At 72.7% G+C, this 53,798-nt stretch carries 56 protein-coding genes, 1 tRNA gene and 1 pseudogene (1 of these 58 running past the window's edge); 25 read left to right on the top strand and 33 right to left on the bottom strand.

Translation table 11 applies throughout. The features are described 5' to 3' along the window. The 4 genes from mshC to ACWGH0_RS25005 all read right to left on the bottom strand — a co-directional run. Positions 1–371, bottom strand: the beginning of a protein-coding gene (gene mshC, locus ACWGH0_RS25020; protein ID WP_453406464.1) for a cysteine--1-D-myo-inosityl 2-amino-2-deoxy-alpha-D-glucopyranoside ligase. 859 nt of this gene lie to the left of the window's left edge; 371 of the gene's 1,230 nt are visible here — the first part of the coding sequence; the start codon lies at positions 369–371; its stop codon lies off the left edge, out of view. 93 nt (positions 372–464) lie between these two features. Continuing rightward, a complete protein-coding gene (locus ACWGH0_RS25015) occupies positions 465–1,304 on the bottom strand; it encodes an SCO1664 family protein (RefSeq protein WP_453406463.1) in 840 nt (279 codons plus the stop codon). Next, positions 1,268–1,858 (bottom strand): DUF3090 domain-containing protein, encoded by a 591-nt coding sequence (locus tag ACWGH0_RS25010; RefSeq protein WP_138894543.1) that lies wholly within the window; start codon positions 1,856–1,858, stop codon positions 1,268–1,270. The genes ACWGH0_RS25015 and ACWGH0_RS25010 overlap by 37 nt, the downstream gene beginning before the upstream one ends. 125 nt (positions 1,859–1,983) lie before the next feature. Then, complete coding sequence (locus ACWGH0_RS25005; protein ID WP_453406462.1) at positions 1,984–2,670, bottom strand: histidine phosphatase family protein; 687 nt, start codon at positions 2,668–2,670, stop codon at positions 1,984–1,986. A gap of 59 nt (positions 2,671–2,729) precedes the next feature. On the opposite strand from ACWGH0_RS25005, the gene corA reads away from it, so the two are divergent. Further along, positions 2,730–3,722, top strand: coding sequence for a magnesium/cobalt transporter CorA (gene corA, locus ACWGH0_RS25000; RefSeq protein ID WP_453406461.1), 993 nt, complete (start codon positions 2,730–2,732; stop codon positions 3,720–3,722). Positions 3,723–3,743: 21 nt separating this feature from the next. Here the strand turns inward: corA and ACWGH0_RS24995 are convergent, their stop codons facing one another. Together ACWGH0_RS24995 and ACWGH0_RS24990 are read right to left on the bottom strand one after the other, a co-directional pair. Further along, entirely contained in the window at positions 3,744–4,532 is a 789-nt protein-coding gene (locus ACWGH0_RS24995; RefSeq protein ID WP_453406460.1) for a ferritin-like domain-containing protein, read from the bottom strand. A 237-nt stretch (positions 4,533–4,769) separates the two neighbouring features. Beyond that, positions 4,770–5,819, bottom strand: a complete 1,050-nt coding sequence (locus ACWGH0_RS24990; RefSeq protein WP_453406459.1) for an LLM class F420-dependent oxidoreductase — start codon at positions 5,817–5,819, stop codon at positions 4,770–4,772. A 143-nt stretch (positions 5,820–5,962) separates the two neighbouring features. Between ACWGH0_RS24990 and ACWGH0_RS24985 the strand changes: the two genes are divergently transcribed. Both ACWGH0_RS24985 and ACWGH0_RS24980 read left to right on the top strand, forming a co-directional pair. Continuing rightward, positions 5,963–6,946, top strand: a complete 984-nt coding sequence (locus tag ACWGH0_RS24985; RefSeq protein ID WP_453406458.1) for an aldo/keto reductase — start codon at positions 5,963–5,965, stop codon at positions 6,944–6,946. A 530-nt stretch (positions 6,947–7,476) separates the two neighbouring features. Then, on the top strand, positions 7,477–9,666 hold the full coding sequence (locus ACWGH0_RS24980; RefSeq protein ID WP_453406467.1) for a helix-hairpin-helix domain-containing protein: 2,190 nt from the start codon (positions 7,477–7,479) through the stop codon (positions 9,664–9,666). 327 nt (positions 9,667–9,993) lie between these two features. On the opposite strand, the gene ACWGH0_RS24975 is transcribed toward ACWGH0_RS24980, so the two are convergent. Next, entirely contained in the window at positions 9,994–10,689 is a 696-nt protein-coding gene (locus ACWGH0_RS24975; RefSeq protein ID WP_453406457.1) for a hypothetical protein, read from the bottom strand. Positions 10,690–10,736: 47 nt separating this feature from the next. Here ACWGH0_RS24975 and ACWGH0_RS24970 point away from each other — a divergent pair, with 47 nt between their 5' ends. Further along, positions 10,737–10,925, top strand: coding sequence for a DUF5703 family protein (locus ACWGH0_RS24970; RefSeq protein ID WP_018535088.1), 189 nt, complete (start codon positions 10,737–10,739; stop codon positions 10,923–10,925). Between the two features lie 72 nt (positions 10,926–10,997). Here ACWGH0_RS24970 and ACWGH0_RS24965 read toward each other — a convergent pair whose 3' ends face one another. The 3 genes from ACWGH0_RS24965 to ACWGH0_RS24955 all read right to left on the bottom strand — a co-directional run bounded on the left by ACWGH0_RS24965 (position 10,998) and on the right by ACWGH0_RS24955 (position 13,778). Further along, positions 10,998–11,879, bottom strand: a complete 882-nt coding sequence (locus ACWGH0_RS24965) for a chaplin family protein (RefSeq protein WP_453406456.1) — start codon at positions 11,877–11,879, stop codon at positions 10,998–11,000. Positions 11,880–12,025: 146 nt separating this feature from the next. Beyond that, positions 12,026–12,259 (bottom strand): chaplin ChpH, encoded by a 234-nt coding sequence (gene chpH / locus ACWGH0_RS24960; RefSeq protein WP_138896169.1) that lies wholly within the window; start codon positions 12,257–12,259, stop codon positions 12,026–12,028. A 175-nt stretch (positions 12,260–12,434) separates the two neighbouring features. Further along, positions 12,435–13,778, bottom strand: coding sequence for a M20/M25/M40 family metallo-hydrolase (locus ACWGH0_RS24955; protein WP_453406455.1), 1,344 nt, complete (start codon positions 13,776–13,778; stop codon positions 12,435–12,437). 136 nt (positions 13,779–13,914) lie between these two features. Between ACWGH0_RS24955 and ACWGH0_RS24950 the strand changes: the two genes are divergently transcribed. Then, positions 13,915–14,002 (top strand) — tRNA-Leu (locus ACWGH0_RS24950). A gap of 39 nt (positions 14,003–14,041) precedes the next feature. Here the strand turns inward: ACWGH0_RS24950 and ACWGH0_RS24945 are convergent. From ACWGH0_RS24945 to ACWGH0_RS24930, 4 genes are read right to left on the bottom strand one after another with little or no spacing between them, the layout of a single operon-like run. Further along, on the bottom strand, positions 14,042–14,674 hold the full coding sequence (locus ACWGH0_RS24945; protein ID WP_453406454.1) for an MBL fold metallo-hydrolase: 633 nt from the start codon (positions 14,672–14,674) through the stop codon (positions 14,042–14,044). Beyond that, positions 14,671–15,759 (bottom strand): S-(hydroxymethyl)mycothiol dehydrogenase, encoded by a 1,089-nt coding sequence (locus ACWGH0_RS24940; protein WP_453406453.1) that lies wholly within the window; start codon positions 15,757–15,759, stop codon positions 14,671–14,673. Before ACWGH0_RS24940 ends, ACWGH0_RS24945 begins: the two co-directional genes overlap by 4 nt. A 58-nt stretch (positions 15,760–15,817) precedes the next feature. Continuing rightward, positions 15,818–17,464: an amidohydrolase gene (locus ACWGH0_RS24935; protein ID WP_453406452.1), complete on the bottom strand. Its 1,647-nt coding sequence runs from the start codon at positions 17,462–17,464 to the stop codon at positions 15,818–15,820. A gap of 40 nt (positions 17,465–17,504) precedes the next feature. Then, a complete protein-coding gene (locus ACWGH0_RS24930) occupies positions 17,505–18,980 on the bottom strand; it encodes an APC family permease (protein ID WP_453406451.1) in 1,476 nt (491 codons plus the stop codon). A gap of 100 nt (positions 18,981–19,080) precedes the next feature. On the opposite strand from ACWGH0_RS24930, the gene ACWGH0_RS24925 reads away from it, so the two are divergent. Continuing rightward, positions 19,081–19,827 carry a TetR/AcrR family transcriptional regulator gene (locus ACWGH0_RS24925; protein WP_453406450.1) on the top strand — a complete coding sequence of 249 codons (747 nt, stop codon included), beginning with the start codon at positions 19,081–19,083 and terminating at the stop codon, positions 19,825–19,827. 138 nt (positions 19,828–19,965) lie between these two features. Here the strand turns inward: ACWGH0_RS24925 and ACWGH0_RS24920 are convergent, their stop codons facing one another. The 3 genes from ACWGH0_RS24920 to ACWGH0_RS24910 all read right to left on the bottom strand — a co-directional run bounded on the left by ACWGH0_RS24920 (position 19,966) and on the right by ACWGH0_RS24910 (position 22,958). Beyond that, positions 19,966–21,426 carry an amino acid permease gene (locus ACWGH0_RS24920; protein WP_453406449.1) on the bottom strand — a complete coding sequence of 487 codons (1,461 nt, stop codon included), beginning with the start codon at positions 21,424–21,426 and terminating at the stop codon, positions 19,966–19,968. Continuing rightward, positions 21,423–22,157, bottom strand: a complete 735-nt coding sequence (locus ACWGH0_RS24915) for a FadR/GntR family transcriptional regulator (RefSeq protein ID WP_453406448.1) — start codon at positions 22,155–22,157, stop codon at positions 21,423–21,425. Before ACWGH0_RS24915 ends, ACWGH0_RS24920 begins: the two co-directional genes overlap by 4 nt. Before the next feature lie 99 nt (positions 22,158–22,256). After that, complete coding sequence (locus ACWGH0_RS24910; protein ID WP_453406447.1) at positions 22,257–22,958, bottom strand: FadR/GntR family transcriptional regulator; 702 nt, start codon at positions 22,956–22,958, stop codon at positions 22,257–22,259. Between the two features lie 136 nt (positions 22,959–23,094). Between ACWGH0_RS24910 and ACWGH0_RS24905 the strand changes: the two genes are divergently transcribed. Then, complete coding sequence (locus tag ACWGH0_RS24905) at positions 23,095–23,619, top strand: gluconokinase (RefSeq protein WP_453406446.1); 525 nt, start codon at positions 23,095–23,097, stop codon at positions 23,617–23,619. Between the two features lie 7 nt (positions 23,620–23,626). After that, positions 23,627–25,024 carry a GntP family permease gene (locus tag ACWGH0_RS24900; RefSeq protein ID WP_453406445.1) on the top strand — a complete coding sequence of 466 codons (1,398 nt, stop codon included), beginning with the start codon at positions 23,627–23,629 and terminating at the stop codon, positions 25,022–25,024. On the opposite strand, the gene ACWGH0_RS24895 is transcribed toward ACWGH0_RS24900, so the two are convergent. From ACWGH0_RS24895 to ACWGH0_RS24880, 4 genes are all read right to left on the bottom strand, one after another. After that, the gene (locus ACWGH0_RS24895; protein ID WP_453406444.1) at positions 25,010–25,651 is read right to left on the bottom strand and encodes a cytochrome b/b6 domain-containing protein; all 642 of its coding nucleotides are present in this window, start codon (positions 25,649–25,651) and stop codon (positions 25,010–25,012) included. The two genes, ACWGH0_RS24900 and ACWGH0_RS24895, sit on opposite strands and share 15 nt — an antisense overlap. Beyond that, positions 25,635–26,369, bottom strand: coding sequence for a molybdopterin-dependent oxidoreductase (locus ACWGH0_RS24890; RefSeq protein ID WP_453406443.1), 735 nt, complete (start codon positions 26,367–26,369; stop codon positions 25,635–25,637). Before ACWGH0_RS24890 ends, ACWGH0_RS24895 begins: the two co-directional genes overlap by 17 nt. 63 nt (positions 26,370–26,432) lie before the next feature. Then, complete coding sequence (locus ACWGH0_RS24885; RefSeq protein ID WP_453406466.1) at positions 26,433–27,992, bottom strand: APC family permease; 1,560 nt, start codon at positions 27,990–27,992, stop codon at positions 26,433–26,435. 59 nt (positions 27,993–28,051) lie between these two features. Next, on the bottom strand, positions 28,052–29,002 hold the full coding sequence (locus ACWGH0_RS24880) for a hypothetical protein (RefSeq protein WP_453406442.1): 951 nt from the start codon (positions 29,000–29,002) through the stop codon (positions 28,052–28,054). Positions 29,003–29,178: 176 nt separating this feature from the next. On the opposite strand from ACWGH0_RS24880, the gene ACWGH0_RS24875 reads away from it, so the two are divergent. Continuing rightward, positions 29,179–29,607 carry an ASCH domain-containing protein gene (locus ACWGH0_RS24875; RefSeq protein WP_453406441.1) on the top strand — a complete coding sequence of 143 codons (429 nt, stop codon included), beginning with the start codon at positions 29,179–29,181 and terminating at the stop codon, positions 29,605–29,607. A gap of 33 nt (positions 29,608–29,640) precedes the next feature. On the opposite strand, the gene ACWGH0_RS24870 is transcribed toward ACWGH0_RS24875, so the two are convergent. Continuing rightward, positions 29,641–31,296, bottom strand: a complete 1,656-nt coding sequence (locus ACWGH0_RS24870) for an FAD-binding dehydrogenase (protein WP_453406440.1) — start codon at positions 31,294–31,296, stop codon at positions 29,641–29,643. A gap of 111 nt (positions 31,297–31,407) precedes the next feature. Between ACWGH0_RS24870 and ACWGH0_RS24865 the strand changes: the two genes are divergently transcribed. The 7 genes from ACWGH0_RS24865 to ACWGH0_RS24835 all read left to right on the top strand — a co-directional run bounded on the left by ACWGH0_RS24865 (position 31,408) and on the right by ACWGH0_RS24835 (position 36,653). Beyond that, entirely contained in the window at positions 31,408–31,983 is a 576-nt protein-coding gene (locus ACWGH0_RS24865; protein ID WP_453406439.1) for an NUDIX domain-containing protein, read from the top strand. A 58-nt stretch (positions 31,984–32,041) separates the two neighbouring features. Continuing rightward, the gene (locus ACWGH0_RS24860) at positions 32,042–32,440 is read left to right on the top strand and encodes a YidH family protein (protein ID WP_453406438.1); all 399 of its coding nucleotides are present in this window, start codon (positions 32,042–32,044) and stop codon (positions 32,438–32,440) included. Positions 32,441–32,498: 58 nt separating this feature from the next. Then, entirely contained in the window at positions 32,499–32,846 is a 348-nt protein-coding gene (locus ACWGH0_RS24855) for a DUF202 domain-containing protein (RefSeq protein WP_453406437.1), read from the top strand. Between the two features lie 145 nt (positions 32,847–32,991). Continuing rightward, positions 32,992–33,288 (top strand): hypothetical protein, encoded by a 297-nt coding sequence (locus ACWGH0_RS24850; RefSeq protein ID WP_453406436.1) that lies wholly within the window; start codon positions 32,992–32,994, stop codon positions 33,286–33,288. Between the two features lie 111 nt (positions 33,289–33,399). Next, positions 33,400–34,311, top strand: coding sequence for an MBL fold metallo-hydrolase (locus ACWGH0_RS24845; protein ID WP_453406435.1), 912 nt, complete (start codon positions 33,400–33,402; stop codon positions 34,309–34,311). 93 nt (positions 34,312–34,404) lie between these two features. Beyond that, positions 34,405–35,430 carry a phosphotransferase family protein gene (locus ACWGH0_RS24840; protein ID WP_453406434.1) on the top strand — a complete coding sequence of 342 codons (1,026 nt, stop codon included), beginning with the start codon at positions 34,405–34,407 and terminating at the stop codon, positions 35,428–35,430. An 8-nt stretch (positions 35,431–35,438) separates the two neighbouring features. Next, positions 35,439–36,653, top strand: a complete 1,215-nt coding sequence (locus tag ACWGH0_RS24835; protein WP_453406433.1) for an acyl-CoA dehydrogenase family protein — start codon at positions 35,439–35,441, stop codon at positions 36,651–36,653. Between the two features lie 142 nt (positions 36,654–36,795). Here the strand turns inward: ACWGH0_RS24835 and ACWGH0_RS24830 are convergent, their stop codons facing one another. From ACWGH0_RS24830 to ACWGH0_RS24820, 3 genes are read right to left on the bottom strand one after another with little or no spacing between them, the layout of a single operon-like run. Further along, positions 36,796–37,572, bottom strand: a complete 777-nt coding sequence (locus ACWGH0_RS24830; RefSeq protein WP_453406432.1) for an ABC transporter permease — start codon at positions 37,570–37,572, stop codon at positions 36,796–36,798. Further along, positions 37,569–38,564 (bottom strand): ATP-binding cassette domain-containing protein, encoded by a 996-nt coding sequence (locus ACWGH0_RS24825; RefSeq protein WP_453406431.1) that lies wholly within the window; start codon positions 38,562–38,564, stop codon positions 37,569–37,571. The genes ACWGH0_RS24830 and ACWGH0_RS24825 overlap by 4 nt, the downstream gene beginning before the upstream one ends. Positions 38,565–38,612: 48 nt before the next feature. Continuing rightward, positions 38,613–39,281, bottom strand: coding sequence for a DUF4097 family beta strand repeat-containing protein (locus ACWGH0_RS24820; RefSeq protein WP_453406430.1), 669 nt, complete (start codon positions 39,279–39,281; stop codon positions 38,613–38,615). 252 nt (positions 39,282–39,533) lie between these two features. Between ACWGH0_RS24820 and ACWGH0_RS24815 the strand changes: the two genes are divergently transcribed. Then, positions 39,534–40,286, top strand: a complete 753-nt coding sequence (locus ACWGH0_RS24815) for a helix-turn-helix domain-containing protein (RefSeq protein ID WP_453406429.1) — start codon at positions 39,534–39,536, stop codon at positions 40,284–40,286. A gap of 96 nt (positions 40,287–40,382) precedes the next feature. On the opposite strand, the gene ACWGH0_RS24810 is transcribed toward ACWGH0_RS24815, so the two are convergent. From ACWGH0_RS24810 to ACWGH0_RS24800, 3 genes are read right to left on the bottom strand one after another with little or no spacing between them, the layout of a single operon-like run. After that, positions 40,383–40,976 (bottom strand): TetR/AcrR family transcriptional regulator, encoded by a 594-nt coding sequence (locus tag ACWGH0_RS24810; RefSeq protein ID WP_453406428.1) that lies wholly within the window; start codon positions 40,974–40,976, stop codon positions 40,383–40,385. Positions 40,977–41,016: 40 nt separating this feature from the next. Beyond that, on the bottom strand, positions 41,017–42,696 hold the full coding sequence (locus ACWGH0_RS24805) for an AMP-binding protein (RefSeq protein WP_453406427.1): 1,680 nt from the start codon (positions 42,694–42,696) through the stop codon (positions 41,017–41,019). After that, complete coding sequence (locus ACWGH0_RS24800) at positions 42,693–43,457, bottom strand: SDR family oxidoreductase (RefSeq protein WP_453406426.1); 765 nt, start codon at positions 43,455–43,457, stop codon at positions 42,693–42,695. Before ACWGH0_RS24800 ends, ACWGH0_RS24805 begins: the two co-directional genes overlap by 4 nt. Positions 43,458–43,637: 180 nt before the next feature. Here ACWGH0_RS24800 and ACWGH0_RS24795 point away from each other — a divergent pair, with 180 nt between their 5' ends. After that, positions 43,638–44,888 carry an exo-beta-N-acetylmuramidase NamZ family protein gene (locus ACWGH0_RS24795; protein WP_453406425.1) on the top strand — a complete coding sequence of 417 codons (1,251 nt, stop codon included), beginning with the start codon at positions 43,638–43,640 and terminating at the stop codon, positions 44,886–44,888. Positions 44,889–44,940: 52 nt separating this feature from the next. Here ACWGH0_RS24795 and ACWGH0_RS24790 read toward each other — a convergent pair. Further along, a pseudogene (locus tag ACWGH0_RS24790) lies at positions 44,941–45,273 on the bottom strand (penicillin acylase family protein); the annotation flags it as partial. Between the two features lie 249 nt (positions 45,274–45,522). Between ACWGH0_RS24790 and ACWGH0_RS24785 the strand changes: the two are divergent. After that, a complete protein-coding gene (locus ACWGH0_RS24785; protein WP_453406424.1) occupies positions 45,523–46,134 on the top strand; it encodes a hypothetical protein in 612 nt (203 codons plus the stop codon). A gap of 112 nt (positions 46,135–46,246) precedes the next feature. Continuing rightward, positions 46,247–46,966, top strand: a complete 720-nt coding sequence (locus tag ACWGH0_RS24780; RefSeq protein WP_453406423.1) for a 3-keto-5-aminohexanoate cleavage protein — start codon at positions 46,247–46,249, stop codon at positions 46,964–46,966. A gap of 51 nt (positions 46,967–47,017) precedes the next feature. Here ACWGH0_RS24780 and soxR read toward each other — a convergent pair whose 3' ends face one another. After that, positions 47,018–47,527 carry a redox-sensitive transcriptional activator SoxR gene (gene soxR / locus ACWGH0_RS24775; protein WP_453406422.1) on the bottom strand — a complete coding sequence of 170 codons (510 nt, stop codon included), beginning with the start codon at positions 47,525–47,527 and terminating at the stop codon, positions 47,018–47,020. Positions 47,528–47,646: 119 nt separating this feature from the next. On the opposite strand from soxR, the gene ACWGH0_RS24770 reads away from it, so the two are divergent. Beyond that, the gene (locus ACWGH0_RS24770; protein WP_453406421.1) at positions 47,647–48,108 is read left to right on the top strand and encodes a MaoC family dehydratase; all 462 of its coding nucleotides are present in this window, start codon (positions 47,647–47,649) and stop codon (positions 48,106–48,108) included. A gap of 99 nt (positions 48,109–48,207) precedes the next feature. On the opposite strand, the gene ACWGH0_RS24765 is transcribed toward ACWGH0_RS24770, so the two are convergent. The 3 genes from ACWGH0_RS24765 to ACWGH0_RS24755 form a co-directional block, all read right to left on the bottom strand. Then, positions 48,208–48,843: a TetR/AcrR family transcriptional regulator gene (locus ACWGH0_RS24765; RefSeq protein ID WP_453406420.1), complete on the bottom strand. Its 636-nt coding sequence runs from the start codon at positions 48,841–48,843 to the stop codon at positions 48,208–48,210. Positions 48,844–48,912: 69 nt separating this feature from the next. After that, entirely contained in the window at positions 48,913–49,200 is a 288-nt protein-coding gene (locus ACWGH0_RS24760) for a YiaA/YiaB family inner membrane protein (RefSeq protein ID WP_453406419.1), read from the bottom strand. Positions 49,201–49,322: 122 nt separating this feature from the next. Further along, on the bottom strand, positions 49,323–50,474 hold the full coding sequence (locus tag ACWGH0_RS24755; protein ID WP_453406418.1) for an acyl-CoA dehydrogenase family protein: 1,152 nt from the start codon (positions 50,472–50,474) through the stop codon (positions 49,323–49,325). 62 nt (positions 50,475–50,536) lie between these two features. Between ACWGH0_RS24755 and ACWGH0_RS24750 the strand changes: the two genes are divergently transcribed. The 4 genes from ACWGH0_RS24750 (at position 50,537) to ACWGH0_RS24735 (ending at position 53,770) form a co-directional block, all read left to right on the top strand. After that, on the top strand, positions 50,537–51,184 hold the full coding sequence (locus ACWGH0_RS24750; protein ID WP_453406417.1) for a TetR/AcrR family transcriptional regulator C-terminal domain-containing protein: 648 nt from the start codon (positions 50,537–50,539) through the stop codon (positions 51,182–51,184). A 134-nt stretch (positions 51,185–51,318) separates the two neighbouring features. Beyond that, positions 51,319–52,092 (top strand): ArsR/SmtB family transcription factor, encoded by a 774-nt coding sequence (locus ACWGH0_RS24745; protein ID WP_453406416.1) that lies wholly within the window; start codon positions 51,319–51,321, stop codon positions 52,090–52,092. A 119-nt stretch (positions 52,093–52,211) separates the two neighbouring features. Continuing rightward, a complete protein-coding gene (locus ACWGH0_RS24740; protein ID WP_453406415.1) occupies positions 52,212–52,979 on the top strand; it encodes a hypothetical protein in 768 nt (255 codons plus the stop codon). Continuing rightward, entirely contained in the window at positions 52,976–53,770 is a 795-nt protein-coding gene (locus ACWGH0_RS24735) for an isocitrate lyase/PEP mutase family protein (RefSeq protein WP_453406414.1), read from the top strand. Before ACWGH0_RS24740 ends, ACWGH0_RS24735 begins: the two co-directional genes overlap by 4 nt. The last annotated feature ends 28 nt before the right edge of the window (positions 53,771–53,798 follow it).

Raw genomic sequence — 53,798 nt, 5'->3', positions numbered from 1 at the left:
CGCGGCGGAAGCATCCGCAGGGCGGTCATGTCCTCGCGGAACAGCGCGGTTTCGCGCTCCGCGAGTTCGGTCCAGTCCTGTCCGTCGCGGATCGCCCGCTCCAGCAGCGGATCGTCCACGTCCGTGACGTTCTGCACGTAGTGAACCTGCCGCTTGGTGTCGAGCCACACGCGCTGCACGAGGTCGAACGCGTTGTAGGTCGCCGCGTGACCGATGTGGGTCGCGTCGTACGGCGTGATGCCGCAGACATAGATTCGGGCGACGGGACCGGGGTCGAGGGTGATCAACCGACCGGTCGCGGTGTCGTGGATCTGGAGGTCGCGGCCCTTGCCAGGCAGGGCGGGGACCTCAGAAGCGGGCCAGGCATGCATGCCTTGAGCGTAACCGGACGCACGTTCCGGATACGAACCGGATACGAAATCGTGTCCGGTGAGCCACTCTTGCGCGAGCCCGCCCTCCGTGCTCTACACGGGCGGCCACGGGATGGCGGGCCAGTCACCGCTCGGCTCCGGGTGGCGTGCCGCCGCCCGCAGCGCCGCCACCCGCCCGCGCAGCGCCTCGACCTCCGCCGGAGTGATCAGTTCGGCCATCCGGGCGGTGAGGGCACGCCCCGGGGCCAGTTCCTCCGCGAGCCGGTCCAGCACCCCGGCGGCCTCGGCCGTCAGGGGCTCGCCCGCCCAGCCCCACAGCAGTGTGCGGAGCTTGTCGTCCGTGTTGAAGGTGACGCCGTGGTCGATGCCGTACAGCCGCCCGTCGGGGGCCGGCAGGAGATGCCCGCCCTTGCGGTCGGCGTTGTTGATGACCGCGTCCAGGACCGCGAGGCGGCGCAGGCGCGGATCGTCGGCGTGCACGAGGAGTGCCGTGCGCCCCTCCCCCACCTCGGCGTAGGCGATGGCCTTCCAGCCCTCGGCGGGCTCCTCGTCCTCGATCAGGGCCAGCAGCCCCCCGTCGGGCCCCTCGGGGGCCGTCTCGATCCACAGCTGGCACATGCCCTCGCCGTACGGCCCGTCGCGCAGCACGGTCGGCGGGACGAGGCCCCACCCCGTCGCCTCGGAGATCTCGTACGCCGCCACCTCGCGCTGCGCGAGCGTGCCGTCGGGGAAGTCCCACAGCGGCCGCTCCCCGGCGACGGGTTTGTAGACGCAGGACACCGACACACCGTCGTGCTCGACGTCGCAGTACAGCACGGCGTTGGACGCCTCGCGCACGCGTCCGCGCACCGTGAGCCGGCCCTTCGCCAGCACGGTGAGGAGATCGTCCGACGGGGTCACGCTCCCCGGCGGTATCCGTTCTGGCGCGGGCATACGTGTCCCTCCGGGTCGAGCGGCAGGCTGCACAGCGGGCACGGCGGCCGGCCCGCGTTGACGACGTCGAGGGCGCGCTTGGCGAAGGCCCGGGCCTGCGCGCCGCTGAGCCGGACCCGCAGCATCGGCGGCCCGTTCTCCTCGTCCTGGAGCAGCCGTTCCTCGGCCTCCGCGAGATCCTCTTCGGTCTCCACGTCCAGCTCGACGAGGGCCTGCGCCTCGACGATCATGCGCTGTTCCTCACCGTCCCAGGCCAGGGCCATCGTGCCGACGCGGAACTCCTCCTCGACGGGGGCGTCGAGCGGGGCGCTGTCGGTGACGTCGGCCGGGGCCACGGCCGGTACGGGGGCGTTGCCCCCGGTGCGGCGTACCACTTCGTCGAGCAGTTCGTCGATCCGCTCCGCGAGCGCCGCGACCTGGGTCTTCTCCAGGGCGACGCTGGTGACGCGGCCGGCCGCGGATGCCTGGAGGAAGAACGTACGGCGTCCAGGCAGCCCGACCGTACCGGCGACGAAGCGGTCCGGCGGGTCGTAGAGGAATACCTGACGGGACACGTCCTGTCTCCCTTGAGATCGTCGACTCGGAGGTCGATGCCGAAAAGCCGGTGTCGAAGGTGTCGAAGGTGTCGTAATCGTCTGTATGCGCGGTGGGGGCGCGTCCACCCTACTGCGCGGATCGATCACGGTGCGCCCGCGCCGCCCCCTACGGCCGCGTCCCCGTCGCCGCCGCTGCCGCGCGGCGCCAGGGCGGAGAGTTCCCCGGTGTCGCCGAGCCGCACAAGAAAGGGCCGCAGCCCGGTGTACCGGATGGCCGTCAGGGAACACGGGTCGACGTGAATCCGCTGGAAGAGGTCGAGATGAAGCCCGAGCGCGTCCGCGACGACGGACTTGATGATGTCCCCGTGCGAGCACATGAGCCAGACGGCGTCCTCACCGTGCTCGGCCTCGACGCGCGCGTTCCACTCCCGTACGGCGTCGACCGCGCGGGCCTGCATGGCCCGCATCGACTCGCCGCCCGGGAACGTCACGGACGAGGGGTGCTGCTGCACGGCCGCCATCAGGGGCTCGTCGGCGAGCTCGGCGAGCTTGCGGCCCGACCAGTCGCCGTAGTGGCACTCCCCGATCCGCTCGTCGGTGTGCAGCGGCAGTCCCGGCCGCGCGTCGAGCAGCGGCTGGAGCGTCTCGCGGCAGCGTTCGAGGGGGCTGGTCACCGCCACGGCGAGCGGCACGCCGGCCAGCCTGCCGGGCAGCGCGGCCGCCTGCGCGGCGCCGCGCTCGTCGAGCGTGACGCCGGGCGTCCAGCCGGCGAGCAGTCCCGCGGTGTTGGCGGTGGAACGTCCGTGGCGTACGAGGATCAGCGTGGCCATGGCCGCCAGCCTAGGCGGAAGACGGCTCCGGGGTGTGCCGGGGCCCCGGCGGGGGGAGGATGCGCCGCGTGATCGTCGACTGTGCCATCTACCGGGAAGGCTGCCGCACCGAGGGCCCTTCCGACTTCTCCGACGCGCTCGCCGAGGCGCGGGCGGACGGTGACGCCTTTCTGTGGATCGGTCTGCACGAGCCGACCGAGAAGGAATTCGATCTCGTGTCGACCGAGTTCGGCCTGCACCCGCTGGCCGTCGAGGACGCCCTGCGCGCCCACCAGCGGCCCAAGCTGGAGGTGTACGACGACTCCCTCTTCGCGGTGCTCAAGCCGGTGATGTACGAACCGCGGAGCGACACCGTGACGACGGGCGAGCTGATGGTGTTCGTGGGCGACTCGTTCGTGGTGACGGTGCGGCACGGCGAGGGCGCCCCCCTGGCGGCCGTGCGCGACCGCCTGGAGGCCGAGCCGCAGGTGCTGCGGCACGGGCCGACCTCGGTCCTGTACGCCGTCAGCGACGCCGTCGTCGACCACTACATAGAGGTGGGCGCGGAGCTCCAGACCGACCTGGAGGAGCTGGAGGCCGAGGTCTTCGCCCCGGTGGGGCGCGACGCGACGAACACCGCCGCGCGGATCTACACCTTCAAGCGCCAGGTGCTGGAGTTCCGCCGCGCGACGGGGCCGCTCGCCCAGCCGATGCTGCGGCTTTCGAGTCCGGGCCTGCCGTTCGTCGACGAGCACGCGCAGCCCTTCTTCCGGGACGTCAGCGACCACCTGACGCGCGCGAACGAGCAGGTGGACGGTCTCGACCGGCTGCTGTCGGACATCCTGTCGGCGCATCTGGCGCAGATGAGCGTGCGGCAGAACGACGACATGCGGAAGATCTCGGCGTGGGCGGCGATGGCCGCGGTCCCGACGATGGTCGCGGGCGTCTACGGCATGAACTTCGAGCACATGCCCGAGCTCCGGTGGGAGTGGGCCTATCCCGCCGTGATCCTGCTGATGGTGTTCTGCGAGATCGGGCTCTACCGGCTGTTCAAGAGCCGCGGCTGGCTCTGACCGGCGCCGCCGGGGCGCGGGTCACACGACCCCCACGGCCGACGTCGCCGGGCCGCCCAGCGCGTCGCGGCGCTCCGGCATCGACAGGCTCACCATGCGCCGCCAGCCACCGAGGCGTTCGTACGCGTACATGGCGTGGATGCCCGCGGCGAGCACGGCGGACTTGGCCTTCGGCCACTTGAGGAGGCGCCCCATGTGGGCCATGACGGCGAGGCTCACGTCCCGGTAGACGCGGCACTCCGCCATGGCGCACTCGCGCAGGACGCGCTGGATCGTACGGCCGTGTCCCGCGCGGGCGAGCCGCAGCAGTTCCTCGTGGCAGTACGCGAGGTGGTTCTCCTCGTCGTCGCAGATCATCCTGATCGGCCGGCCCGCCTCGGGGTGGTCGCCGAAGTACTTGACCAGCATGTCCATCTGGTCGGCGGCCCGCTGCTCGGTCACCCGGCTGTGCGAGAGGTAGACGAGGACGTCCTCCTCGGTCAGCGGCTCGTCGCGGCGGAGCTTGTCGTGGGCGAGGCCGATGCCGCGCTGTTCGAGCAGCATCGTGTAGTCGGTGTCCGGCGGGACCGGGACCGGGTCGAGCCCGCGCTTCTTGAGCAGGGCGCTGAAGAGGCGGCCGTGCTTGTCCTCGTCGGCGCCGTGCCGGGTGATCTTCGGAGCGAGGTGCCTCATGCTCTCGGGCACGAGGGCCGCGATCCGGCCGTTCTCCCAGCCGCCCTGGGTCTCGCCGCTGGCGGCTATGGAGCAGAAGAGCTGGAAGGAATCGTCGTTGTCCAGGATTTCCTGGAAGAGACTTCGGGCCGACAGCATCACTGAACCTCCGTGTACCTCCGTGCGGGCGTCCGCAAAGAACAAGTCAAAAGCGGTACGGCAGGGCAGGCAACAGGGGCGGCGGTCAACTGCGCCGGACGAATGAACTCCGGGGTGGTACGGGCGCGTAACCCCTCGGGGTCGTGAGGCGTTGTTGTGCATGACGGCCGTGGCGGGGAAGACCCCCGAGCCCCCACCACGGCCGCAGACTTCCTCTCCGCCTCCGGGTCCGCGGGATCAGGCGAGACCGGCGCGCTCCAGGGCGTCGGTGCCGGCCCGCAGGGCGTTGATCCGCTCGTCGAGCGTGAAGCCCGCGGGGGACAGCGTCAGCGTCGTCACCCCGGCCGCGGCGTAGCCCTGCATCCGCTCGGCGATCCGCTCGACCGAGCCCAGCAGGGTGGTCTGGTCGATCAGCCGGTGCGGGATCGCGGCGGCGGCGCCCGCCTTGTCGCCGGACAGGTACTTGTCCTGGATCTCGGCGGCTTCCTTCTCGTAGCCCATGCGCTGGGCGAGCTGGTTGTAGAAGTTCTGCTTGCGGCTGCCCATGCCGCCGACGTACAGGGCGGTGTACGGGCGGAACATGTCGGCCAGCGCTTCGACGTCGTCCCCGACCGCGAGCGGCAGCGTCGGGCAGACGTCGAAGCCGTCCATCGTCTTCCCGGCCTTCTCCCGGCCGGCGCGGATGTGCCGGATCGCCGTGTCCTCGATGTGCTCGGCGGACGGGAAGATCAGCAGCGCGCCGTCGGCGATCTCGCCGGTCTGCTCCAGGTTCTTCGGGCCGATCGCGGCGATGTAGAGCGGGATGTGTTCGCGCTCGGGGTGAACGGTGAGCTTCAGCGGCTTGCCCGGGCCGTCAGGCAGCGGCAGCGTCCAGTGCTGCCCCTCGTACGACAGGCGCTCACGGGTCATGGCCTTGCGGATGATCTCGACGTACTCGCGGGTGCGGGCCAGCGGCTTGTCGAACTTCACGCCGTACCAGCCCTCGGAGACCTGCGGGCCCGAGACGCCGAGGCCCAGGCGGAACCGGCCGCCGGAGAGGGAGTCGAGGGTGGCGGCGGTCATCGCGGTCATCGCGGGCGTACGGGCCGGGATCTGGAAGATCGCGGAACCCACGTCGATGTTCTCGGTCTGGGCGGCGACCCAGGAGAGCACCGTGGCGGCGTCCGAGCCGTACGCCTCGGCGGCCCAGCAGACGTCGTAGCCGAGCCGGTCCGCTTCCTGGGCGACGGCCAGATTGTCGCCGTCCATTCCCGCGCCCCAGTAACCGAGATTGATGCCGAGCCGCATGCCGCTCCCCTTACTGATCAGTAACGTCCCTGTTGCCGGGGACTCTAGCGCGCGGCGCCGACATACGTCAGGGGGCGCACTCGTCCACAGGGCTTGTCCACAGGTCTCCTGCCCGCAGGCTCCTGGCCAGTAATCTCGCGCCCATGGAGCAGAGGCATCTCGGCCGGACGGGCCTGCGCGTATCGAGAATCGGGCTCGGCACCCTCACCTGGGGCCGGGACACCGACGAGCACGACGCCGCCGACGTGTTGAAGGCCTTCTGGGACGCGGGCGGCACGCTCGTCGACACGGCGGACGTGTACGGCGACGGGGAGGCGGAGTACCTGCTCGGACAACTCGTGGAGCGGCTCGTTCCGCGCCGGGACCTGGTCATCGCGACGAAGGCGGGCAGCGTGCCCGACCCGGACCGCCGCTTCGACGGCTCGCGCGGTCACCTGCTGGCGGCGCTCGACGCGTCGCTGGAGCGGCTCGGCACGGACTACGTCGACGTGTGGCAGGTGCACGCCTTCGACGCGGCGACTCCGCTCGACGAGACGCTCCAGGCGCTGGACCTCGCGGTCAGCAGCGGGCGTGCCCGGTACGCGGGGGTGTCCAACTTCTGCGGCTGGCAACTGGCGAAGGCGGCCACCTGGCAGCTCGCGGCGCCCGGGTCGCGCACGCGGCTGGCCAGTACGCAGATGGAGTACTCGCTCCTCCAGCGCGGCGTGGAGCGGGAGGTGCTGCCGGCCGCGCTCGACCTGGGGGTCGGACTGCTGCCGTCGTCGCCGCTCGGCCGGGGCGTGCTGACGGGCAAGTACCGGCGCGCCGTACCGCCGGACTCGCGCGGCGGGTCCGCTCACCTGGCCGGGTTCGTCGCGCCGTATCTCGACGAGGCGTCGAGCCGCATCGTGGACGCCGTGGCGACGGCCGCGGACGGGCTCGCCACCACGCCGCTCCAGGTGGCCCTCGCCTGGGTCCGCGACCGGCCGGGCGTGGTCGCCCCGATCGTGGGGGCGCGCAACGCGCACCAGCTCGCGGCGGCGTTGTCAGTGGAGGCGCTTAGTCTTCCAGACGAGATCTGCCGGGCGCTCGACGACGTGTCGGCGCCCGTGCACCGCTATCCCGACCAGGACTGGAGCACGCTGTGACCGCGCTGCCCCGGGGGGCGACCCCCGGATCCCCGGCTGACCACCGCGACACCGCGGGGCCCGCCGCCGAGCCCGCCACCGAGCCGGTGGTCCCGGCGCCGGGACCCGCCGGGGACGACGCGAAGGCCCACATCGAGCCCGTGGCCGACGGGGCGACGAATCAGACGGACGCGATCGAGGACGCAGGTACCGACGTGCAGCACGAGGACACCCCGGAAAGCGCCACCGAGGCCGCGCGGGGCGGCGGGGACCCGGCGTCCCCAGAGCCGGGCCCTGCTCCGGGGACCGGACAGGTACCGGCCGACGAGCACCGCGCGAGCCGCCCGGCCGGCGCGGCGGCGTCGGACGGTGCGGGGGCCTCGGACAGTACGGGTGCCTCGGACCGTGCGGCTTCCCCCCCTGGTGCGGCTGCTTCCGAGGGTGCGGGTGGCTCGGACGGCGACGCGGTACGGGCGAACGGGCACGGGGACGCGACGGACACCGACGGGGGCGCGGCCGGGCCGCAGGCGTCCTCGGACGGTGGCGCCGACATGGCCGGCCCGGACGACGACGCGGAACGGGCTGACGGGCACGCGGACGCGGATACGGGCGTGGACGACGTTGAGGCCGGCCCAGAGGGGGACGACAGTGCGGCCGCCGACGGGGGCACTGCCGGGAGTGCGGATTCGCCGGAGGGGGCCGGTGAGGGGGCGGACGCGGGGCCGCAGTTGTCCGAGGCCGAAGCGGAGCTCGCCGCCCAGCGGGAGCTGCGGGAGCGGATCGAGCGGCGCAAGGCCGAGAAGACCGCGCCGGTCGAGGCCGGTGCCAAGCTGAGCGGGCAGGCTGCCGATCTGCTGGCCGCCGTACGGGCGGTGGAGAGCGGCGCCACGTCCGGGGACGCGTTCTTCGCGTCCCCCGCGCCGCGCCGCGTGGCCCCCGCGCCCGCTCCGGCTCGCGGCGCGGGTCCGGCGGCGGCCCCACGGGCGGCACCGGTGACCCCGCCGGCCGCCGCACCCGAGGCCGTGGCCGCGGTGCGGGCCGTGCTGGCCGAAGGCGGAGCCCCGGAGGCGCTGGCCGCGTCGGTCGCCGGCGTACTCGGGGAGCAGGCCGGGCAGGTGCTGCGCGACGACCCGTGGCAGTTGCTGTCCGTGCCGGGCGTCCGGCCGGAACAGGCCGACGGCTTCGCCCGCGCCCTGCTCGGCGCGGAGTGCGGGCCGGGCGACGAGCGCCGGATCGCGGCGCTCGTCGGCTGGCTGCTGGAGCGGGCGGCGGTGCAGGGCCACACCGCCCTGGAGTCCGGCGCTGTCCGCAAGGCGCTGGCCGAGCACAAGGTGCCCGACCCGGACGAGGCCGTCGAGCACGCCGTTACGGAGGGCGTGGTGCTCGTCTTCCAGGACGGCCCGGTGGACGAGGCCGCCGATGGCGAGGAGCCGGTGGAGGTGCTGCTGGGGCTCGAACGGTACGCACTCGCGGAGGAGAGCCTCGCCGACGGCCTCGCCCGGCTGGCCAGTACGTTCACCGACGCGGCCGGGGAGAACGGCGGCTGGAACGCGGACGGCGTCTCGTCGTCGGCCGCCGAACTGCTGCGCGCCGTCGCGTCGAACGGTCTCGTCGCCCACACCGGCGGCGAGGCCGCCCGCGCCGAACCGGCCGCGCTGGTCGCCGCGGCGCGCGGGCTGGGCCTGCGGGCGTACGCGGCTTCGCACAGCCCCGACGGCCGCCGACGGCTCGCGTCGGCGTGCGGCGAGGCGTCGGCCTCGGTCACCCTGGCGGGTCTGCTCGCCGGTTCGGAGGGGCCCGGCCGGGACGAGGAGGGCACGCTGGCCCTCGACCTGCTGGTGGTGCTGGACGCTCCCCAGCTCGATGTCGAGACCGCCGCAGTCCTCGTGGAGTCGCTGGCGGACGGCACCCGGCTCGTCCTCAGCGGCGACCCGGGCGTGCTGCCCTCCGCCGGCGCGGGCCGGGTCTTCGCGGACCTGCTGGCCGCCCGCGCGTGCCCGCAGGTCGTGTCACGTACGCCGGACCCCGGTCCGATCGGCGAGCTGGTCTCCGGTATCGGGATCGGGGAGCTGAACCAGGTCGAGGCGCCCGGCAAGGAGGTGGTGATCGTCCCCGTCCGCGACGCGGGCGAGGCGGTGCACCGCACCGTCCAGCTGGTCGCGGACTCCGTGCCGCGTGCCTTCGGGGTGTCCCCGGCGCAGACCCAGGTGATCACCCCCGGGCACGGCGGCTCGGCGGGCACCCGCGCGCTGAACGCCGCGCTCAAGCAGCGGCTCAACCCGGGCCCCGGCCGGTTCGGCGGCTTCGACCCCGGCGACCGGGTCGCCTACGTCCCGGCGCCCGGCCGGACGCTGCCCGGCACGGTCGGCTCGGCGGACGCCGACGGTCTGCACCTGGACTGCGAGGGCACACCCGTCGTTGTGCCGAAGGAGCAGGTGGAGACGGCGGTGCGTCACGCGTGGGCGCTCACCGCGCACCAGGCGGCGGGAATGCGCTGGCCTGCCGTCGTGGTGGTCCTGCCCGGTGACGCCGCCCCGGCGCTGAGCCGCCCCTGGATCTACACGGCGTTCAGCAGGGGCGAGCGGCACCTGTCCGTGGTGCACGGCGTCGACCAGGCGCTGCCGCGCGCGGTGGCCGAGATCCCGGACCGCCCCCGCACCACGCGCCTGCGCACGCTGCTCCAGCCCCCCGCAGCCCCGGCCCCGGCCCCGGAGACGCCCACGGACCCGAACACCCCTTAGCGGCGGGCCGGAAAGGTCCGGCCCGGACCGCTGGGGAGGCCCCTCGGTCCGGGCCGCCGGGGAGGCCCGGACCGAGGCCGGTCCGAGAGCACGGTCTGGGCCGGGCCGAGAACACGGTCCGGGCCGGGCCGGGAACACGGTCCGGGCCGGGCCGGGAGCACTGCCGCCCGGCGACCGGGCGAAGCCGCCGGTCAGGGGCCCAGACGAGGCCGACGCCCCGGAGCTGGGCAGGCCGGCGGTCCGGGCCCTGTCTAAACCCGTCGCTCAGGTCGGCGGGCGAGCCCGCCGGCCCGTGCCGCTCGGGCCCGACCGGGGGCCCGAGCCGGCTCAGTCGCGGGCGGGGGTGTCCGGTTCGTCGAAGTCCTCGTCGAAGACCGAGCTGACGTCGAAGCGGCACACGACGCGCTGGGCGTCGGCGTCCTCGAACGGGGCGTTCAGCCACTCCCCCGGCTCGGGCAGCTCGTCCGCGGCGGCCACCCACAGCGTGGAGTCGCCCTCCTCCAGACCGAACTCCTGGTGCCGGGAGGCGATCTCATCGGGTTCGAACTCGCCGAAGAGCACGCCGAGCGCGGCATGGACGCTGCCGCCGACGATCGCCACGGCGTTGCCGCGCTCCTCGGCGTCGACGTCGGTGTCCAGCTCGACCTCGATCTCCGGAGCGTCGACGTCGGGGTCCAGATCGGCGATGCGCTGGGCCTGGGCGAGCAGCCGCTTGGTCTCGACCACGGCGTAGTCGCGGCGGATCAGGACGCTCACCGCGTTGGGCTCCTCCGGCCCCGCGTAGGGCGGCAGGGAGTCGTCGGATCCGGGAATCTCGAAGGGGGTGACCTCGTCGTAGCGGTCGTAGAGCCGCTCGTCGTACGCCTCGGCGGCAGCGGCAAGCTCGTTGAACGCGTCGTAGACGGCCGGGTCGTCGTCCCCGGTGCGGCGTTCGACCGCCTCGAGGTGACGGTCGAGCGCGACTTTGACCGCCTCGGCGGCGGCGCGTACCTCGGCGGCGGTGGGCTGCGCAGCATCAGACATAGTGCAGACGCTATCCGTACCGGGGCTCTGCCCGCACAATAGATGCGATGCCGGAATACGAATTTGTCGACGTGTACGTCCCTCGCGGGGTTTCCCGCAAGGAGGCGACCCGTCTGCTGACCGACCATGCCGAGTACGGACACTGGGAGTTGGACCGACTGAGTCTGCGCCGGGACGGCAGCCGCCGCGTGCGGTTGCGCAGGCGCATCATCCGACAGGTGCGCGCCACCTGGTGAAGACGGAGCGGGCCCCGCGATGGCGGGGCCCGCTCCGTTTCGGCTGCGGAGCGCACCGTCGTTTACCTCGTGTTACGCCGCGGAACGCGAGCGGCGGTACAGCACCGCGCCGGCCAGCAGCAGGCCGGCGCCGGCGGGGACCACCACGCCGAGCGGAGCGCCGGCGCCGGTCTGCGCGAGCGCGTCGAGGCCGCGGGGCTGGGTGCCGGTCTGGGCGTCCGGACCGTTCGGGCCGCCGGGCTCGCCCGGTGCGGCCGGCTCGTCGGAGTCGTCCGGGTCGGCGGGCACACCCGGCTTCGAGGGCTCCGTCGGCTCACCGGGCTTCCCGGGCTGACCGGGCTTGCCGGGCTGACCGGGCTTGCCGGGCTGACCGGGCTCCGTCGGCTCCGTCGGGTTCCCCGGCTTGCCAGGCTCTCCCGGCTTCCCCGGCTCACCGGGCTTGCCCGGCTCTCCCGGCTTGCCCGGCTCGCCCGGCTTTCCGGGCTCAACCGGCTTGCCCGGAGGGTTGTGGGTACCGCTGGAGTCGTTGGCGCAGTCGTTGCCCGTGGCCGTGTTGCCGCCGCCGACCACGGTGACGGTGTTGCCGCAGGCGTTCACCGGTACGTGCACCGGCGCCTGGACGTGGTTGCCCGAGGCGACGCCGGGGGAATCACTCGCGCGTCCCTCGGCCGTCGAGCCGCCGCCGTGGTGCTTTCCGGGCTTCGAGCCGTTCGAGTAATTCACGCAGCTGTTGCCCATGGCCGGATTGAGCACTCCGACCACGTTCACGGTATTCCCGCACACGTTGACGGGGACATGCACGGGAGCCTGCACGGAATTCCCGGACAGCACACCGGGCGAACCCGACGCGGACCCTCCGGCCCCGGAGCCGGCGTGCGCGTTGCCGCCGCCGATGGCCAGCAGGCCACTCGCGGCCGCCACGGTGATCAGGCTCTTTTTCGCTACCTGCCGCATTGGTACGTTCCTCTGCTCATTTGCCTTCGCCGAATGCCCGCGGGACGTCGTCGCCACCGCGGACCGAATGCCCAGCGGCCCCGGAGTGCATGGAGCGCACTCCGGGGCCGCCCGGGACTCAGACCCTTACGGGTGCGTGCACAACGTCACTTGTTGACGCAGGTGTTGCCGAAGGCGGGGTTGAGCAGCCCGATCACGGAGACCGTGTTGCCGCACGCGTTCACCGGCACGTGGATCGGGACCTGAACGACGTTGCCCGAAATCACGCCGGGGGACTTGACAGCAGCACCCTGGGCACCCGAGTCGGCGACGGCCATGCCCGCGCCGGCGAGAACCAGACCACCAGTGGCAGCCGCAGCGGCTACGACCTTCTTGATCATTACTTTTCCTCCTTGTTGGCAACCAATGCGGTCCCAGCCGCGGACCGCACACCTTGTAACGAAGGGAAAGCAATGGGGCTACTAGCCTATGGTTCCTTTCACTCTTTTCAGTCAAATAGCACGTCCGGCCGATTAGTTGGACGGTCGTTTCACCACTTGTCGGTTCAGCAGTTGGTCAGCAGCTGTCCAGGAAACGGTCCAGGACGCGTACGCCGAACTTCAGCCCGTCGACCGGGACCCGCTCGTCCACGCCGTGGAACATCCCCGCGAAGTCCAGCTCGGGCGGCAGCTTCAGCGGCGCGAAGCCGAAGCAGCGGATGCCCAGGTCGTCGAAGGACTTGGCGTCGGTGCCGCCGGAGAGCATGTACGGGACGGCCCGCGCGATGGGGTCCTCGGCCCTGAGCGCCACCTGCATGGCGTCGACGAGGTCCCCGTCGAAGCTGGTCTCCAGCGCCTTGTCGCCGTGCACGTCCTCGCGCCGCACGCGCGGGCCGAGGATCCGGTCGAGATCGGCGAGGAACTCCTCCTCGTACCCGGGCAGGAAGCGCCCGTCGACGTGCGCAGTCGCCTGACCGGGGATGACGTTCACCTTGTAGCCCGCGCCGAGCATGGTGGGGGCGGCCGAGTTGCGCAGCGTGGCGCCGATCATCTTGGCGATGCCGCCGAGCTTGGCGAGCGTCGCGTCCATGTCCTCGGGGTCGAGCGGGGTGCCGAGCGCGTCGGAGAGCTCGTCCAGGAAGGACCGTACGGTCTTGGTGACCCGCACCGGCCACTTGTGCCGCCCGAGCCGCCCGACCGCCTCGCACAGCTCGGTGATCGCGTTGTCGTTGTTGGTCATCGAGCCGTGACCGGCCGTGCCGTCGACGGTGAGCCGCATCCAGTGCATGCCCTTCTGCGCCGTCTCGACGAGGTACAGCCGCAGGTTCTCGTTGACGGTGAAGGAGAAGCCGCCGACCTCGCCGATCGCCTCGGTGACGCCCTCGAAGAGGCCCGGGTGCTTGTCCACGAGGTACCTGGCCCCGTACGTGCCGCCCGCCTCCTCGTCGGCGAGGAAGGCCAGCACCACGTCCCGCGGCGGCTTGCGGCCGCTGCGCATCCGCTCACGCACGACCGCGAGGGTCATCGCGTCCATGTCCTTCATGTCGACCGCGCCCCGGCCCCACACGCAGCCGTCCGCGATCTCGCCCGCGAAGGGGTCGTGCGTCCAGTCCTGGGCGTTCGCGGGCACGACGTCGGTGTGCCCGTGGATGAGCAGCGCCGGCTTCGACGGGTCCTCGCCCTCGATCCGGGCCACGGTGGACGCCCGCCCCGGGTGGGACTCGAAGATCTGCGGTTCGAGCCCGACCTCGGCGAGCTTCTCCGCGATGTACTCCGCCGCCGCCCGCTCCCCCGGTCCCGAGTGGTCTCCGTAGTTGCTGGTGTCGATCCTGATCAGATCCCGGCAGAGATCGGTGACCTCGTCCTCGCCCGAGACCTGCCTGGCGCTGTCGGCCCGGCCGGCCGCCTTCGACTCGCTCACGCTGCTTCCTCCCACTGGCTCCGCTGGTGGTCCCCCTCATCCTCCGCTGCCCCGCCCGGGGGTGTGATCAGGGGGTCTGAATGTTTGCTATGGTTTTCCACGTCGGAACGGCCCGGGGCCGCGAGACAGACACCTTGTCCGGGTGGCGGAATGGCAGACGCGCTAGCTTGAGGTGCTAGTGCCCTTTATCGGGCGTGGGGGTTCAAGTCCCCCCTCGGACACCAGCGAAGAACCCCCAATCAAACTGGGGGTTCTTCTGTTTCTCAGTGCCCTCTGGCGATCCATTCCTCCAGGTGCGGGGCCTCGGCGCCGATGGTCGTCGTCTCTCCGTGGCCGGTGCGTACCTCCGTGTCCGGCGGCAGGGTGAGCAGACGGTCACGGATCGAGCCGACGATCGTCGGGAAGTCCGAGAAGGACCGCCCCGTCGCGCCCGGCCCGCCGTGGAAGAGGGTGTCGCCGGTGAAGACGGTGGCGAGACCGGGGGCGTACAGGCAGACCGCTCCGGGGGCGTGGCCGGGTGTGTGCAGGACCTCCAGCGTGGTGCCGGCGACGGTGAGGGCCGTGCCGTCCGCCAGCTCGCCGTCGGGTGCGCGGTCGGGGTGGGTCTGCTTCCACAGCGGCAGGTCGTCGGGGTGCAGCAGGATCGGCGCGCCGGTGGCGGCGGCGAGGGCCGGGGCCGCGTCGATGTGGTCGTTGTGGGCGTGCGTGCAGACGATGGCGCGCAGGGTGCGGCCGCCGAGCGCGGCGAGGACGGCGTCGGCGTCGTGGGCCGCGTCGACGACGATCGCCTCGGTGTCGTCGCCGATGATCCAGACGTTGTTGTCGACGTCCCAGGTGCCGCCGTCGAGCGAGAAGGTGCCCGAGGTGACCAGGTGGTCGATGCGTGCGGTTGTCATCCGAGCTCCACCACCGAGCGCAGTACGTCGCCCTCGTGCATGCGCGCGAACGCCTTCTCGACGTCGCCGAGGCCGATGGTCTCGGTGACGAAGGCCGCGAGGTCGATCCGGCCCTGCTGGTGGAGGTCGATCAGCATGGGGAAGTCGCGGGAGGGCAGGCAGTCGCCGTACCAGGACGACTTGAGCGATCCGCCGCGGCCGAAGACGTCGATCAGCGGGAGGTCGAGCCGCATGTCGGGGGTGGGTACGCCGACGAGGACGACGGTGCCGGCCAGGTCGCGGGCGTAGAACGCCTGCTTGTACGTCTCGGGGCGGCCCACCGCCTCGATGACCACGTCCGCGCCGAAGCCGCCGGTGAGTTCGCGGACGGCCTCGACGGGGTCGGTGGAGCGCGAGTTCACCGTGTGGGTGGCGCCCATGGTGCGGGCGGTCTCCAGTTTCCGGTCGTCGATGTCGACCGCGATGATCTTCGCCGCGCCCGCGAGCCGGGCGCCGACGACGGCCGCGTCGCCGACGCCGCCGCAGCCGATGACGGCGACCGAGTCGCCGCGGCCGACCTGCCCGGTGTTGATGGCGGCGCCGATGCCCGCCATGACGCCGCAGCCGAGGAGGCCGGCGACGGCGGGCGAGACGGCCGGGTCGACCTTCGTGCACTGGCCCGCGGCGACCAGCGTCTTCTCGGCGAACGCCCCGATGCCGAGCGCCGGGGACAGCTCGGTGCCGTCGAGGAGGGTCATCTTCTGCCGGGCGTTGTGGGTGTCGAAGCAGTACTGCGGACGGCCGCGCAGGCAGGCGCGGCAGCGGCCGCACACCGCGCGCCAGTTGAGGACGACGAAGTCGCCGGGGGCGACCTCGGTGACGCCGTCCCCGACCGACTCGACGACACCGGCCGCCTCGTGGCCGAGGAGGAAGGGGAAGTCGTCGTTGATGCCGCCCTGCTTGTAGTGCAGGTCGGTGTGGCAGACGCCGCACGCCTGGACCTTCACGACGGCCTCGCCCGGTCCCGGGTCGGGGACGAGGATCGTCTCCACCCGCACCGGCTGGTTCCTTCCCGGTGCGATTACGCCTTGGACCTGCTGTGTCATACGTGAACTGCCTTCCTCGCGCGTCGAGTACGCCCCCGTTTCCCGCACCGTACTCGCTCTACAAGCCCGCGTCGTAGACCTGCCGTCCGCCGACGTAGGTGCGGGCGACGCGGGTCGCGGCGATTTCGCCGGGCGGCGCCGCGTACGGGTCGCGGTCGAGCACGGTCAGGTCGGCGAGCGCCCCGGTGCGGATGCTTCCGGCGTCGTCGAGGTGGTTCACGTACGCGGAGCCCGCCGTGTACGCGGCGAAGGCGTCCGTCAGGCCGATGCGCTGTTCCGGGAGGAAGACGGGGCCGTCGCCGTGCGGCTCGACGCGGTTGACCGCCGTGTGGATGCCGTGCATCGGGTCCGGGCTGCTGACGGGCCAGTCGCTGCCGGCCGCGAGGGTGGCTCCGGAGCGCAGCAGGGCCGCGAACGGGTACTGCCACCCGGCCCGTTCGTCGCCGAGGAAGGGGATGGTCAGTTCGTCCATCTGTGGTTCGTGGGCGGCCCACAGGGGCTGGATGTTGGCGGTGGCTCCGAGCTGCCTGAAGCGGGGGATGTCGTCCGGGTGGACGATCTGGAGGTGGGCGAGGTGGGGGCGGGTGTCCCGGTGGCCGTTCGCGGCGCGGGCCGCTTCCACGGCGTCCAGGGCCTCGCGGACGGCGCGGTCGCCGAGGGCGTGGAAGTGGCACTGGAAGCCGAGGGCGTCCAGTGCGGTGACGTACCGGCGCAGGTCGGCGGGGTCGACGAAGCTGGTGCCCCGGTTGGCCGTGGGGCAGCCGCAGCGGTCCAGGTAGGGGTCCAGGAGGGCGGCGGTGCCGGTTTCGGCGACCCCGTCCACCATGATCTTCACCGTGCCGGCGCGGAACCGGCCGTGGGTCAGTTCGTCGCGGCGGGCGGCGAGTTCGGGGATCTGCTCGGCGCCGCGCTCGCGGTCCCACCACAGGGCGCCGGTGACGCGGGCGGTGAGGGAGCCGTCGCGGGCGGCGGCGAGGTAGGCGTCGGCGGGGTCCTCCATCGCGCCGAAGGCGCCGACGATGGCGTCCTGCCAGGCGGTGATGCCGTACGAGTGGAGCAGCCGCTGGGCGCGCAGGAGGGCGGCCAGCCGGTCGGCGGCCGTGGAGGGCGGGGTGAGGCGGGCGACCAGGTCCATGGCGCCCTCCTGGAGGAGGCCGGTGGGTTCGCCGTCGGCGGCCCGTTCGATACGGCCGTCGGCCGGGTCGGGGGTGTGCCGGTCGATGCCGGCGAGGGCCAGGGCGCGGCTGTTGGCCCAGGCTCCGTGGTGGTCGCGGTTGGGGAGGTAGACGGGACGGTCGGGGACGACGGCGTCGAGCAGGTCCTTGGTGGGGCTGCCGCCGGCGAACGCCTCCATGGACCAGCCGCCGCCGGTGATCCACTCCCGGTCGGGGTGGGCGTCGGCGTACGCCCGTACGGCGGCGGTGGTCTGCGCCGCCGTCCTGACGGCCGTCAGGTCGCATTGCGCCAGCTCAAGACCGGCCGACACGGGGTGGACGTGGGCGTCCTGGAAACCAGGGACGAGCAACCGGCCGGCGAGGTCGACGACCTCGGTCTTCGGGCCGATCAGGTCGCGTACGTCGTCGTGGCCGACGGCCGTGACGCGGTCGCCCGTGACGGCGACGGTGGTGGCGCGGCTGCGGGCCGCGTCCAGGGTGAGGACGGGGCCGCCGGTGAAGACGAGGTCGGCGGCGGGGATGTGGCGCATGGTGCCGGTTCCTTCGGTGGGAGTGACGGGTGGGAGGGGGTCAGACGGTCAGGGGCACCGCGTCGGGATCGGTGCCGCGTCCGGTGTCGAAGTACGGGGATCTGCGGATCCACTTCGCCCAGGCGGCCGCGACGACTCCGCTCAGCACCATCACGGCGGGGCACGCCAGCATGAACCAGCCGTTGTCCGGGCTGATCTCGAAGTGGTCGGCCGAGGTGTAGAAGGTCCAGCAGAGGTAGCCGCCGAGGGCGAGCAGCACGGCCGCGCTGAGCACCGGCACCACGACGACGCGCGGTGTGGAGCGGAAGCGGGCGGCGGCGGCGAGGGCGGTGAGGGCGTAGTAGAGGGAGACGACGACGCCGATCGCGTTGACCGAGGCGAGGATCACGTCGCTGATCTTCGGGAGGACCAGGGAGAGGAACGCGACGGCCGCCGCGACGCAGCCGATCGCGACCGTGCCGGCGGCCGGGGTTCCGTATCGCGGGCTGATCCGCTGCCAGAGCGGGCCCATCGTACGGTCGCGGCTCATCGCGAACATGCCGCGCACGGTGGGGATCACACCCGCCTGAAGGGAGGCCACCGCGGAGAACGTCAGTGCGATGAGCGGGAGTGCGGCGAGCGGCTGGTCGGCGAGGCGGTCGCCGAAGTAGGTGAGGCCCTGGGCGCCGTTGCCGGCCAGTTCCTCCTGGGACAGGACGCGCTGGAAGGCGAAGGAGCCGAGCAGGAACAGGCCGAGCATGGTGAAGAGCGTGATCAGTCCGGCTCTTGAGGCGTCCTGCGGGTCGCGGACCTCCTCGTTGACGCTGAACGAGGACTCGAAGCCCCAGTAGCAGAACACCGACAGCAGGAGCCCCTGGGCGAGGGCCTGGCCGGAGGGGATGGTGAAGGGGTTGAGCCAGTCGAGGCTGAAGGGGTGCGGGCCGACGACGAGTCCGTAGCCGCAGAAGGCGAGCAGGACGGCGTACTCGAAGACGAGCAGGTACTTCTGGAGGTTGGCGGCCGCGCGCAGGCCGGTGACGGCGGTGAGGGTGACGGCGATCAGGACCAGGATGCCCAGCGCGGTGGACTGGGCGGTCGACGCCGGGTTCAGGGTGAGGCCGGCGATGTCGCGCAGGCCCGTCTCGCGGACGAGCTGGAGGAGGGCGGAGCCGGTGACGGCGGTCGTGTACGAGAGGAAGACGACCGTGGCGACGAGGCCGATCCAGCCGACGAGGAAGCCGAGCCAGGGGCTGAGGGAGCGGCCCACCCAGACGTAGCCGCTGCCCATGTTGGGTTCGGACCTGTTGAGCCGCGCGTAGGCGCTCGCGATGCCGAGGACCGGCAGGAACGCCAGCAGCATGATGATCGGCAGGTGCAGGCCGACGACGCCCGCGGTGACGCCCAGGCCGATGCCGATGCTGGTGGTGGCGGCGGTGCTGGAGGCGGCGATGGCGAAGCCGTCCGCGACGCCGAGGGTCCTGGTGAGCGCGGCCGGCCCGGGCGGGCCGCTGCCGTGCGGGGTCTTCGACGGTGTCATCGCCAGCTCCTTCACCGGGGGGCCACGACGGCCCCGATGGCGGCACATCGAACTCCGCGGCGGCTTCACACGTCAACGGTGTTGTCGTAACGTGCGCGGCATGAGCGAGCGAGTGGTGCCGGAAGAGGGGCGGCGGCGCAGGCGCCCCACCAAGCAGGGCACGGTCCTGTCCGAGGAGCTGATCGTCGCCACGGCGCTGCGGCTGATCCACGAGCACGGCGCCGCGGCGCTCACCGTGCGGCGGCTGGGGGCGGCGCTGGGGGCGGACCCGAGCGCGCTCTACCGGTACTTCCGGGACACCGACGACCTGCTGCTCGCGGTCGCCGACGAACTGATCGGCCGTACGCTGCGGCGGTTCCGGCCGACCGGTGAATGGCGGGCGGACCTGCGGACGCTGGGACTGATGATGCACGCGGACTACCAGGCGCATCCGCAGGCGGCCATGCTGACCTGCGCGCGGGTGACGGGGCGGGAGAACGAGACGCGGTCGGTGGAGACGATCCTCGGGATGCTGCGCGGGGCGGGCTTCCCTGACGCGGAGGCGGTGCGGGTCTACCACGCGTTCGTCGACCAGACGCTGGCGTTCGCCGCGCTGGACGCGTCGACGCTCGCGCTGCCCGCGGCCGCCCGGGCGACGGAGGCGCGGGCCTGGCGGGAGACGTACGCGCGGCTGCCCGCCGACAGCCATCCGCACATCGCCGCGACCGCGCCGGTGCTGGTGGCCGAGATGAGCCGCAGTGGGTACCCGGCGGCGCTGGAGATGGTGCTGGCGGCGGCCGCCGCCCGGTTGGCGGCCTGCGGCACCGGGGCGCGGACGCCGGCCCCCAGGCGCCGCCGGGCGGGCTGAACGCGGGCGTGGCAGCGCGGTGGGCGTGGCGGGCGGAACGGCATCGGCCGGTGCGGCTCGTGGTGAGTCGCACCGGCCGACGGGGCCTGTCCGGCGATGGGGGGGGCGTGCGCCCCGGGTCGCGGGAAGGGGCGCGGGCTAGGCGCCCGTGCGGTCGGCGGCCAGCGCGGCCACCCGCTTGCGGACCACGAACCAGCCGCCCACCAGCGCCGCCGCGATCAGCGGGAGGCACATCACGGTCGTACGGCCTACGCCGCCGCCCCACCACATCAGGACTACCACCGAGGCCAGGAAGGCCAGCGTGACGAGCTGCGTGTACGGCGCCCATGGGAGGCGGTACGCCGGGCGGGTGACCCGGCCGTCCTTGGAGCGGTGCCAGAACAGCAGCGAGCAGAGCATGATCATGCCCCAGGTGCCGAGGATGCCGATCGACGCGAAGTTGAGGACGATCTCGAACGCCTCGCCGGGCATCACGTAGTTGAGGCCGACGCCCAGGACGCCGAAGCCGGCGGTGAGCAGGATGCCGCCGTACGGCACCTGGCCCTTGTTCATGCGGCCGGTGAACTTCGGCGCGGAGCCCGAGAGCGCCATCGAGCGCAGGATGCGGCCGGTGGAGTAGAGGCCCGAGTTCAGGCTGGAGAGGGCCGCCGTGAGCACGACGAGGTTCATGACGTCCGCCGCGCCGGGCACGCCGAGCTTGTTCATGACGGTGACGAAGGGGCTCTCGTCGCCGGAGTACGCCGTGTACGGGAGCAGCAGCGCGAGCAGGACGACCGAGCCGACGTAGAACAGGCCCACACGCCACATGATCGAGTTGATCGCCTTCGGCATGATCTTCTCGGGGTTCTTCGTCTCGCCGGCGGCGACACCGCACAGCTCGACCGAGGCGTAGGCGAAGACGACGCCCTGGATGACCAGGAGCATGGGCAGCATGCCGACGGGGAAGAGGCCGCCGCCGTCGCTGATGGTGGAGAAGCCGGGGGTGTGGCCGTCGAGCTGGTGCTGGGTGGCGACGAGGTAGATGCCGATGGCCATGAAGACCACCAGGGCGGCGACCTTGACGATCGCGAACCAGAACTCCATCTCGCCGAAGTACTTCACCGAGATGAGGTTCGCGGTGAGGACGACGGCGAGGGCGATCAGGGCGAGCACCCACTGGGGCACGTCGCTGAACATGGCCCAGAAGTGGGCGTACGTCGCGGCGGCCGTGATGTCGGCCACAGCGGTGGTCGACCAGTTGAGGAAGTACAGCCAGCCGGCGGCGAAGGCGCCCTTCTCCCCCATGAACTCACGGGCGTACGAGACGAACGCGCCGGAGGACGGCCGGTAGAGCACCAGCTCACCGAGTGCGCGGACCACGAAGAAGGCGAAGACGCCGCAGACGGCGTACGCGATGGCGAGGGAGGGGCCCGCGCCTGCCATGCGGCCGCCGGCGCCGAGGAAGAGGCCGGTGCCTATCGCTCCGCCGATGGCGATCATGTTGATGTGGCGGGACTTCAGGTCCTTGCTGTAACCCTCGTCACCCGCGTCGACATGTGGGGATGTCGACACGGGTTCGGCGGGACGTGCGGGGGCCGCAGGGAGGATGCGGTCACTCATGCTGTGTATTCGCCTTCATCTGGGGGGTGTGCGGTACCGGGCCGCACGATCGTGTTGAGCGTGATCTCGACGTGTTCGAGGTGAGCGGCCATGGCCTGCACCGCCGCTCCCTCGGAGCCGCCGACGATCGCCTCTACGAGGGCCCGGTGCTCGAGGTCCGACTGGCGTCGCCGGTCCCCGAGTTGGTTCAGGAAGGAGGACTGCCGTGCGAGGGCGTCCCTGATCTCTTCGATGATCTTGTGGAAGACAGGGTTGCCCGACGCCTGTGCGACGGAGACGTGGAAGAGCGTGTCCAGCGCCACCCAGGCGGTGGGGTCGGGCTCCTGCTCCATCTGCCCGATCAGGTCCGTCAGCAGGTCGACGTCGTCCCGCGTGCGCCGCACAGCAGCGTAACCCGCGACGGGGATCTCGACGTGCCGCCGGACTTCGAGCAGGTCACGGGCGGAGTACGAACCGAAGATCGGGTTCTGGTCGGGGCCGGTGGCCGCGACGTACGTGCCCTTGCCGGCCCGGGACACCGTGAGACCGAGCGCCTGGAGGGCGCGCAGCGCCTCGCGCACGACGGAGCGGCTGACCTCGAAGCGCCTGCCGAGCTCTGCCTCCGTGGGGAGCTTCTCGCCGATGGCGAGCTCCCCGCGCTCTATGGCGTCCCGGAGGTGGCCGGAGACGGCTTCCATCGCGCTGATGCGCCGGGGAGCGCCGCCACCTGTCCGGCTGTCTGACAAGACCATGCGGAGAATGCTCTGAGGTCGGACATACAGGCGTCAAGAGTGTTCAGCGAGTTGATTTCAAGCGAACAAAAAGATAGTGAGGCGGACATTTACGGGCGTTCAGGGGGCGAGGACGTCCAGCTCCTGGAGCGCGCCGAGGGCGATCTCGCGCGTCAGCCGCTCCGCCCGGCCCGCGTCTCCCTCCCGTACGGCCTCGGCGACCTGGACGTGCAGCGTGACCGCCGCCGGGTCCGGGTCCTCGAACATCACCTGGTGGCGCGTACGTCCGCTGAGCACCTCGGCCACCACGTCCCCGAGCCGCGCGAACATCTCGTTGCCCGACGCGCGCAGGACGACGCGGTGGAACGCGATGTCGTGCACGAGGTACGCGTCGAGCTGCCGGCCCCGCGAGGTGGCCACCATCCCGAGCGCCTCCTCGGTGAGCGCCGCGCACTGCTCGGGCGTGGCGAACCGCGCGGCGAGTCCGGCCGCCACCGGCTCCACGGCCGAGCGCAGCACGGTCAGCGAGCGCAGCTGGCGGGGGCGGTCGGCGCCGGCCAGCCGCCAGCGGATGACCTGCGGATCGTAGACGTTCCACTCCTCGGTGGGGCGCACGGTCACGCCCACCCGGCGGCGCGACTCCACGAGGTGCATCGACTCCAGGACCCGCACCGCCTCCCGGACGACGGTGCGCGAGACGTCGAAGCGCTGGGCGAGCTCGTCCGTGCGCAGCACACTGCCTGGCGGGTACTCACCGGCGGTGATCGCGGGACCGAGACTCTCCAGCAGCTGGGCGTGCAGTCCCCGGGCCTGGTTGGTCATGGAGATCAGCGTACGGGGCGGCCTTCGGCCACGAAAAGTACGACGTTTATGTCACAACCTCTTGAATACGTCGTACCTAATGGGTTTCAGTAGCGCGACGGACCGATGTCGATGAAGACAGCGAGGCACTCCACTCATGAACAGCCCCCACGTCGTCGTGGTGATGGGCGTGGCAGGGACCGGCAAGACCACCATCGGTCCCCTGCTCGCCGCCCGGCTCGGCGTCCCGTACGCCGAGGGTGACGACTTCCACCCGCCGGCCAACATCGCCAAGATGTCGGCCGGAACCCCGCTGGACGACGCGGACCGGTGGCCCTGGCTCGACGCGATCGGCGAGTGGGCGCACGGCCGGGCCGGGCTCGGCGGCGTGGTCAGCAGCTCCGCCCTCAAGCGCGTGTACCGCGACCGGTTGCGCTCGGCGGCCCCCACAGCGGTGTTCCTGCACCTCACGGGCGACCGGGAACTGATCGAGGAGCGGATGCGCGAGCGCAGGGGCCACTTCATGCCGACCGCGCTGCTCGATTCGCAGTACGCCGCGCTCCAGCCGCTCCAGGACGACGAGGCGGGCGTGGCCGTCGACGTCTCGGGCTCGCCCGAGGACATCACCGAACGAGCCGTCGCGGCCCTGCGCCGGCTCGACAGCAACGACTTCAGAAAGTAGAGCCACCGTGACCAGTCTCAGCGTCGAGACGCTGGCAGCGGGCGCCGTCGAGCCGATCACCTCGGCGGGCAACGCCCAGCTCGGGATAGCCGTCCTCGCCGGCATCGCCGTCATCGTCCTGCTCATCACGAAGTTCAAACTCCACGCCTTCCTGGCGCTGACCATCGGGTCGCTGGCGCTCGGGGCGTTCGCCGGCGCACCCCTCGACAAGGCCATCACCAGCTTCTCCACGGGCCTGGGCAACACGGTCGCGGGCGTCGGCGTGCTCATCGCGCTCGGCGCGATCCTCGGCAAGCTGCTCGCCGACTCCGGCGGCGCGGACCAGATCGTCGACACGATCCTCGCGAAGGCGAGCGGGCGGGCGATGCCGTGGGCGATGGTGCTGATCGCCAGCATCATCGGACTACCGCTGTTCTTCGAGGTCGGCATCGTGCTGCTGATCCCGGTGGTGCTGCTCGTGGCCAAGCGCGGCAACTACTCGCTGATGCGGATCGGCATCCCGGCGCTCGCCGGCCTGTCCGTCATGCACGGGCTGATCCCGCCGCACCCGGGGCCGCTGGTGGCGATCGACGCGATCGACGCCAACCTGGGCCTCACCCTGGGCCTCGGTGTGCTCGTCGCCATTCCGACCGTGATCATCGCGGGTCCGGTCTTCTCGAAGTACGCCGCCCGCTGGGTGGACATCCCGGCTCCGGAGCGCATGATTCCGCAGCGTCCCACCGAGGACCTGGAGCGCCGTCCCGGCTTCGGCGCGACCGTCGCCACCGTCATGCTGCCGGTCGTGCTGATGCTGGCCAAGGCGCTCGTCGACATCGTGGTCGACGATCCCGAGAACACGGTGCAGCGGGTGACGGACGTGGTCGGCTCGCCGCTGATCGCGCTGCTGGCCGCCGTACTGGTGGGCCTGTTCACGCTCGGCCGGGCCGCCGGGTTCACCAAGGACCGCCTCTCCTCGACCGTCGAGAAGTCGCTCGCCCCGATCGCGGGCGTGCTGATGATCGTCGGCGCGGGCGGCGGCTTCAAGCAGACGCTCATCGACGTGGGCGTGGGCCAGATGATTCTGGACTTCTCGGAGGACTGGGCGATCCCGACGCTGCCGCTGGCCTGGCTGATCGCCGTCGCCATCCGGCTCGCGACGGGCTCCGCCACGGTCGCCACCATCTCCGCGGCCGGTCTGGTCGCCCCGCTGGCCGCCGACATGTCCGCCTCGCACGCGGCGCTGCTGGTACTCGCGGTGGGCGCGGGCTCGCTCTTCTTCAGCCACGTCAACGACGCGGGTTTCTGGCTGGTCAAGGAGTACTTCGGCATGGACGTCGGCCAGACGATCAAGACCTGGTCGGTGATGGAGACGATCATCTCGGTGGTCTCGCTGGGCTGCGTCCTGCTGTTGTCACTCGTTCTCTAGGTCCCGCCGGTCCGCGAAGTCCCCGTCCCACAGCGGGTGTTCCCGTTCCGCCCAGGCACGGTCGACGGTCCCGGTGCGCATGCCGCGCCGGGACTCGGGCCGTGCCGCGGCCATCCCGATGTGCCCGGCGATCACCATGCCCATGGCGAGGGCGAGCCAGTCATGGACGAAGGTGGCGCTCGTACGCCAGACCAGCGGGGCGAGGTCCGTGAACCACATGAGCAGCCCGGTGCCGAGCATCACGAGCACCGCCCCGGCGATCCAGCCCGCGTAGAGCTTCTGGCCCGCGTTGAACTTGGCCGCCGGGCGCGGCCCGTGCTCGCGTCGCAGCGCGGCCCGCAGCCACTGCCGGTCGTGCGGCCCGAACCGGTTGAGCCGGCCGAGGTCCGCGCGGAAGGCCCGGGAGGCCAGGCCGAGCAGGAACGGTGCCGGGATCAGCACCCCCGACCACTCGTGCACGGTGACGACCAGGTGGCGGCGGCCGACGAGTTCGGCGAGCTGCGGTACGTACAGGCAGGCGGCCGTCGCGACGCACAGCAGCGTCAGGCCGGCCGTGGCGCGGTGCACCCACCGCTCGGAGCGGCTGAAGCGCCGCAGCCGGGCGGGGAGTTCAGACCGTGGGGGCATCGTCGCGTCCGTTCGAGCGGCCGACCCAGGCGTCGACGTCGTAGCCCCGCTTCTCCCAGTATCCGGGGCGCACCTCGGGGGTGACGGTGATGCCGGACAGCCACTTCGCCGACTTGTAGAAGTACATGGGCGCGACGTACAGCCGCACCGGGCCGCCGTGCGCGTGGCTGAGCGGCCTGTCCTTCATCCGCAGGGCCACCAGGACGTCCTTCCTGCGGGCCTGCCGGAGGGTGAGGCTCTCGCTGTACGTGCCGTCGAAGCAGGTGAAGCGGACCGCCCGGGCCTCCGGCCTGATCCCCGCCGCGTCCAGCAGCGCCGACAGCCGCACCCCCTCGAAGGGGGTGTCCGGCACCCGCCACCCCGTGACGCACTGGACGTCGCGCACGATCCGCGTCTGCTCCATCGCGCGCAGGTCGTCGAGCGTGTACGTCGCGGGCCGCTGCACGAGGCCGTCGACCTTCAGCCGGTAGTCCTCCGGGCCCTCGCGCGGCACGGAGGAGGCGACGGAGTAGTAGCGGAAGCCGCCGCCGTTGGGCAGGAGGCCGGTCAGGCCGGTGGGGTCCCGGTCCGCGGCCGAGCCGAGGAAGGCTTCGAGCCCCCTCTGGAGGTACGGGGCGGTGGCCAGGCCCGCGGCGCCCAGGCCCAGCATGCCGAGGACGAGCCGGCGGCCGACGGGGGCGCCGCCGCTGTCCGGGCCGGCCGGTGGTGGCGGAGTCATGGGTCAATTCGAACACCCGCGGCCGCCGGAGGCCAGCGACCGCGGGGGTCCGTCACACTTCCGTCAGATCTCGCCGGCCTGCTTCTCCAGCTGGAACGCCTCGTTGCCCAGGCCGATCCGGGCGTGCACCTCGGGCCTGGCCGAGCGCAGCACCGCCCCGTAGACCAGCCCGCCGACGAGCGCGACGCCGATGACGCCCGGCAGGATCCAGCTGAGCGCCGAGCCCGGGCCCGCGCCCACGAGGACGTCGAAGTCCCGCACCGTGTAGAAGGCGATGACCAGCAGGGCCGCCGCGGCGATGCCCGAGGCCACCAGGCGCCCGGCCTGCGCGCGGCCGGCTCCGCGGCGTACGAAGAAGGCGATGACCGCGACGGACGCGGCGGCCATCAGCAGGATGACGCCGAGCGCCCCGACGTTGCCCATCCAGGTGAACAGGTGCAGCACGGGCACGGTCGGGTCACCGGCCGGCTTGTCGTCGCTGAACGCGAAGGCGAGGACGACGGCGAGGGAGAGGCCGGACTGGAGGAGCGAGCCTGCGGCGGGGGCGCCGCTCGTCTTGTTCGTACGGCCGAAGGAGGCCGGCAGCAGCCCCTCGCGGCCCATGGCGAAGGCGTACCGGGCGACGACGTTGTGGAAGCTGAGCAGGGCGGCGAACATGCCGGTCACGAAGAGGATGTGGAGTACGTCGGTGAAGGTCGAGCCGAGCCGGCTCTCGGTCAGGGTGAAGAGGAGTCCGGGCCCCTGCTCCCCCGCGACCTGGACGATCCGGCCGGGTCCGGCGGCGACGCTGAGCGCCCAGGCGCTGAGGGCCAGGAAGAGCGCGGCGTACCCGACGGCGAGGAACATCACGCGCGAGACGACGATCTGCGGGCGGCTGGTCTCCTCGGCGTACACCGGGGCCTGCTCGAAGCCGACGAAGGCGGCGATGCAGAAGCAGAGCGCGGTGCCGAGTCCGGCGCCGGTCAGGGTCTCGGGGTTGAACGCCTGGAGGGACAGGCCCTCCTTGGCCGGTTCGGCGATCGCGGCCACGTCGAAGATCACGACGAGCGCGCACTCGACGACGAGCAGTACGCCGAGCACCTTGGCGTTGAGGTCGATCTTGAGCCAGCCGAGCGCGCCGACGACCAGCACCGCGACGAGCGCGGGGACCCACCAGGCGACGGTGATGTCGAGGTAGGTGGCGAAGATGCCGGAGATCTCGAAGCCGAGGATGCCGTAGATGCCGACCTGCATGGCGCTGTACGCGACGAGGGCGACCAGGGACGCCCCGGCTCCGGCGGTCGGGCCGAGGCCCCGGGCTATGTAGGCGTAGAAGGCGCCGGCGTTGTGGACGTGGCGGCTCATCTCGGCGTATCCGACGCTGAACAGCATCAGGACCACGCCGAGGATGACGAAGAGCAGCGGCTGGCCGACGATGCCCATCACGCCGTATGTGGTGGGCATGACACCTGCGACGACCATGAGGGGGGCGCTCGCGGCCAGGACGGACAGCAGCAGTCCCGTCGTGCCGAGTCGGCCGGCCCGCAGCGCGCGCTCCTGCCCCTTGTACGTGCGGATCTCCTCGCCGCCCGCGTTCTCGGCGGATTCCCTGCTTCTTTCGCTCGTGCTCGAACTGCCCGACATGGCGGGGTGGTCCCTTCGCTTCGGTGAGGTGACGGGGGCGGTGGCCTTGACGTGCCGGGTCATGCGATCCCGAGCGCGGCGCCGCGCGCGGCGCGGAAGGCCTTGTGCGGGTCGCGGTCGGGGTACGACCACGGGGCTTCGGTGGCGTACGGGCCGATGCGGTTGATCAGGGCGGCGGCCTCGGCCGGCCTGCCCTCGCAGAGCTTCGCGTGGGCCAGGTAGTTGAGGTCGATGTGCCGGCGCGGGTGGCCCTCGTGCTCCCACTCCAGCCACCAGTCGAACGCCGCCTTCATCACCTGGCGGGCGCGCCGGCCCGTCCAGTGGCCGGAGAACACGGGGTCGTCCGGCACCTTGCCCGCGAGGGCGAGCGCGCGGAAGCGCTCGGCGTGGGCGACCACCGGGAGTACGGCGAGGGGGGAGTCCGCGGGGGCCTGTTCGGCGGCCCAGGCGGCGAAGTCGTACACCTCGTGGAGCGGGTCGTCCCCTATGTCCGGGCGGCGTTCGGCGAGGCGGGCGGCCATCAGGTGGTGGGCGTGGTGGTGCTCGGGGTGGCGCAGCCGCACCTGGTCGAAGAGCTGGGTGACCTCCTCCTCCGTCCCGAGGGAGCGGGCCAGGAGCAGCAGGCCGAGCCACGGCGTCGGGTCGGCGGGCGAGCGTTCCGCGGCGCGGCGGCACGCCTCGCGGGCGCGGTCCTCCGACTCCTTGCCGCGCAGCGCCCCGAGGACGGCCGCGCAGGCCATGAGCGTGACGGCGTCGGCGCTCTCGGGTTCGGCGAGCAGCCAGTCGCCGGCCCACGCGGCGGCGCCGTTGGCCTGGGCGAGCACGACGAGGCGGTGGCCCCGGCGGTCCCAGTCGTCGCCGGTCGCGGCGAGCAGGGAACGGGCCCTGGTCCAGCGTCCCTGGGCCAGCTGGCCGCGTACGGCGACGAGTTCGGCGTCGTCGAGTGCGGCGTCGAACGAGGGGTCGGTACGGCGGCGCGAGCGGCCGAGGGGTGGCGGAGGTGGGGGCATCCGCGGGTCCTCCACGGCGCAGTGTGCGAGCGTTTGATCACGCACAGCAAAGCGGTACCGGGTAGTCCGCGTCAAGGGCGGTCTAAACCAACTTTCGGCCGACATCAGGTAGTTGAACGGGCATCCACCTGCGACGACTCCTCCGGGCCGCCCGGTGCGGGCCTAGTCTGGCCCCCATGTCCGCACACTCTTCGCTGCCGCCGTGCCTGTTCGCCTTCCCCGGCCCGCTGCGGGACCGGCTGGTCGCCGCCGTGCTGTCCGGCGAGAAGGTCTCCACCACCGGTCTCCTCGCCGAGTACGAGGCGGAGCAGGAGGAACTGCCGCCGGCCGGCGAGCGGTCCGTGGTGATCGACTCGGACGGCCGCGAGGTGGCGGTGATCGAGCTGACCGAGGTACGGGTGCTGGCGCTCGGCGAGGTGGACCTCCAGCACGCGCTGGACGAGGGCGAGGGCTACACGTCGGTGGCCGCGTGGCGTGCGGGACACGAGCGGTTCTGGCACAGCGAGGAGATGCGCGAGGCGCTGGGCGACCCGGAGTTCACCGTCGACGACTCGACGATGATCGTCGCGGAACGCTTCCGGGTCGTGGAGCGCCTGGAGCTCTGAGGGGCGCGAGCCGCTCCCGGGAGGGGGCGCGCGCTACGCCACCGCGCGCGCCGCCGCCCGGCCCGCCGTACGGCCGGAGAAGAGGCAGCCGCCGAGGAACGTGCCCTCCAGCGACCGGTACCCGTGGACTCCGCCGCCGCCGAAGCCCGCCGCCTCGCCCGCCGCGTACACGCCCGGCAGGACGTCACCGCCCTCGGTGAGCACGCGCGACGACAGATCCGTCTCCAGGCCGCCGAGCGACTTGCGGGTGAGGATGTGCAGGCGAACGGCGATGAGCGGACCGGCCGAGGGGTCGAGGATGCGGTGCGGCGCGGCCGTGCGGATCAGCTTGTCGCCCAGGTAGTTGCGCGCGCCCCGGATCGCCATGACCTGGAGGTCCTTGGTGAAGGTGTTGGTGACCTCACGGTCCCGCGCGGTGATCTCGCGGCGCAGCTCCGCCTCGTCGATCAGCGGCTCCTCGGTGAGCGCGTTCATGCCGCGCACCAGCGACGCGAGGTCCTTCTCGACGACGAAGTCCGCGCCCTTGTCCATGAACGCCCTGACGGGCCCGGGGACGTCGGCGCGGGCGCGACCGAGGACGCCGCGGACGGACTTGCCCGTGAGGTCCGGGTTCTGCTCCGAGCCCGACAGCGCGAACTCCTTGCCGATGATCCTCTGGTCGAGGACGAACCAGGTGTGGTCGTACCCCGTCTTCATGATGTGGTCGAGGGTGCCCAGCGTGTCGAAGCCCGGGAAGAGCGGCACCGGCAGGCGCCTGCCGCGCGCGTCGAACCACAGCGACGAGGGGCCGGGCAGGATGCGGATGCCGTGCTTGGCCCAGATCGGGTCCCAGTTCTGGATGCCCTCCGTGTAGTGCCACATGCGGTCGCGGTTGATCATCCGCCCGCCGGCCGCCTCCGTGACGCCGAGCATCAGGCCGTCGACGTGCGCGGGCACGCCGGAGAGCATGGAGGCGGGCGGCGTGCCCAGCCGCTGCGGCCAGTTGGCCCGTACGAGGTCGTGGTTGCCGCCGATGCCGCCCGAGGTGACGATCACCGCCTGGGCGCGGTACTCGAACGTCCCCTTCACCTCGCGGCTGCTGGCCGCCCCGCGCTCGGCCGCCGAGGGCTCCAGCACCTCTCCGGTGACGGTGTCCACGGACCCGGCGCCGCGCGCGAGGCCGGTGACCCGGTGGCGGAACCTGAGCTGGACCAGGCCGCGCGCCACCCCGTCGCGCACCCGGCGCTCGAAGGGGGCGACGATGCCGGGTCCGGTGCCCCAGGTGATGTGGAACCGGGGTACGGAGTTCCCGTGCCCGGTGGCGTCGTAACCGCCGCGCTCGGCCCAGCCCACGACCGGGAAGAAGCGCACGCCCTGCCCGTGCAGCCACGCCCGCTTCTCGCCGGCCGCGAAGTCGACGTACGCCTCGGCCCACTTGCGCGGCCAGTGGTCCTCCTCGCGGTCGAAGCCCGCCGTGCCGTGCCAGTCCTGGAGGGCGAGCTCGCGGCTGTCCTTGATGCGCATGCGGCGCTGCTCGGGCGAGTCGACGAAGAACAGCCCGCCGAACGACCAGTGGGCCTGACCGCCGATGGACTGCTCGGGTTCCTGGTCGAGCAGGATGACCTTGCGGCCCGCGTCGACGAGTTCGGCGGTGGCCGCCAGGCCCGCGAGGCCCGCCCCGATCACGATCACGTCAGCGTCGTACGCCATGGTTTCCGTCCTTGCCGGTGGCGGGTGGGGCGAGAAGTTACCCGTGCGTCAGATCTTCGGCAGCGGCGGGCGAGGCGTCAACCGCCTGGCGCGGTGGGGTTGGATGGCCGTATGACTCCCGAGACCCCCGCGACCCCCGCGACTCCTGCGGACGAGATCCTGGACGTCGTCGACGAGAACGACGAGGTCGTCGGCCGGGCCCCGCGCGGCGAGGTGTACGCGCGCGGCCTGCGCCACCGCTGCGTCTTCGTGCTGGCCCGGGACGGCGGTGGCCGGTACTTCGTGCACCGCAGGACGCCGGTGAAGCTGGTCTTCCCCTCGATGTACGACATGTTCGTGGGCGGGGTGGTCGGCGCGGGCGAGTCGTACGACGAGGCGGCGCTGCGCGAGGCGGAGGAGGAGCTGGGGGTCCACGGGCTGCCCGCGCCCGTCCCGCTGTTCAAGTTCCTGTACGAGGACGCCGACGGGGCGCGGACGTGGTGGTCGTACGTCTACGAGGTGCGGTGCGACCTGCGGGTGGACCCGCAGCCGGAGGAGGTCGCCTGGTACGGCTTCCTGACCGGCGCCGAGCTGGAGCGCCGGCTCGCCGGGGACGAATGGCAGTGGGTGCCGGACGGCCTCGCCGCCTGGCGTCGCCTGCGCGGCACCCGCGGCGACTCCGCCGGGCAGGGCTCCGGCCGGCCCTGAGCGCGCCCCGGCGGCGCGCGTCCGGTGACACGGAGGGCCGCCGGGTAGGGTGCGGCGGGTGACCGAGTTCGTACGGGGCCTGCGGCTCTGGATCGCGCCGCAGCGGATCCGGGAAGAGGGCGAGACGCCCGACTACCGCTTCTCGCTGGCCAACGAGCGCACCTTCCTGGCCTGGATCCGTACGGCGCTGGCGCTCATCGGCGGCGGCTTCGCGGTCGACCAGTTCCTGCCCGGCCTGGCGTGGGGCGTACGCGCCGGGATGGCGTTCGGGCTGCTGGCCGCGGGTGTGCTGTGCGCGCTGCGGGCGGTCAACCACTGGGTGCGCTGCGAGCGGGCCATGCGGCGCGGCGACGACCTGCCGGTGACCCGTTTCCCGACGGTGCTGAGTCTGGTCGTGGCGGTCGTCGCCGTCGTCATGGTGGTGGTCGTCCTCTTCGGGTGGGAGGGCGGCGCGTGACCGGGCCGTCGGCGCTCGCGGCCCCGGCTGCCGCCGGGCCGGCGCGGGACGGTGGCGCGTGACCGGCCCGGCCGGCCCCGCCGGCCCGGCCGGCGGCGGCCCGGCGCGGGACCCCGGGCTTCAGCCGGAGCGGACGCGGCTGGCCTGGCGCAGGACGACGCTGGCCTGCACGGTGGTGGCCGTGCTGGCGGCGAAGCAGGCGCTGCACGACGAGGTCGGCGTGACGGGGGTGGTCGCCGCCGCGCTGTGCGCGCTCGTCTGGCTGGGCTTCCTGCGGATCGCCCACCACCGCATCCGGACCCTCGGCGGCACGCCGAGGCCGGCGCCGATGTCCGTGCGGGCAGCGGCGACGGCGACGGTGTGCGCGATCGCACTGGCCGGCTTCGCCGTGGCGATCGTGGTGTGACCCGCACGGGAGGCGACCCGCGGCCGCCGGACGCCCCGACGGCCGGAGGGCGCGGCGGCGCCGGGCCGGAACGGGACGTGGGGGGTGCGCGGGACTAGCCTGGAAGTACCGCGAAGCACATGAGAGCGCACCCGAGGTGGACGTCATGAGCACCCTGCACCAGGAGCACGCGGCCCACACGCACACGCACGGGCCGGCCTGCGGGCACACCGCCGTCCCGCACGGCGACCACACCGACTACGCGCACAACGGGCACCTGCACCGCGAGCACTCCGGCCACTGGGACGAGTGCGAGTCCGCGGACCACCACAGCCACGGCGGTCACACCCACGAGCACGGCCAGGACTGCGGCCACAGCACCGTCCTGCACGGCGACCACGTCGACTACGTGCACGACGGCCACCGCCACGCCGCTCACGACGGGCACTGGGACGACCACTGAGGCGCGGGCCCGGGCGCCGGGCCTCCCTTCCCCGGGCGGGCCGCGACTGGCAGGCTCGTGTCGACCTGTTCGGACGCCGAACGACCCGACACCCGCCCCGGGGGAGCCTCAGTGCCTGCCACGGACCCGTACCTCGTCCAGCTCGCGCCCGACGTTCACGCGTACATCCAGCCGGACGGCGGGTGGTGCCTGAACAACGCCGGGTTCGTCAGTGACGGGGTCTCGACCCTGCTCGTCGACACCGCGGCCACCGAGCGCCGCGCGCTCGCGCTGCGCGAAGCGCTCCTGGCGACCGGCGCGCCGCTCCCCCGTACCGTGGTCAACACCCACCACCACGGCGACCACACCTACGGCAACGGCGTCTTCGCGCCCGGGGCCACGGTCGTCGGGCACGACGCCTGCCGCGCCGAAGCGCTCGCCGCCGGCCTCCAGTTGCACCTCGTGTGGCCGGACAACGACTTCGGGGACATCACCGTCACCGCCCCCACCCTCACCTACAGCGAGCGGCTCACGCTCCACGCGGGCGGGACCGAGGTACGGCTGATCCACCCCGGCGTCGCGCACACCACCGGCGACTCGATCGTCCACCTGCCGGAGCACGGCATCGTCTTCACCGGTGACCTCGTCTTCCAGGGCGGCACCCCCTTCCTCCCCATGGGATCGCTGAGCGGGTCGCTGCGCGCACTCGACCTGCTGCGCTCGCTGGACGCGCCGACCGTGGTGCCCGGCCACGGCCCGGTCACCGACCCGTCGGCGTACGACGCGACCGAGAGCTACCTGCGCTACGTCGCGGAGCTCGCCGAGGCCGGGCACGCCAAGGGCCGTACGCCGCTGGAGACCGCCCGGGAGGCCGGCCCGGGCCCGTTCGCCGGGCTGCGCGAGAGCGAGCGGCTCGTCGCCAACCTGCACCGGGCCCACGCCGAACTCGACGGCCTGCCGGAGGGCTCCGCGCTCGACCCGCTGCTCGTGTTCGGCGACATGGCGGTCATGAACGGCGGGAAGCCGGTCGCCTGCCACGCGTGATCCACGTCTCCGGATCCGTCGGCCCACTGGACGGCATACCGACTGGTCGGCATGATGAGACGCGACGTCCCGTCCGCCCCCGGAGGTGCCCCGATGAGTGCTGTCCACCCGCCAGGTCTCGATCTCGACCGGTTGCGCGGTCATCTCGACCGCGTGCGGCCGGGGCTGGTGAGCGGACCGCTCAGCGCCCGGCTCATCGAGGGCGGCCGGTCGAACCTGACGTACGCCGTCACGGACGGCGCGTCCCGGTGGGTGGTCCGGCGGCCGCCGCTCGGCCATGTGCTGGCGACCGCGCACGACATGAAGCGCGAGTACCGGGTGATCAGCGCGCTGCACCCGACCGACGTGCCGGTCCCCGCGCCGCTGCTGCTGTGCGACGACGAGTCGGTCCTCGGGGCGCCGTTCTACGTCATGGAGTTCGTGGACGGGCTTCCGTACCGGACGGCCGAGGAGCTGGCCGCGATCGGCGCCGAGCGGACCCGCGCCGCCGTCCTCGGCCTGGTCGACACCCTCGTCGCCCTGCACGCCGTGGATCCCGCGGCGGTCGGCCTGGAGGACTTCGGCCGCCCCGAGGGCTTCCTGGACCGGCAACTGCGCCGCTGGGGCAAGCAGCTCGACGCGTCCCGCAACCGGGAGCTGGCGGGCATCGACGAGTTGCACGCCGCGCTCGGCCGCTCGCTGCCCGACTCCCCCGCGCCCACGGTCGTGCACGGCGACTACCGGCTCGACAACGTCCTGATCGGCGGCGCCGACGACCGGATCAACGCCGTACTCGACTGGGAGATGTCGACCCTCGGCGACCCGCTCACCGACCTCGGGCTGCTCGTCATGTACAGCTCCCGGCCGGACACGGCCGACTCGCCCGTCTCCACGACGGCCGGCGCCCCCGGCCACCCCTCGCCCCGCGAGATCGTCGAGCGGTACGCCGCCGGGTCCGGCCGGGACACCTCGGCCATCGCCTGGTACACGGCGTTCGCGTGGTTCAAGCTCGCCGTGATCCTCGAGGGCATCCACTACCGCTACACGCTCGGGCAGACCGTCGGCGCCGGCTTCGACCGGATCGGCGACCTCGTGCCCGTATTCATCGAGCACGGTCTGACCACCCTTCAGGAAGGCTGAGTCCCGCCATGGATTTCGCATACGACGCACGGACCGAAGAGCTCCGCGGCAAACTGCTCGCCTTCATGGACGAGTTCGTGTACCCGGCGGAGACGGTCGCCCACGAGCAGCGCGAGCGTCTCGCGTCGCCGTGGGACACCCCGCAGGTCGTGGAGGACCTCAAGGCGGAGGCGCGCAGGCAGGGCCTGTGGAACCTCTTCCTGCCGGACGCGGAGTACGGCGCGGGTCTCACCAACCTCCAGTACGCGCCGCTCGCGGAGATCACCGGCCGCAGCCCGCACCTCGCGCCGACCGCGCTGAACTGCGCGGCGCCGGACACGGGGAACATGGAACTGCTGGCGCAGTTCGCCTCCGAGCAGCAGAAGAAGCAGTGGCTGGAGCCGCTGCTCGCCGGTGAGATCCGGTCGGCGTTCGCGATGACGGAGCCGGAGGTCGCCTCGTCGGACGCGACGAACATCGAGACGCGGATCGAGCGCGAGGGCGACGAGTACGTCGTCACGGGCCGCAAGTGGTACATCTCCGGGGCGATGAACCCCGACTGCAAGATCTTCATCGTCATGGGCAAGACCGACCCGGACGGCGCGGACGTCCGCCGCCAGCAGTCGATGATCCTGGTGCCGCGCGACACCCCGGGCGTCGAGGTCCGGCGCGCGATGCAGGTCTACGGGTACGAGGACCACTCGCACGGCGGTCACGCGGAGGTCCTCTTCCACGGGGCGCGGGTGCCGGCGTCGGCCCTGGTCGGCGAGGAGGGCGGCGGTTTCGCCATCGCCCAGGCACGTCTCGGGCCGGGCCGGATTCACCACTGCATGCGGCTGATCGGCATGGCGGAGCGGGCGATCGAGCTGATGTGCCGGCGGGCGGTGGAACGGACGGCCTTCGGTAAGGCGCTCGCCCAGCAGGGCGTCGTGCACACGTGGATCGCGGACGCGCGGGTGGCCGTCGAGCAGTTGCGGCTGCTGGTGCTCAAGACGGCGTGGCTGATGGACACGGTGGGCAACCGAGGGGCGCACACCGAGATCCAGGCCATCAAGATCGCCACACCGCGCGCGGTCGTCGACATCATCGACAAGGCGGTGCAGCTGTACGGCGCGGCCGGTGTCAGCCAGGACTTCCCGCTGGCGGAGCTGTGGGCGGGGGCGCGGACGCTGAAGCTGGCGGACGGTCCCGACGAGGTGCACCAGCGGTCGCTGGCGCGACGGGAACTGAAGAAGTACGTCTGACGGGACGCGGCAGGGGGCTCCTCCCTCGTCCACGGACCGGCCCCGGACGCGAACGGGGCGGCGTACGCCGACGGGTGTCGGGGTACGCCGCCCTGTCGCGGAGCGGGTGGCGGGCGGAAGGCGGCCCGCGCCGTCACGGCGGTTACCTGGGGTCGTCGTTGAACTTCGAGGTCGACCAGCGGTAGCCGAGGACAGCGAGGCCGAGGCACCAGGCGGCGGCGAGCCATCCGTTGTGGCCGATCTCGGTGCCGAGCAGCAGGCCCCGCAGGGTTTCGATGGCAGGGGTGAAGGGCTGGTACTCGGCGATCGGCCGGAACCAGCCCGGCATGGAGTCGACCGGGGTGAAGGCGCTGGACAGCAGCGGCAGCAGGATGAGCGGCATCGCGTTGTTGCTGGCCGCCTCGGCGTTCGGGCTGACCAGGCCCATGCCGACCGCGATCCAGGTGAGGGCCGTGGCGAAGAGGACGAGCAGCCCGAACGCCGCCAGCCACTCCAGGGCGGTCGCGTCCGTGGAGCGGAAGCCGATGGCCACGGCGACCGCGCCGACGAGGACCACGCTGGCGACCGACTGGAGGACGCTGCCGACGACGTGCCCGACGAGCACCGAACCGCGGTGGATGGCCATGGTGCGGAAGCGGGCGATGATGCCCTCGTTCATGTCGGTGGAGACGGACACGGCGGTGCCGATGACGGTGGACCCGATGGTCATCAGCAGGATGCCGGGGACGATGTAGGCGATGTAGGCGGAGCGGCCCGCGCCGCCGCTCATCGCGTTGCCGAAGATGTAGACGAAGAGCAGCAGCAGCATGACCGGCGTGAGCAGCAGGTTGAGCGTGAGGGACGGGTAGCGCCGGGCGTGCAGGAGGTTGCGGCGCAGCATGGTGGACGAGTCGCGCACGGCGAGGGGCAGGGTACTCATCGGGCGTTCTCCTCGGACTGGTCGGGCCGACCGGCCCGGCTGGGCTGGGCGGGGAGGCCGGCGCCGCCGCCGGTGAGGGCGAAGAAGACGTCGTCGAGGTCGGGGGTGTGGACGGTCAGCTCGTCCGCCTCGATGCCTGCGGCGTCCAGCCGGTCCAGGACGGAGCGCAGGTCGCGCTGGCTGCCGTCGCTGGGGATCTGGAGGGCGAGGGTCTCGTCGTTCCGGCCGGCTTCGGTCAGTGCGGTGGCGGCGGCGCGGTAGGTGTCGGGGTCGGTGAAGCGGAGGCGGACGTGGCCGCCGGGGACGAGGCGCTTGAGTTCGCCGGCGGTGCCTTCGGCGGCGATCCTGCCGTTGTTGAGTACGGCGATGCGGTCGGCGAGTTCGTCGGCCTCCTCCAGGTACTGGGTGGTGAGGAAGACGGTGACGCCGTCGGACACCAGTGCGCGGATGATCTGCCACATGGTGTGGCGGGAGCGCGGGTCGAGGCCGGTGGTCGGTTCGTCGAGGAAGATGATCCGCGGGTCGCCGACCAGTGTCATGGCGATGTCCAGGCGGCGCTTCATGCCGCCGGAGTAGGTGGAGGCGGGCTTCTTCGCCGCCTCCGCCAGGTCGAAGCGTTCAAGGAGTTCGGCGGCGACGCGACGGCCCTCGCGCTTGGGCAGGTGGTGCAGGTCCGCCATGAGGAGCATGTTCTCCTCGCCGGTGATCAGGCCGTCGACGGCGGAGAACTGCCCGGTGACGCCGATCGCCGCGCGTACCGCCTGCGCGTCGGTGGCGAGGTCGTGGCCGCCGACGCGGACCTCGCCAGAACCGGCGCCGGCGGAGACGAGGGTGGAGAGGATCTTCACGGCGGTGGTCTTGCCGGCGCCGTTCGGGCCGAGCAGGGCGAAGACCGTGCCTGCGGGAACGTCCAGGTCGATACCGGCGAGGACGGTCTTGTCGCCGTACGCCTTGCGCAGCCCGTTCGCCGCGATCGCCGAGCTGGTGGTCATGAGGGGAGCTCCCTTGTGGTGGCTTGAGGCTGCGGTGGGTGGGGCGGTTCAGATGCTGCGGGCGTCGATGTCGCCGTACTCGGTGGTGGCGTGGATGTTCAGGCCGGCCGCGCCCCCGGTGTTCCTGAGCGCGTTGTTGATGCGGCCCGATCCCGTCCCGGCGTCCAGGGAGGCGCAGACCCCGGCGGCGGCGACCACCGACACGTCGCCCATCTGCGTGCGCAGCACGACTGTGCCACTCACGGCCTCGGCGATCCGGATGTCACCCTTGCCGGTGCTGATCTCGGCCGGGCCGTTGAGGCGGCCGACCGTGATGTCTCCGGCGTGGGCGGTGAGGCGCAGGCTCGCGGCCTCGTCGACCTTGGTGGTGCCGTACGCGCCGTCCAGGACGACGTCGCCGAAGCGTCCGACCGCCCGGAACTCTGCGCTCGCCGCCCTGGCCTCGACACGGGAGCCGGCGGGGAGCTGGACGGTCACCTCGACCGATCCCGAGTTGCCGAGGATCCGGTTCTTCGCCTCCGGGGCCGCGATCCGCAGGACGCCTTCGCCGTAGGCGACCTCGATCTGCTCGGCTGCCTTCACGTCGCGGCTCCTGGAGGCGTTCGCCGGGAGGACCTCGACCGTGGTGTCGGCGCGGTCGGCCGCGATGAAGCGGACGAGCCCGGCGGGGATGTCGAGGACGGTGGCGATCGCGGCGGGGGTGTCGAACTTCTGCATGGTGTGCTCCTTGGGTTTCTGCGGTTCGTCGTTTCCGATGAGTGAAACGCTACGTTGCGTTCACGGTCTCGGCAACGAAGATGTTCCGTCAGAACCGCATAACTCCAGGCCAGTACAGGGATATTGGAGCAATGGCGCTGCCGGTTAATGCAACGAACCTGCCGCAGGCCGTTGCAACAGCATGAGGGTGAACGCTATGGTGGCGGCTCCGCGGGCCGTACGGACGAGGCCGCACAGACGAAGGAGACCGCGATGCCGGGAGGCAGGCTCACCCAGCAGGAACGCCGGCAGATCGCGCTGGGACTGGCCGAGGGACTCGCCTACGCGGAGATCGCCCGGGCCCTGGACCGCCCCACGTCGACGATCACGCGCGAGGTCATGCGCAACGGCGGCCCCACCGCCTACCGCCCCGACCAGGCCCAGCGCGCCACCGAACAACGCGCCCGCCGGCGCGGGCAGTCCACGGCCCGGGACCCCGAGACGCCGCCGCCCGCCCACGGGCGCGACGCCGAGGCGGTGCGCGCGTACGAGGAGACGTTCACCAAGGTGCTGGAACAGTCCGGGATATCCCGGATGGGGGCGCGGCTGCTGGTCTGCCTCTACACCACCGACGAGGGCAGCCTCACCGCGGCGGAACTCGTCCGGCGCCTCCAGGTCAGCCCGGCGTCCGTCTCCAAGTCGATCGCGTTCCTGGAGGAGCAGGGTCTGGTCCGCCGGGAGCGCGACGAGGGCCGCCGCGAGCGCTACTTCGTCGACGACGACGTCTGGTACCAGTCGCTGATGGCCAGCGCCCGCTCCACCGCCCAGCTCGGCGAAACCGCACGGGCCGGCGTCGACGTCCTCGGCCCGGGCACCCCCGCCGCCGTCCGGCTGGAGAACATCTCCCGGTTCGTCGACTTCGTCGCCGAGAGCATCACCCGCGCCGCCGAGCAGGCCCGGGACATCCTCTACACGAGACCGGAGTCCCCCGCGGCCGGCACACCGGAGCCGGGTACGGACCGCTGACGGACGGCCGCGCGCCCGGCCGAGGGAGCGCGAAAGGGGCCGAAGCCGCTTCCCGCGCGGCTCCGGCCCCCTCGGCCTACGGGGACGGCCCCGGACCTACGGCCGCAGCGCCCGCAGCAGCAGGTCCGCCAGGTGGTCCGCCACCTGCTGCGGGGTGAGCGGGCCGTCCGGGCGGTACCACGTCGACAGATGGTGCACCGAGCCGAAGTGGTAGTCGACGACGAGGTCGGCCGGGGTGGCGGTGGAGAACACGCCCGCCTGCTGCCCCTCCTCCACCAGCGCGCGGAACCGCTCGTGGTACCGCCGCCGCTCCGCCCGCACCTGCTTGTCCTTCTCCGGACTCAGGTGGTGCATCGACCGGAAGAAGATCGACGCGTCGTCGAGGTTGTCGATGGTCGTGACCACCACGTCCGCCGCCGCGTCCCGCAGCCGCCGCTCCACCGGCGCGTCCGCGTCGGCGTACGCGTCGAGGCGCTCCTGCTGGAGCCGCAGGACACGGGCGTACACCTCGTGCAGCAGGTCGTCCTTGGAGCCGAAGTAGTGGTAGAGCGCGCCCTTGGTGACGCCGGCCGCCTCGACGATCTCCTGCACCGACGTGCGGTCGTACCCGCGCTCGGCGAACAGGCGGGTGGCGGCGGCCAGCAGCCTCTGGGGGACGGGGATGCCGCTTCCGTCCGTCGTCCTGGCCATTGCCGCCACCTGCCTTTCGTCGGAACACACTGTGGGGAGTTCAGGAACGGGAACGCAGTTCCCGCCTGAGGATCTTCCCACTCGTCGTCTTGGGAAGTTCGGGCAGGATCTCCACTTCGCGCGGATACTTGTACGCGGCCAGCCGCTCCGAGCAGTACGCGGAGAGGTCCGCGGGCCCCGCGTCGGCCCCGGGACGCAGGCTGACGTACGCCTTGACGCTCTCCCCGCGGTAGGCGTCGGGGATGCCGACGACGGCCGCCTCGCGCACCGCCGGGTGGGTGTAGAGGACGTCCTCGACCTCGCGCGGCCAGACCTTGAAGCCCGACGCGTTGATCATGTCCTTCTTGCGGTCGACGACGTAGAGCCAGCCGCCCTCGTCCATGAAGCCGATGTCGCCGGTGCGCAGCTCGCCGCCGGGGAAGCCCTCGGCGGTCGCCTCGGGGCGGCGCCAGTAGCCGGGCACCACCTGGGGGCCGCTGACGGCGATCTCGCCCTGCTCGCCGAGGGGCACGTCCTCGCCCTTCTCGTCGACGATGCGCACGAGCGTGTCAGGTCCGGGCACCCCGACGGACAGCGTGCCCGAGGCGGGGTCGACCGGCGCCTCCTTCTCGGGCGGCACGGACGCGCAGGGCGCGGTGCACTCGGTGAGCCCGTACCCGTTGCGGATGTACGGCCCGAAGCCGGCGCGGAACTTCTCGACCAGCGCCGGGGGCAGCGGCGCGCCGCCCGACGAGATCACGTCGAAGGAGGCGAAGTGCTCCCGCGTGACGCCGGGTGTCGCGGCGAGCGCCATGAAGGCGGTGGAGGGGCCGACGGTGTAGGCGGGGCGGTGCTCGGCGAACGCGTCCAGGACGACGCCCGGGTGGAAGCGGTACGCGAGGGCCAGCGTGCCGGCGTTGGCGACGCAGGTGGCGAGTTCGCAGACCATGCCGGTGATGTGGAAGAGGGGCGCCAGGGCGAAGTACGTCGAGCCCTCGGCCACGGGGTGGCCGGTGCGCTGGCGCTCGGCGTTGTGCATGATCCCGCCGTGCAGGTTCATGGCGCCCTTGGGCGTGCCGCTGGTGCCGGACGTGTAGCTGATGAGGGCCACGTCGGAGGCGGTGGGCTCGCGGTCCGCCGGGGCCGGGAGCCCGCGGCGGGCGACGGCCACGAGGTCGTCCGCGTCGGAGGCGGGCCGCGCCCGTTCGAAGTCCAGTACGCGGGTGTCGTTCCTGGTCTGGAGGTCGAGTTCGCAGGCGGTGAGGGCGATGTGCACGGGCGAGGCGGCGGCGGTGTCGCGCAGGTACGCCTCCCAGGCGCGGTCCGAGCAGATCAGCGCGCTCGCCTCGGCGTCACCGAGTGCGTGGGCCACCTCGGCCGACTTGTACATCGGGTTGAGCGGTACGACGACCGCGCCGGCCTTCCAAGCGCCGAGCAGCGCGATGACGAAGTGCGGGCTGTTCTGGAGCATGATCGCGACCCGGTCGCCCTGCCGCAGGCCCCGGGCGGCCAGGTGGCCCGCGACGGAGTCCGACAGCGCGTCGGTCTCGCGGTAGCCGAGGCGGCCGTCGAAGTAGGCGAGGGCGGGGTGTTCGGGCGCGCGGGCCACCGCGTCGCGGAAGGCGTGCAGCAGGGTGGCGGGCGGGTTCACGGGCGCCCGCTGGGCGTCGGTGAGCTGGGCGAGCCAGGGCTTCGCGGCGTAGACGGAACCGGTCGCGCTCTCGTTGGTCGGCTCGCTCATCGGCCCGCTTCCTCCCACTTGCGCTGAAGGTGGTTCATGTTGGTCAGCCAGCGGTCCGGGTCACCGGCGCGGGCCTGGTAGTACCCGGCCACCTCGGGGTGCGGCAGGATCAGGAAGCGGTCGGCCTCGATGCCCTCGAAGAGGGCGTCCGCGACGTCCTTGGGCTCGATGGCGGTGGGCGCGAGGACCAGGTCGCCCGCCGAGCCCGCGGCGGTCAGCATGTCGGTGCGCACGCCCTGCGGGCATATCGCGTGGACCTTGACGCCCCGGTGACGGTAGGTCAGCGACAGCCACTCCGCGAAGGCCAGCGCCCCGTGCTTGCTGACGCTGTACGGGGCCGCGCCGACCATCGTCAGCAGCCCGGCCGCCGAGACGGTGGAGACGAACCGGCCGCTGCCGCGCTCCAGCCAGTCGGGCAGCAGCGCCCTGGCCGCCCTGACGTGGGCCATCACGTTGACGTCCCAGGCCGCGGCCCAGACCGCCTCGTCGGCGAAGGCGTCGCCGCCGGAGGCGAGGCCGGCGTTGGCGCAGTACACGTCGACCCGGCCGCCGAGCGCCTCGCGGGCCTCCTCGACGATCGCGGAGGCGTCGCCCGCGACGGCGGTCGCGCCGATCTCGTCGGCGATCGCCTTGATCTTCTGTGCGTCGAGGTCGTTGACGACGACGCGGGCTCCCGCGGCGGCGAATCCGCGAGCGAGGGCGGCGCCGATGCCGCCTCCCGCACCGGTCACGACGACTCCCGCGTCCTGGAACTGGCTCATCCCTGAGGTCCCGCCTCTCCTGCCGATCCTGCCGGTGACTCGGGCAGACTAACCGGTCGGTATGGAGCTGTGGAAGAGGTGGGACACCACCGGCCCGCACCGCCCGGCTCGTTCCCCGCGGCCTCCTCGCGCGCTAGCGTGCGTGGCCATGACAGACACCGCGATCACGGAGGTACTGGGATGAGCCTGTCCAGACGCGGGTTGCTGGCCGCCACCGGTGCGGCGGGGGCCGCCGGAGCACTCGGCGCCGCCTCCCCGGCCGCCGGCGCCGCCCACGGGCGGTTCCGGGTGCGCACCGGCTTCGACCGGCTGGCCGCCGACGGGTACGCGCCGCTCGAAGGCCAGAAAGTCGGGATCGTCACCAACCCGACGGGCGTCACCGCCGACGTACGGCACGTCGTGGACGTCATGCACGCCGACGAACGGGTGAACCTCACGGCCGTCTTCGGACCCGAACACGGCTTCCGGGGGACCGCGCAGGCGGGCGGCTCGGAGGGGCGGTACGACGATCCGGCGACGGGGCTGCCGGTCTACGACACGTACCTGAAGAGCGGGCAGCCGCTCGCCGACGTCTTCACGGCGTCGGGCGTGGACACGGTGGTGTTCGACATCCAGGACGCGGGCGCCCGGTTCTACACGTACATCTGGACGCTGTACGACTGCATGGCGGCGGCCGTGCTCGCCGGCAAGCGGTTCGTGGTGCTCGACCGGCCGAACCCGGTGACGGGGCGCGCGGCCCTCGGGCCCGTGCTGGACAAGGCGTTCGCCACGTTCGTGGGGCGCGAACCGATCGCACAGGCCCACGGCATGACGGTCTGTGAGCTGGCGCGGCTGTTCAACGGCGAGTTCCTCAAGCGGCCGGTGGAGCTGGAGACGGTGCGGATGTCGGGCTGGCGGCGCGGCGACTTCTTCGACGCGACCGGACTGCCGTGGGTGCCACCGAGCCCTAACATGCCGACGCCCGAGACGGCGCTGGTGTACGCGGGGACCTGCCTCTTCGAGGGCACCAACCTGTCGGAGGGGCGGGGCACGACCCGGCCGTTCGAACTGCTGGGCGCGGAGGGCGTCGACCGCCGTTGGGCGGAGGCGGCGAACGCGGCCGGGCTGCCCGGTGTGCACTTCAGGGAGGCGTACTTCGCACCGGTGTTCTCCAAGTTCCAGGGCAAGACGATCGGCGGGGTGCAGCTGCATGTGCACGACCGGGAGGCGTACGACCCGGTGCGCACCGGCATCGCGCTGCTCGTCACGGCGAAGCGGAGCTGGAGCGGCTTCGCCTGGCGGCCGGACCACTGGATCGACAGGCTCACGGGCAACACCCGGGTCCGCACGATGATCGACGCGGGGGCGGGCACGGACGAGGTGGTGGACGCCTGGCGCTCGGACCTGGCGGCGTTCCGCACGGTGCGCCGGGAGTACCTCCTGTACCGCTGAGGGGTTCACGGGCGGCACCCGGGCCGGGGCCCGCGGGAGCCCCCGCCCCGTCGCGGGGGCGGACGACGGAGACGACCTGGCCGTCGGGGACGCCGAAGGAGGCGTCGTTGAAGAAGTCGGTCAGCTTGTCGTCGGTGAGGCCCTGGTGGCCGTCGACCAGGGCCGCGTAGCGCGATCTGGTCGGAGCTGTGCGCGGGGCGGGTGCGGAGGACACGGTGGGCGAGGATTTCGGCCAGAGTCGCGTTGCCGTTCCGACCGGGCGGCAGGACGTCTTCGCACTGGCTCGCGCAGTGGTCCGTCACGGGCGCGGAAGCCCCCGCCGCCGCCCGTCCGGTGTCGGCGGTGGCGGCCGGCGGGGGGACAGCAGACCCGCCGCGAGGGCGATCACGGCTGCTGCCAGGGCCGTTCTGTGCTGTGCGGGACCGGTACGCCGTCGTCGCGTGCGTGCTCCTCGCGGGGGCGGCAGGCGCGACGGGCGCTAGTGGCGGTACACGCCCGGCCGAGAGTGAGGATGCGTCACCTTTGCGAAATCCCCCCACTGATGCCGGCCATTCGATTTTCGATGGCACCGATCGGGGCACCCGTACGTCCACTCTGTGACGCCGAAGTACAAGCGACGGAGGTGACAAGCGCTATGGCCGGTTTCCGGAGTCTGGCGAGACAAGTACGCGACCCGCGGTGCGACTTGGCGTTGCGGCGGTACTCGCTGCGCAAATGCCTGGAACGGTTCGCCCCTTATGGGCACCGGGCCACCTGGGACCATCTGTGTTCGAGGCACCTGATCGAACCGGAAGACAGGGCCCCCGATCCGGCGCGGCTGGTGGCCGCGCTCGAAGAGCTGGAGGAGGCGCGGGCCGTCTGGCTCGCGTACGAGGTGGAGTTCGCCCGGCGGCGCAAGCGCGAGAAGCACGACGGGCTGCGGCGCCCCGGCTCCTTCGACGACTGGCACCGCCGCACCTGGGGCGGGTGCGGAGTGGCCTGGTGCGACGATCCCGCCGTGCATCCGGTGGCGCCGCTCGGCGACGTACTGCGCCGGCTCATCTCCGCCCTGGAGTCCGAACCGGGGTCCCACTGCCCCGTGTGCGCGGACAGCCGGATCGTCTGGAAGCAGGGACTGGCGCACGATCCCTGGTACGGGCCGGTCTGCACGGGCTGCGGCATCCTGGTGCCGCAGCCCGTTCTGACGCCCGGGGCGCTGGCGGAGTCCAAGAGGGTGCGGCGCAGGGAGCTGGCGTCGGTGGCGTGAGCGCGCGCGGGCGCGGCGCTCCCCCGACAGCCGCGCCCCCGTGCCGCCCCCACCACCGCCGCCGGCCGCGCGGGCCGCCGCGTTGTCAGTGGTGGCTGTCACCATCGGACACATGAGCCTGCTTCGGATCCAGGTCTGCCTGAACGGCCCGCGCGGTGCGGGCGAGAGTGCGGCCGTGCCGCTGACGCCGGACGCGATGGCCGAGGCCGCTGTCGCGGCGGTCGCCGCCGGTGCCTGTGACGTGCACGTGCACCCCAAGTCCCCCTGCGGCGACGACACGTTGTCGCCGCGAGCGGTGGCCGCGGCGCTGACGGCGATACGGGCCGTGCTCCCCGCGACGGTCCCCGTCGGGGTGACCACCGGGGCCTGGGCCGAATCCGATCCGCGGCGGCGGGCCGATCTGGTGCGCGCCTGGACGGTGCTGCCGGACCACGCGTCCGTGAACTGGCACGAGCCCGGCGCGGAAGAGGTGGCGGCGGCCCTCATGGAGCGCGGTGTCGGCGTGGAGGCCGGCCTCTGGTCGGGCACCGACGGCGTACGCCGCTTCCTCGGTTCGCCGCTCGCACCCCGGGTGCTGCGCGTGCTCGCCGAGGTGACGGACACCGACCCGGCCACGGCCGGGAGCTCCGCCCGCGCCCTGCTGAGCGAGCTGGGCGACGCGCGCGGCAGACCCGTGCTGCTGCACGGCGAGGACGGCGGCGCGTGGCCGGTGCTGCGGCTGGCCCGCGCGCTCGGCCTTGCGACCAGGATCGGCCTCGAGGACACCCTGCTGCTTCCCGACGGCCTGCCGGCGAAGTCCAGTGCCGAGCTGGTGGGCGCGGCGCTGCGGTAGGCCGGGCGCAGCGGGGGGCGTGCGGCGGGGCGAGGCGTGCGGCGGGGCGGCTCAGGCGCTTGGCTCCGGCGCCGGGTCCGGGTCTGCCGGGGCGGGGCGGACGCCGCGGCGTTCGGGGTAGAGCCGGGAGCCGGTGATGCGTTCGCCGAAGACGTCGTCCGGGTTGGTCAGGACGCACGATTGCAGCGACAGGCAGCCGCAGCCGATGCAGTCGGTGAGGTGGTCGCGGAGCCTGCCGAGCTGCTTGATGCGCTCGTCGAGTTCCGAACGCCACGCCCGCGAGAGCCGGGCCCAGTCCTCGTGGTTGGGGGTGCGCTCCTCGGGGAGCTGCGACAGGGCTTCCCGGACGGTGGCGAGCGGGATGCCGACGCGCTGGGCGGCGCGCACGAACGCGACGCGGCGCAGCGCGTCCCGGCTGTAGCGGCGCTGGTTGCCCGCCGTCCTGCGGCTGGTGATCAGACCCTTGGACTCGTAGAAGTGCAGGGCCGACACGGCGGCGCCGCTGCGTGCGGACAGCTGACCGACCGTGAGCTCGTGGATCTTCTCTGGTATCTGAGGCACTTCCCGAACCCTACCGGGACTCCGTTGACAGAACCCGGCCGCCGAACCATGCTGAGCAAGCGCTTAGACACATGGTCGGAACGCGATGGTGCAGCCGTATGAGAGGCAGGGGCCGGGACATGGCAGAGCCGAGGATCTTCACGTCCGCCGAGGAGCTGCGCGCCGGGGTCGGCGAGCAGCTGGGGCACAGCGAGTGGCTGGAGGTCGACCAGAAGCGGATCGACCTGTTCGCCGAGGCGACAGGCGACCACCAGTGGATCCACGTGGACCCGGAGAAGGCCGCGGCGGGCCCCTTCGGCACGACGATCGCGCACGGATACCTGACGCTGTCGCTGCTGCCGGCCCTGGTGCCCCAGGTCATGCGGGTCGAGGGCATGAAGATGGGCATCAACTACGGCAGCAACAAGGTCCGCTTCCCCTCCCCCGTGCCGGTCGGCTCGCGGGTGCGGGCGACGGCCGTGCTCACGGACGTCACGGAGGCGGGCGGCGGCGTGCAGGTCACGGCCGTCGTCACCGTCGAGCGCGAGGGCGGCGACAAGCCGGCGTGCGTGGCGGAGTCGGTGTCCCGGTACTACTTCTGAGCCGGCGCCCCCGCCGACAGAGCCCCGCGGACACGAGGCCGGGCGCCCGACAGCGACACAAGGCCGGGCGCCCGCCGGTACGAGGCCGGGCGCCCCGCTCTACTTCTGGGCGTTGACCATCCGCAGCACGAGGTCGGCGTACAGCTCGCCGACCTCGTCGGGCGTCCTGCGCCCCTGCGCGTTGAACCAGCGCGCCACGTCGATGCAGAGCGACAGCACGGCCAGCGTGGTCCCCGGGACGTCCGGAACGTCGAACTCCCCGGCCTTCACCCCGTCGTGCAGGATGCGGCGCACGGCCGCGTCGCTGCGCCGCCGCAGCTCGATGATCTCGGCGCGGTGCTCGTCGCTGAGCGCGTCGAGTTCGTACTGGACGACGCGCGCGGTGGTGTGCCGCTCCGCGTGCCAGCGGACGAAGGAGCGTACGGCGCCGTCGAGCCGCTCGGCGGCCGTGCCCGGCCGGTCCGCCGCGGCCTCCAGGATGTCCAGGGCCCTGTCGTGCCCGATGCGGCTGATCCGGTGGAGCAGCTCTTCCTTCGTCTTGTAGTGGATGTAGAGCGCCGCCGGGCTCATCCCCGCGCGGCCCGCGATGTCGCGGGTCGTCGTCGCGTGGTACCCGCGCTCGGCGAACGCCTCGACGGCCGCGAGCAGCAGCTTCCTGGCCGCCTCGGGGGTGACCTCGCTCCACGGCGTGGCCGTGTCGTCGCGTGGCTCGGCCGTTTCCTCCGGCGCACTCATGACTCGCCCCTTCCGTCCGACAGGAACGAATACCATACCCCGAAGGTGAGCAAGCGCTTAGGGCGCCGCTCAGAGCTTCTGGAACGGGTCGTGCTCGGCGAGGAGCTTCTCCAGGCGGGCCTGGTCGACGCGGCTGACGATCTGCCCCGCCTCCTGGCGGTCCCGGATCACCTTGGCGAGGGTGAAGGCGGAGGTCACCAGGTACAGGACGCCGACGGCGAGGAAGGCCCGCACCCACGGGTCGGCGTCCATGTACAGGATGCCGAGGGCCACCGCCGCCAGGGCCGCCGCGAAGGCGGCCACCGCCTGCCCGTAGTAGGCCGTCGTGTTCTGCTGCTTGACCGGTGTGTCGCTCATGACGGCCAGCATGGACGGACATGGGGCAAGTCACATCCGCTCCCGTACTCACCTCCCGTACTCACCTCGCGTAGTCACCCGGCGGACCGGGCCGGCCACGGCGGATCGCGGTGGCTCGCGGGTCAGAAGGCCGAGACTCCGGTGAGCGCGCGGCCGATGACGAGCTTCTGGATCTGGCTGGTGCCTTCGTACAGCGTCATCACGCGCGCGTCGCGCAGGAGTTTGCCGGCCGGGTACTCGTCGATGTAGCCGTACCCGCCGAAGACCTGGAGCGCGTTGTTCGCGGTCCGTACGGCGGCCTCGGAGGCGAAGAGCTTCGCCTTGGACGCCTCGGTGACGAAGGGCTGCCCGCGGTCGATCAGGTCGGCGACCCGCCAGGTCAGCAGCCGGGCGGCGTCCACGTCGACCGCGATGTCGGTGATCAGCTCCTGGACGAGCTGGTGGTGGGCGATGGTCTTCCCGAACTGCTCGCGCTCGGTGGCGTACCGCACCGCCGCGTCCAGGGCGGCCTGGGCGATGCCGACGCAGCCCGCCGCCACCGACATGCGCCCCTTGGCGAGGGCGGACATGGCGACCGAGAAGCCCTTGCCCTCGGGCGCGAGCATCGCCGATGCGGGCACCCGTACGTCCTGGAAGGTCAGTTCCGCGGTGGCCTGCCCGCGCAGTCCGAGCTTGCCGTGGATCTCGCGGCGGGTCAGGCCGGGGGTGTCGGTGGGCACCAGGAAGGCGCTCACGCCCTTGTGGCCCGGGGCGTCGGTCGAGCGGGCGAAGAGCAGGACGACGTCGGCCCAGGTGCCGTTGGTGATGAACGTCTTGGAGCCGTTGACGACGTACGCGTCCCCGTCCCGCACGGCGCGGGTGGTGAGGCTGCCCGCGTCGGAACCCGTGCCCGGCTCGGTGAGACCGAAGCAGCCGACCAGGTCGCCGGAGGTGAGGCCGGGCAGCCACCGCCGCTTCTGCTCCTCCGTGCCCCAGTGCGCGACGGTCTTGGCGACCAGGCCGAGCGAGACCGAGACGATGCCGCGCACCGAGGAGTCGGCGCGGCCGAGTTCCTCGGTGACGAGGCAGTACGCCAGGTGGTCGCCGCCCGAGCCGCCGTACTCCTCGGGGATCGTCAGGCCGAGGAAGCCGAGGGCCCCCAGCTTCTTCACGATCGCGCGGTCGACGCTCTCCACCCGGTCCCACTCGACGGCGTACGGAGCGATCTCGCGGTCGCCGAAGTCCCTGGCGAGCTGCCGTACGGCGGTCTGCTCCTCGCTGAGTTCCAGATTCATCCCGGCACCCCACCTTAAATTAGCACTGCTAGTTTCTTTTCGACGGGCCTACTATGTGCCGCATGGCCCGACCGCGCAAGCCCCTTCTCAGCCGTGACCGCATCGTCGGGGCGGCGAGCGCGCTCGTGGACGCCGAAGGGCTCGACGCCGTCTCCACGCGCCGGCTCGCGGCCGAGCTCGGGGTCAGCGGGCCGTCGCTCTACAACCACTTCCGCAACAAGGACGAGATCCTCGACGCGGTCGCCGACGGGGTGAGCGCCAAGGTCGACCTGTCGATGTTCGACCCGGCGGACGGCCGCGACTGGCAGACGGCGCTGCACGACTACGCGCTCTCCTACCGTGCGGCGCTCACCGAGCACCCCAACGTCGTGCCGGTCCTCGCACGCGGTCCCGGGCGGCGCCCGGCCGGACTGCGGGTGGCCGACGCGGTGTTCGGGGCGATGGTCAGGGCGGGGTGGCCGCCCGCGCAGGCCACGTACATCGGCGCGCTGATGCGGTACTTCATCACCGGCTCGGCGCTCGGATCGTTCGCCGGCGGCTTCGTCGACGACGAGACGGCGTACGATCCGGCGGACTACCCGCACCTGGGTCAGGCGCACCTGCTCGCGGAGCGCCGGCAGCAGGTCGACGAGGGCGCGTTCGAGACGGGGCTGCGGGCGCTGATCGACGGCCTGGCGCTCCAGTACGCGCACGTGCGGACGCGCGGCTGACGAGCGGCCGGACGGTTCGGAACGCCGAAGGGGGGCTCCGCGTCCGGGGTGGTTCGGAACGCACGCCGAAGGACCGGCGCCGCGTCCCGGACGGTTCGGTGCGTGCCGAAGGGTTCCTGACGCATCCTGGCACCATGCCGCACGCCGATTCCCCCGCCTCCGCCGTCGCGTCCGCCGCCGTCCCGCTGCCGGCCGCGGGACGGCTGGCCGCGCTCGCCGCCCTGCTCGCCGACGAGACCCGCGCCTCGTTCTGCCTGGCGCTGCTCGACGGCCGGGCGTGGACGGCCGGCGAACTGGCCCGCCGCGCCGGGGTGGCGGCCTCCACGGCGAGCGAACACCTCGGCAAGCTCGTCGCCGGCGGACTGCTCGCCGAGGAACGGCAGGGCAGGCACCGGTACGTCCGCTTCGCCGACCCGGGGGCGGCCCACCTGGTCGAGGACCTCGCCGCGCGGGCGGCGCCGCGGGCCGGCGAGCGGACCGGGGCGCCCCGCTCCCTGCGGGCGGCGAGCGCGAGCAGCGCGATGGCCAGGGGCCGCACGTGTTACGACCACCTCGCCGGGCGGCTCGGCATCGTGGTCACGGACGCGATGACGGCGCGGGGCCTGCTGCGGCAGGACACGGGCTTCGCGCTCACCGACGCGGGTCTCGACTGGTTCGCCGCGCGGGGCATCGCCCTGCACCGCACGGGCCGGCGCCCGCTGGCGCGCTCCTGCCTCGACTGGACCGAACGCCGTCCGCATCTCGCGGGGGTGGCGGGGGCGGCGCTCTGCCGCCACGCGCTGGAGGCGGCCTGGTGCGTACGCATCGGCTCCGAACGGGCGGTGAAGGTGACGCGAGAGGGCGAGCGGGCACTGCGGGAGGCGCTGGGAATCGACCCGGAGGCACTGACCGGCACGCCGGGCGCGTAACGACGGGCAGCCGGGCCCCCGCCACGTGCAGCGGCGGCCGGTCGGCGCCGCCCGGCGACGGGCCGGCCCCCGCCACGCTTCGGTCGGGGCCGAAGTGTTGCGCCCGTACGTTCGTGGGCATGACGACGCCCGTACCCGACGCCCGCGCCCTGCTGGGCGACCCCCGCTTCCTCGTGCCGCCGGCCCCCGCCGGTGGCGCGCCCGGAACCATGCGCTGGCTGCGCGGCGCCGTGCCGCGGTTCAGCAACGGCGCCACGCACGCCCGGCGCCGGGTTCTGGCGGAGGGCGAGTTGCGGCGTCTGGACCCCGGGCGGCTGCGGGCGGCGGCCCGGACCGCGACCCGGCGGGCCGCGTCACCGGCCGCCGCGCCCTTCGTCCCGGTGGCCGTCCTGGGCACCGCGCTCGGCGCGCGCGGGGACGTCGTGGCCGCGACGCGCGCGGCGGCGGCGTACCGGCCGGGAGCCGCGCCGGAGTCGACGGCACGGGCCGACGAGGGCGTACGGACCCTGGTGGCCCTGCTGCCCGACGGCGAGCCCGAGAGCGTCGCCAACCGGATCGGGCTGCTCGTGCAGACCTGCGACGCCACCGCCGCCCTGATCACCGGCGCGCTGGAACGCGCCGCCAGGGACGGAACGCCCGGCTCCGTCGAGGAGTTGCTGGCCGTTACGCTCGCCCACTCCCCACCCGTGCGCGCCACCCTGCGCGTCGCCGGAGCGGGAGCGGCGATCGGCGGCCGGCCCGTGCCCGAGGGCACCGAAGTACCCGTGGACCTGGAGTCGGCCCGTGCCCCCTTCGGGCACGGCGTCCGGCCGTGCCCCGGATCCCGTCACGCCCTGGCGCTGGCCTGCGGCGTACTCGACGTCCTCCTGAAGGGACCCGCCTCGTGAACCAGGACCGCTACGACGCCTTCCGCGCCCTGCACCACCGCCCCGGCGCGCCGCTCGTCCTCCCCAACGCCTGGGACCACGCGTCCGCCGCAGCACTGGCCGAGGCCGGTTTCGCCGCGATCGGGACCACCAGCCTGGGTGTGGCGTCGAGCGCCGGCAAGCCGGACGCTACCAGCGCGGCACGCGAGGAGACGCTGCACCTCGGGCGCCGGCTCGCGCGGCTGCCGGTGCCCGTCACCGTGGACATCGAGGGCGGCTTCGGCGCGGGCCCGTCCGGGGTCGCGGCGCTGGCGGCCGGCCTCGTACGGGCGGGGGTGGCGGGGGTGAACATCGAGGACGGCCGCCCGGACGGGACGCTGGCGCCGATCGGCCTCCAGCGGGAACTGATCGCCGCCGTGAAGGAAGCGGCGCCGACCCTGTTCGTCAACGCGCGCACGGACACCCACTGGCTGCCGGACCGGTCGGGCGAGACGGCACGGCGGCTGACCGCCTACCGGGAGGCGGGCGCGGACGGCCTGTTCGTCCCCGGACTCCAGGACGCGCCGGTCGTCGCGGCCCTGGTCGCCGAGTACGAGACGCCGCTGAACATCCTGTATGCACCCGGAGGGCTGCCGGTGGCGCGCCTCGCGGAGCTCGGGGTGGCGCGGGTCAGCACGGGCTCGCTGCTGTTCCGCGCGGCCGTGCGGCAGGCGGTCGACGTGGCGTGGGCGGTGGCGCGTGGCGGGGCGGCCACGCCGGGCGTGCCGTCGTACGCGCAGGCCGACAAGTGGGCGGACGCGTACGGGGAATGAGGGGGCAGCCGCCCGGGCGCGGGGCCGG

Source organism: Streptomyces sp. NPDC054887 (genome assembly GCF_053610585.1).
This window is presented reverse-complemented; position numbering and strand designations above follow the sequence as displayed.

Bases quoted from the DNA above. Each gene is read 5' to 3' on its own strand.
- ACWGH0_RS24890 (WP_453406443.1), bottom strand. From the start codon at position 26,369: ATGACTCCGCCACCACCGGCCGGCCCGGACAGCGGCGGCGCCCCCGTC.
- ACWGH0_RS24925 (WP_453406450.1), top strand. From the start codon at position 19,081: ATGAGCGAGCGAGTGGTGCCGGAAGAGGGGCGGCGGCGCAGGCGCCCC.
- ACWGH0_RS24980 (WP_453406467.1), top strand. From the start codon at position 7,477: ATGGCCGGCCCGGACGACGACGCGGAACGGGCTGACGGGCACGCGGAC.
- ACWGH0_RS24770 (WP_453406421.1), top strand. From the start codon at position 47,647: ATGGCAGAGCCGAGGATCTTCACGTCCGCCGAGGAGCTGCGCGCCGGG.
- ACWGH0_RS24905 (WP_453406446.1), top strand. From the start codon at position 23,095: ATGAACAGCCCCCACGTCGTCGTGGTGATGGGCGTGGCAGGGACCGGC.
- ACWGH0_RS24940 (WP_453406453.1), bottom strand. From the start codon at position 15,759: ATGACACAGCAGGTCCAAGGCGTAATCGCACCGGGAAGGAACCAGCCG.
- ACWGH0_RS24935 (WP_453406452.1), bottom strand. From the start codon at position 17,464: ATGCGCCACATCCCCGCCGCCGACCTCGTCTTCACCGGCGGCCCCGTC.
- ACWGH0_RS24865 (WP_453406439.1), top strand. From the start codon at position 31,408: ATGACTCCCGAGACCCCCGCGACCCCCGCGACTCCTGCGGACGAGATC.
- ACWGH0_RS24765 (WP_453406420.1), bottom strand. From the start codon at position 48,843: ATGAGTGCGCCGGAGGAAACGGCCGAGCCACGCGACGACACGGCCACG.
- ACWGH0_RS24805 (WP_453406427.1), bottom strand. From the start codon at position 42,696: ATGAGCGAGCCGACCAACGAGAGCGCGACCGGTTCCGTCTACGCCGCG.
- ACWGH0_RS25005 (WP_453406462.1), bottom strand. From the start codon at position 2,670: ATGGCCACGCTGATCCTCGTACGCCACGGACGTTCCACCGCCAACACC.
- ACWGH0_RS24835 (WP_453406433.1), top strand. From the start codon at position 35,439: ATGGATTTCGCATACGACGCACGGACCGAAGAGCTCCGCGGCAAACTG.
- ACWGH0_RS24825 (WP_453406431.1), bottom strand. From the start codon at position 38,564: ATGACCACCAGCTCGGCGATCGCGGCGAACGGGCTGCGCAAGGCGTAC.
- ACWGH0_RS24780 (WP_453406423.1), top strand. From the start codon at position 46,247: ATGAGCCTGCTTCGGATCCAGGTCTGCCTGAACGGCCCGCGCGGTGCG.
- ACWGH0_RS24810 (WP_453406428.1), bottom strand. From the start codon at position 40,976: ATGGCCAGGACGACGGACGGAAGCGGCATCCCCGTCCCCCAGAGGCTG.
- ACWGH0_RS24995 (WP_453406460.1), bottom strand. From the start codon at position 4,532: ATGCTGTCGGCCCGAAGTCTCTTCCAGGAAATCCTGGACAACGACGAT.
- ACWGH0_RS24815 (WP_453406429.1), top strand. From the start codon at position 39,534: ATGCCGGGAGGCAGGCTCACCCAGCAGGAACGCCGGCAGATCGCGCTG.
- ACWGH0_RS24965 (WP_453406456.1), bottom strand. From the start codon at position 11,879: ATGCGGCAGGTAGCGAAAAAGAGCCTGATCACCGTGGCGGCCGCGAGT.
- ACWGH0_RS24795 (WP_453406425.1), top strand. From the start codon at position 43,638: ATGAGCCTGTCCAGACGCGGGTTGCTGGCCGCCACCGGTGCGGCGGGG.
- ACWGH0_RS24990 (WP_453406459.1), bottom strand. From the start codon at position 5,819: ATGCGGCTCGGCATCAATCTCGGTTACTGGGGCGCGGGAATGGACGGC.
- ACWGH0_RS24975 (WP_453406457.1), bottom strand. From the start codon at position 10,689: ATGTCTGATGCTGCGCAGCCCACCGCCGCCGAGGTACGCGCCGCCGCC.
- ACWGH0_RS24830 (WP_453406432.1), bottom strand. From the start codon at position 37,572: ATGAGTACCCTGCCCCTCGCCGTGCGCGACTCGTCCACCATGCTGCGC.
- ACWGH0_RS24820 (WP_453406430.1), bottom strand. From the start codon at position 39,281: ATGCAGAAGTTCGACACCCCCGCCGCGATCGCCACCGTCCTCGACATC.
- ACWGH0_RS24895 (WP_453406444.1), bottom strand. From the start codon at position 25,651: ATGCCCCCACGGTCTGAACTCCCCGCCCGGCTGCGGCGCTTCAGCCGC.
- ACWGH0_RS24740 (WP_453406415.1), top strand. From the start codon at position 52,212: ATGACGACGCCCGTACCCGACGCCCGCGCCCTGCTGGGCGACCCCCGC.
- corA (WP_453406461.1), top strand. From the start codon at position 2,730: ATGCGCCGCGTGATCGTCGACTGTGCCATCTACCGGGAAGGCTGCCGC.
- ACWGH0_RS24945 (WP_453406454.1), bottom strand. From the start codon at position 14,674: ATGACAACCGCACGCATCGACCACCTGGTCACCTCGGGCACCTTCTCG.
- ACWGH0_RS24885 (WP_453406466.1), bottom strand. From the start codon at position 27,992: ATGTCGGGCAGTTCGAGCACGAGCGAAAGAAGCAGGGAATCCGCCGAG.
- ACWGH0_RS24880 (WP_453406442.1), bottom strand. From the start codon at position 29,002: ATGCCCCCACCTCCGCCACCCCTCGGCCGCTCGCGCCGCCGTACCGAC.
- ACWGH0_RS24915 (WP_453406448.1), bottom strand. From the start codon at position 22,157: ATGGTCTTGTCAGACAGCCGGACAGGTGGCGGCGCTCCCCGGCGCATC.
- ACWGH0_RS24920 (WP_453406449.1), bottom strand. From the start codon at position 21,426: ATGAGTGACCGCATCCTCCCTGCGGCCCCCGCACGTCCCGCCGAACCC.
- chpH (WP_138896169.1), bottom strand. From the start codon at position 12,259: ATGATCAAGAAGGTCGTAGCCGCTGCGGCTGCCACTGGTGGTCTGGTT.
- ACWGH0_RS24875 (WP_453406441.1), top strand. From the start codon at position 29,179: ATGTCCGCACACTCTTCGCTGCCGCCGTGCCTGTTCGCCTTCCCCGGC.
- ACWGH0_RS24760 (WP_453406419.1), bottom strand. From the start codon at position 49,200: ATGAGCGACACACCGGTCAAGCAGCAGAACACGACGGCCTACTACGGG.
- ACWGH0_RS24840 (WP_453406434.1), top strand. From the start codon at position 34,405: ATGAGTGCTGTCCACCCGCCAGGTCTCGATCTCGACCGGTTGCGCGGT.
- ACWGH0_RS24745 (WP_453406416.1), top strand. From the start codon at position 51,319: ATGCCGCACGCCGATTCCCCCGCCTCCGCCGTCGCGTCCGCCGCCGTC.
- ACWGH0_RS24910 (WP_453406447.1), bottom strand. From the start codon at position 22,958: ATGACCAACCAGGCCCGGGGACTGCACGCCCAGCTGCTGGAGAGTCTC.
- ACWGH0_RS24750 (WP_453406417.1), top strand. From the start codon at position 50,537: ATGGCCCGACCGCGCAAGCCCCTTCTCAGCCGTGACCGCATCGTCGGG.
- ACWGH0_RS24850 (WP_453406436.1), top strand. From the start codon at position 32,992: ATGAGCACCCTGCACCAGGAGCACGCGGCCCACACGCACACGCACGGG.
- ACWGH0_RS24785 (WP_453406424.1), top strand. From the start codon at position 45,523: ATGGCCGGTTTCCGGAGTCTGGCGAGACAAGTACGCGACCCGCGGTGC.
- ACWGH0_RS24985 (WP_453406458.1), top strand. From the start codon at position 5,963: ATGGAGCAGAGGCATCTCGGCCGGACGGGCCTGCGCGTATCGAGAATC.
- ACWGH0_RS24930 (WP_453406451.1), bottom strand. From the start codon at position 18,980: ATGACACCGTCGAAGACCCCGCACGGCAGCGGCCCGCCCGGGCCGGCC.
- ACWGH0_RS24870 (WP_453406440.1), bottom strand. From the start codon at position 31,296: ATGGCGTACGACGCTGACGTGATCGTGATCGGGGCGGGCCTCGCGGGC.
- ACWGH0_RS24755 (WP_453406418.1), bottom strand. From the start codon at position 50,474: ATGAATCTGGAACTCAGCGAGGAGCAGACCGCCGTACGGCAGCTCGCC.
- ACWGH0_RS24970 (WP_018535088.1), top strand. From the start codon at position 10,737: ATGCCGGAATACGAATTTGTCGACGTGTACGTCCCTCGCGGGGTTTCC.
- ACWGH0_RS24800 (WP_453406426.1), bottom strand. From the start codon at position 43,457: ATGAGCCAGTTCCAGGACGCGGGAGTCGTCGTGACCGGTGCGGGAGGC.
- ACWGH0_RS25015 (WP_453406463.1), bottom strand. From the start codon at position 1,304: ATGCCCGCGCCAGAACGGATACCGCCGGGGAGCGTGACCCCGTCGGAC.